Annotated in this window: 49 protein-coding genes (1 of these 49 cut by a window edge); 35 read left to right on the top strand and 14 right to left on the bottom strand. The window is 63.4% G+C overall.

The annotated features are described in order from the left end of the window. Positions 1-476, bottom strand: partial view of an acyl-CoA dehydrogenase gene (locus BMY22_RS08500; protein WP_090621151.1) — the start only. Its footprint begins 1,972 nt before the window's first position; the window shows 476 of its 2,448 coding nt (coding positions 1-476); it begins with the start codon at positions 474-476; its stop codon lies off the left edge, out of view. 194 nt (positions 477-670) lie between these two features. Here BMY22_RS08500 and BMY22_RS08505 point away from each other — a divergent pair, with 194 nt between their 5' ends. Both BMY22_RS08505 and BMY22_RS08510 read left to right on the top strand, forming a co-directional pair. Continuing rightward, positions 671-1,603: an ABC transporter ATP-binding protein gene (locus tag BMY22_RS08505; protein ID WP_090621153.1), complete on the top strand. Its 933-nt coding sequence runs from the start codon at positions 671-673 to the stop codon at positions 1,601-1,603. Continuing rightward, positions 1,600-2,379, top strand: coding sequence for an ABC transporter permease (locus tag BMY22_RS08510; protein ID WP_090621155.1), 780 nt, complete (start codon positions 1,600-1,602; stop codon positions 2,377-2,379). The genes BMY22_RS08505 and BMY22_RS08510 overlap by 4 nt, the downstream gene beginning before the upstream one ends. A 48-nt stretch (positions 2,380-2,427) precedes the next feature. On the opposite strand, the gene BMY22_RS08515 is transcribed toward BMY22_RS08510, so the two are convergent. Next, positions 2,428-3,741 (bottom strand): heavy metal sensor histidine kinase, encoded by a 1,314-nt coding sequence (locus BMY22_RS08515; protein WP_090621157.1) that lies wholly within the window; start codon positions 3,739-3,741, stop codon positions 2,428-2,430. Continuing rightward, on the bottom strand, positions 3,738-4,421 hold the full coding sequence (locus tag BMY22_RS08520; RefSeq protein ID WP_090621158.1) for a heavy metal response regulator transcription factor: 684 nt from the start codon (positions 4,419-4,421) through the stop codon (positions 3,738-3,740). The genes BMY22_RS08515 and BMY22_RS08520 overlap by 4 nt, the downstream gene beginning before the upstream one ends. A gap of 157 nt (positions 4,422-4,578) precedes the next feature. Between BMY22_RS08520 and queF the strand changes: the two genes are divergently transcribed. Then, positions 4,579-5,409 (top strand): NADPH-dependent 7-cyano-7-deazaguanine reductase QueF, encoded by an 831-nt coding sequence (gene queF, locus BMY22_RS08525; RefSeq protein WP_090621160.1) that lies wholly within the window; start codon positions 4,579-4,581, stop codon positions 5,407-5,409. A gap of 27 nt (positions 5,410-5,436) precedes the next feature. Here the strand turns inward: queF and BMY22_RS08530 are convergent, their stop codons facing one another. After that, positions 5,437-6,888: a TrkH family potassium uptake protein gene (locus BMY22_RS08530; protein ID WP_090621162.1), complete on the bottom strand. Its 1,452-nt coding sequence runs from the start codon at positions 6,886-6,888 to the stop codon at positions 5,437-5,439. 295 nt (positions 6,889-7,183) lie between these two features. On the opposite strand from BMY22_RS08530, the gene BMY22_RS08535 reads away from it, so the two are divergent. Continuing rightward, the gene (locus BMY22_RS08535; RefSeq protein ID WP_090621164.1) at positions 7,184-7,753 is read left to right on the top strand and encodes a nitroreductase family protein; all 570 of its coding nucleotides are present in this window, start codon (positions 7,184-7,186) and stop codon (positions 7,751-7,753) included. Positions 7,754-7,762: 9 nt separating this feature from the next. On the opposite strand, the gene BMY22_RS08540 is transcribed toward BMY22_RS08535, so the two are convergent. From BMY22_RS08540 to BMY22_RS08560, 5 genes are all read right to left on the bottom strand, one after another. Continuing rightward, the gene (locus tag BMY22_RS08540) at positions 7,763-9,106 is read right to left on the bottom strand and encodes a sensor histidine kinase (protein WP_090621166.1); all 1,344 of its coding nucleotides are present in this window, start codon (positions 9,104-9,106) and stop codon (positions 7,763-7,765) included. A gap of 65 nt (positions 9,107-9,171) precedes the next feature. Then, positions 9,172-9,636, bottom strand: coding sequence for a hypothetical protein (locus BMY22_RS08545; protein WP_090621168.1), 465 nt, complete (start codon positions 9,634-9,636; stop codon positions 9,172-9,174). A 110-nt stretch (positions 9,637-9,746) separates the two neighbouring features. Then, positions 9,747-10,424 (bottom strand): response regulator transcription factor, encoded by a 678-nt coding sequence (locus tag BMY22_RS08550; protein ID WP_090621170.1) that lies wholly within the window; start codon positions 10,422-10,424, stop codon positions 9,747-9,749. Between the two features lie 29 nt (positions 10,425-10,453). Then, complete coding sequence (locus BMY22_RS08555; protein ID WP_090621172.1) at positions 10,454-10,753, bottom strand: YciI family protein; 300 nt, start codon at positions 10,751-10,753, stop codon at positions 10,454-10,456. Between the two features lies 1 nt (position 10,754). Then, positions 10,755-11,360 (bottom strand): septation protein A, encoded by a 606-nt coding sequence (locus BMY22_RS08560; RefSeq protein ID WP_090621174.1) that lies wholly within the window; start codon positions 11,358-11,360, stop codon positions 10,755-10,757. 66 nt (positions 11,361-11,426) lie between these two features. Here BMY22_RS08560 and BMY22_RS08565 point away from each other — a divergent pair, with 66 nt between their 5' ends. The 6 genes from BMY22_RS08565 to BMY22_RS08590 all read left to right on the top strand — a co-directional run bounded on the left by BMY22_RS08565 (position 11,427) and on the right by BMY22_RS08590 (position 15,798). Next, on the top strand, positions 11,427-12,290 hold the full coding sequence (locus BMY22_RS08565; RefSeq protein WP_090621176.1) for a PHP domain-containing protein: 864 nt from the start codon (positions 11,427-11,429) through the stop codon (positions 12,288-12,290). Between the two features lie 13 nt (positions 12,291-12,303). Beyond that, positions 12,304-12,933, top strand: a complete 630-nt coding sequence (locus tag BMY22_RS08570) for an L-threonylcarbamoyladenylate synthase (protein ID WP_090621178.1) — start codon at positions 12,304-12,306, stop codon at positions 12,931-12,933. A gap of 3 nt (positions 12,934-12,936) precedes the next feature. Next, positions 12,937-13,818, top strand: a complete 882-nt coding sequence (locus tag BMY22_RS08575; protein ID WP_425265966.1) for a segregation and condensation protein A — start codon at positions 12,937-12,939, stop codon at positions 13,816-13,818. Then, positions 13,815-14,561 (top strand): SMC-Scp complex subunit ScpB, encoded by a 747-nt coding sequence (gene scpB / locus BMY22_RS08580; RefSeq protein ID WP_090621179.1) that lies wholly within the window; start codon positions 13,815-13,817, stop codon positions 14,559-14,561. The genes BMY22_RS08575 and scpB overlap by 4 nt, the downstream gene beginning before the upstream one ends. An 86-nt stretch (positions 14,562-14,647) precedes the next feature. Continuing rightward, positions 14,648-14,833 carry a hypothetical protein gene (locus BMY22_RS08585; RefSeq protein WP_090621181.1) on the top strand — a complete coding sequence of 62 codons (186 nt, stop codon included), beginning with the start codon at positions 14,648-14,650 and terminating at the stop codon, positions 14,831-14,833. After that, a complete protein-coding gene (locus BMY22_RS08590; protein WP_090621183.1) occupies positions 14,830-15,798 on the top strand; it encodes a glucokinase in 969 nt (322 codons plus the stop codon). The genes BMY22_RS08585 and BMY22_RS08590 overlap by 4 nt, the downstream gene beginning before the upstream one ends. 19 nt (positions 15,799-15,817) lie before the next feature. On the opposite strand, the gene BMY22_RS08595 is transcribed toward BMY22_RS08590, so the two are convergent. Then, on the bottom strand, positions 15,818-16,684 hold the full coding sequence (locus BMY22_RS08595; protein ID WP_090621185.1) for a MurR/RpiR family transcriptional regulator: 867 nt from the start codon (positions 16,682-16,684) through the stop codon (positions 15,818-15,820). A 176-nt stretch (positions 16,685-16,860) separates the two neighbouring features. Between BMY22_RS08595 and pgl the strand changes: the two genes are divergently transcribed. From pgl to rluB, 3 genes are all read left to right on the top strand, one after another. Continuing rightward, positions 16,861-17,577 carry a 6-phosphogluconolactonase gene (pgl, locus tag BMY22_RS08600; RefSeq protein ID WP_090621187.1) on the top strand — a complete coding sequence of 239 codons (717 nt, stop codon included), beginning with the start codon at positions 16,861-16,863 and terminating at the stop codon, positions 17,575-17,577. A 29-nt stretch (positions 17,578-17,606) separates the two neighbouring features. Further along, on the top strand, positions 17,607-18,245 hold the full coding sequence (locus BMY22_RS08605) for a bifunctional 4-hydroxy-2-oxoglutarate aldolase/2-dehydro-3-deoxy-phosphogluconate aldolase (protein WP_090621245.1): 639 nt from the start codon (positions 17,607-17,609) through the stop codon (positions 18,243-18,245). 86 nt (positions 18,246-18,331) lie between these two features. Further along, positions 18,332-19,639: a 23S rRNA pseudouridine(2605) synthase RluB gene (gene rluB, locus BMY22_RS08610; RefSeq protein WP_090621189.1), complete on the top strand. Its 1,308-nt coding sequence runs from the start codon at positions 18,332-18,334 to the stop codon at positions 19,637-19,639. Between the two features lie 33 nt (positions 19,640-19,672). Here rluB and BMY22_RS08615 read toward each other — a convergent pair whose 3' ends face one another. From BMY22_RS08615 to BMY22_RS08630, 4 genes are all read right to left on the bottom strand, one after another. Continuing rightward, positions 19,673-20,431, bottom strand: coding sequence for a YciK family oxidoreductase (locus BMY22_RS08615; protein WP_090621191.1), 759 nt, complete (start codon positions 20,429-20,431; stop codon positions 19,673-19,675). Between the two features lie 103 nt (positions 20,432-20,534). Continuing rightward, the gene (gene mupP / locus BMY22_RS08620; RefSeq protein WP_090621193.1) at positions 20,535-21,206 is read right to left on the bottom strand and encodes an N-acetylmuramic acid 6-phosphate phosphatase MupP; all 672 of its coding nucleotides are present in this window, start codon (positions 21,204-21,206) and stop codon (positions 20,535-20,537) included. Between the two features lie 7 nt (positions 21,207-21,213). Then, positions 21,214-21,912: a bifunctional 2-polyprenyl-6-hydroxyphenol methylase/3-demethylubiquinol 3-O-methyltransferase UbiG gene (gene ubiG, locus BMY22_RS08625; RefSeq protein WP_090621195.1), complete on the bottom strand. Its 699-nt coding sequence runs from the start codon at positions 21,910-21,912 to the stop codon at positions 21,214-21,216. A gap of 106 nt (positions 21,913-22,018) precedes the next feature. Further along, a complete protein-coding gene (locus BMY22_RS08630) occupies positions 22,019-23,356 on the bottom strand; it encodes a TRZ/ATZ family hydrolase (RefSeq protein WP_090621197.1) in 1,338 nt (445 codons plus the stop codon). 112 nt (positions 23,357-23,468) lie between these two features. Between BMY22_RS08630 and mtnA the strand changes: the two genes are divergently transcribed. The 22 genes from mtnA (at position 23,469) to BMY22_RS08740 (ending at position 57,272) form a co-directional block, all read left to right on the top strand. Beyond that, a complete protein-coding gene (gene mtnA, locus BMY22_RS08635; RefSeq protein WP_090621199.1) occupies positions 23,469-24,545 on the top strand; it encodes an S-methyl-5-thioribose-1-phosphate isomerase in 1,077 nt (358 codons plus the stop codon). A 139-nt stretch (positions 24,546-24,684) separates the two neighbouring features. Then, positions 24,685-27,423, top strand: coding sequence for a DNA gyrase subunit A (gene gyrA / locus BMY22_RS08640; protein ID WP_090621200.1), 2,739 nt, complete (start codon positions 24,685-24,687; stop codon positions 27,421-27,423). Positions 27,424-27,508: 85 nt separating this feature from the next. After that, complete coding sequence (gene serC / locus BMY22_RS08645; RefSeq protein WP_090621202.1) at positions 27,509-28,594, top strand: 3-phosphoserine/phosphohydroxythreonine transaminase; 1,086 nt, start codon at positions 27,509-27,511, stop codon at positions 28,592-28,594. After that, the gene (pheA, locus tag BMY22_RS08650; RefSeq protein WP_090621204.1) at positions 28,594-29,691 is read left to right on the top strand and encodes a prephenate dehydratase; all 1,098 of its coding nucleotides are present in this window, start codon (positions 28,594-28,596) and stop codon (positions 29,689-29,691) included. The genes serC and pheA overlap by 1 nt, the downstream gene beginning before the upstream one ends. Positions 29,692-29,783: 92 nt before the next feature. Beyond that, a complete protein-coding gene (gene hisC / locus BMY22_RS08655; protein WP_090621206.1) occupies positions 29,784-30,896 on the top strand; it encodes a histidinol-phosphate transaminase in 1,113 nt (370 codons plus the stop codon). Then, on the top strand, positions 30,889-33,147 hold the full coding sequence (locus tag BMY22_RS08660) for a bifunctional prephenate dehydrogenase/3-phosphoshikimate 1-carboxyvinyltransferase (RefSeq protein WP_090621208.1): 2,259 nt from the start codon (positions 30,889-30,891) through the stop codon (positions 33,145-33,147). The genes hisC and BMY22_RS08660 overlap by 8 nt, the downstream gene beginning before the upstream one ends. After that, entirely contained in the window at positions 33,144-33,833 is a 690-nt protein-coding gene (gene cmk, locus BMY22_RS08665) for a (d)CMP kinase (protein WP_090621210.1), read from the top strand. Before BMY22_RS08660 ends, cmk begins: the two co-directional genes overlap by 4 nt. Before the next feature lie 118 nt (positions 33,834-33,951). Then, the gene (gene rpsA, locus BMY22_RS08670; RefSeq protein ID WP_090621212.1) at positions 33,952-35,631 is read left to right on the top strand and encodes a 30S ribosomal protein S1; all 1,680 of its coding nucleotides are present in this window, start codon (positions 33,952-33,954) and stop codon (positions 35,629-35,631) included. A 226-nt stretch (positions 35,632-35,857) separates the two neighbouring features. Beyond that, on the top strand, positions 35,858-36,136 hold the full coding sequence (gene ihfB, locus BMY22_RS08675; protein WP_012700218.1) for an integration host factor subunit beta: 279 nt from the start codon (positions 35,858-35,860) through the stop codon (positions 36,134-36,136). A gap of 156 nt (positions 36,137-36,292) precedes the next feature. Beyond that, on the top strand, positions 36,293-36,598 hold the full coding sequence (locus BMY22_RS08680) for a lipopolysaccharide assembly protein LapA domain-containing protein (RefSeq protein ID WP_090621214.1): 306 nt from the start codon (positions 36,293-36,295) through the stop codon (positions 36,596-36,598). A gap of 878 nt (positions 36,599-37,476) precedes the next feature. Continuing rightward, complete coding sequence (rfaH, locus tag BMY22_RS08685; RefSeq protein WP_244158829.1) at positions 37,477-37,998, top strand: transcription/translation regulatory transformer protein RfaH; 522 nt, start codon at positions 37,477-37,479, stop codon at positions 37,996-37,998. A gap of 395 nt (positions 37,999-38,393) precedes the next feature. Further along, positions 38,394-39,431: an IS630 family transposase gene (locus BMY22_RS08690; protein ID WP_090621216.1), complete on the top strand. Its 1,038-nt coding sequence runs from the start codon at positions 38,394-38,396 to the stop codon at positions 39,429-39,431. Positions 39,432-39,611: 180 nt separating this feature from the next. Beyond that, the gene (locus BMY22_RS08695; RefSeq protein WP_090621218.1) at positions 39,612-41,054 is read left to right on the top strand and encodes a mannose-1-phosphate guanylyltransferase/mannose-6-phosphate isomerase; all 1,443 of its coding nucleotides are present in this window, start codon (positions 39,612-39,614) and stop codon (positions 41,052-41,054) included. Positions 41,055-41,144: 90 nt separating this feature from the next. Continuing rightward, positions 41,145-42,284, top strand: coding sequence for a glycosyltransferase family 4 protein (locus BMY22_RS08700; RefSeq protein ID WP_244158830.1), 1,140 nt, complete (start codon positions 41,145-41,147; stop codon positions 42,282-42,284). A gap of 155 nt (positions 42,285-42,439) precedes the next feature. Next, on the top strand, positions 42,440-44,200 hold the full coding sequence (locus tag BMY22_RS08705; protein WP_090621220.1) for a type I secretion system permease/ATPase: 1,761 nt from the start codon (positions 42,440-42,442) through the stop codon (positions 44,198-44,200). Between the two features lie 15 nt (positions 44,201-44,215). Continuing rightward, a complete protein-coding gene (locus BMY22_RS08710; protein ID WP_090621222.1) occupies positions 44,216-45,547 on the top strand; it encodes an HlyD family type I secretion periplasmic adaptor subunit in 1,332 nt (443 codons plus the stop codon). Between the two features lie 3 nt (positions 45,548-45,550). Then, positions 45,551-46,960, top strand: coding sequence for a TolC family outer membrane protein (locus tag BMY22_RS08715; protein ID WP_090621224.1), 1,410 nt, complete (start codon positions 45,551-45,553; stop codon positions 46,958-46,960). A 252-nt stretch (positions 46,961-47,212) separates the two neighbouring features. Continuing rightward, positions 47,213-48,007 (top strand): ABC transporter permease, encoded by a 795-nt coding sequence (locus BMY22_RS08720; RefSeq protein ID WP_090621226.1) that lies wholly within the window; start codon positions 47,213-47,215, stop codon positions 48,005-48,007. Further along, positions 48,004-49,221 carry an ABC transporter ATP-binding protein gene (locus tag BMY22_RS08725; protein WP_090621228.1) on the top strand — a complete coding sequence of 406 codons (1,218 nt, stop codon included), beginning with the start codon at positions 48,004-48,006 and terminating at the stop codon, positions 49,219-49,221. The genes BMY22_RS08720 and BMY22_RS08725 overlap by 4 nt, the downstream gene beginning before the upstream one ends. A 154-nt stretch (positions 49,222-49,375) precedes the next feature. Beyond that, positions 49,376-51,775, top strand: coding sequence for a glycosyltransferase family 4 protein (locus BMY22_RS08730; RefSeq protein ID WP_143068473.1), 2,400 nt, complete (start codon positions 49,376-49,378; stop codon positions 51,773-51,775). Positions 51,776-51,945: 170 nt separating this feature from the next. Continuing rightward, the gene (locus BMY22_RS08735) at positions 51,946-53,490 is read left to right on the top strand and encodes a class I SAM-dependent methyltransferase (protein ID WP_090621232.1); all 1,545 of its coding nucleotides are present in this window, start codon (positions 51,946-51,948) and stop codon (positions 53,488-53,490) included. Further along, a complete protein-coding gene (locus BMY22_RS08740; RefSeq protein WP_090621234.1) occupies positions 53,490-57,272 on the top strand; it encodes a glycosyltransferase in 3,783 nt (1,260 codons plus the stop codon). Before BMY22_RS08735 ends, BMY22_RS08740 begins: the two co-directional genes overlap by 1 nt. The last annotated feature ends 210 nt before the right edge of the window (positions 57,273-57,482 follow it).

Consider the following 57,482-nt stretch of genomic DNA (forward strand, 5'->3'; position numbering starts at 1 on the left):
CAGGCCTCGGGCGGCAGGTCGAGGCGCTGGCCGATCTCCCAGTCGCTGACCATGGCGCAGAGCTCCTCGACGGGGCCCTCGAGAAAGGCCTGCTCTTCCGCCGCGAGGCTGGGTTTCGGGTAGCTCAGCAGTTTGTCCCAGTCCGGCCTGCCGCCGAACAGCTCGCCGTCCCACCATACGCTGCCGGCCTCGATGGCGTTGCGCTCGGTGCCGGAGAGCGGCGGCAGGGTCTTGCCCAGCCAGGCCAGCGCTGGGGCGCTGAGATGGCGCCGGCGCAGGTGCGGCAGGAGCAGCGGCAGGGCGACCGTCAGCCAGGGCAACCAGAGCAGGACCAGCAGCCAGCCGGGCGCGTCGCCGGACAGGCCCATGGCGATCAGGTACAGGGCGAGCAGCGCCAGGGCGGGCAGCGCCGGCGTGCGCAGGTGGGCCAGCACGACCAGACCGACGGCCAGCAGCAGAAGCCAGGCGAGCAACATGGGCATCCTTCCTGAGTGGCGGTGCAGGCCGGCACACGGGCCTGCCGGAAAGCGCGACTCACCTGAGGATAGCCGAGTACGGACGGGCGAAATTGCGGCGGGTCGGCACGAGCCTTGCGGGAGCAGCGGTTGCAATCGGGGCGCCATGCCCCCATATGCCGCTTTCCCCCGATCAGATCCGTGCGCCTATTCCCATGAGTTCCGCCCTGTCCATCCGGCAGCTGACCAAGACCTACGCCAACGGCTTCCAGGCCCTCAAGGGCATCGACCTGGAGGTAGCCGAAGGCGATTTCTTCGCCCTGCTCGGCCCCAACGGGGCCGGCAAATCCACCACTATCGGCATTCTCTCGACCCTGGTGAACAAGACCGGCGGCAGCGTGCAGGTGTTCGGCCACGACCTCGACCGCGACCCGGCCGGACTCAAGCGCTGCCTCGGCGTGGTGCCGCAGGAGTTCAACTTCAACCAGTTCGAGAAGACCCTCGACATCGTCGTCACCCAGGCCGGCTATTACGGCATTCCGGCGCGCATCGCCAAGGCCCGCGCCGAGCAGTACCTGACCCAGCTGGGGCTGTGGGAGAAGCGCGACGTGCCGTCGCGGATGCTCTCCGGCGGCATGAAGCGCCGTCTGATGATCGCCCGGGCGCTGGTCCACCAGCCGCGCCTGCTGATTCTCGACGAGCCCACCGCCGGGGTGGACATCGAGCTGCGCCGCTCGATGTGGAGCTTTCTCAGCGAACTCAACCGCCAGGGCATCACCATCATTCTCACCACCCACTACCTGGAGGAGGCCGAGCAGCTCTGCCGCCACATCGGGATCATCGACCACGGGCGGATCGTCGAGCACACCAGCATGCGCGAGCTGCTCAAGACGCTGCATGTGGAAACCTTCCTGATCGACCTCAAGGAGCCGCAGCTGGTCGAGCCGCAGCTGGCGGGCTATCCGTCGCGGCTGGTGGACGACCATACCCTGGAGGTGCAGGTGGAGAAGAGCCGCGGCATGACCGCGCTGTTCTCCCAACTGGAGCAGCAGGGCATCGAGGTGCTCAGCCTGCGCAACAAGACCAATCGCCTGGAGGAGCTGTTCGTGTCCCTGGTGGAAAGGAATCTCGACGGGGTGGCGCCATGAGTCTGGAACTGCGTGCCAACCTGGTCGCTCTGCAGACCATCGTCGCCCGCGAGGTGCACCGCTTCCTGCGCATCTGGCCGCAGACCCTGCTGCCGCCGGCGATCACCATGGTGCTGTACTTCGTGATCTTCGGGAACCTGATCGGCGGGCGCATCGGCGAGATGGGCGGCTTTCCCTACATGGACTACATCGTGCCCGGGCTGATCATGATGGCGGTGATCACCAACGCCTACGGCAACGTGGTGTCGAGCTTCTTCGGCAGCAAGTTCCACCGTTCGGTGGAGGAGCTGATGGTGGCACCGCTCTCGCCGCACACCATCCTCGTCGGCTACGTCCTGGGCGGGGTACTGCGCGGCCTGGCGGTGGGAACGATCGTTACCCTGCTGTCGCTGTTCTTCGCCAACCTGCAGGTGCACCATCTGGGGCTGATCGTGCTGGTGGTGCTGCTGACCTCCACGATCTTCTCCCTCGGCGGCTTCGTCAACGCGGTGTTCGCGCGCAACTTCGACGACATCTCGATCATCCCGACCTTCGTCCTGACGCCCCTGACCTACCTCGGCGGGGTGTTCTACTCGATCGACCTGCTGCCGCCGTTCTGGCAGGCGGTGTCGCTGGGCAATCCGATCCTGCACATGGTCAATGCCTTCCGTTACGGCATCCTCGGCGTCTCCGACATCGGCATCGGCACCGCCATCGCCTTCATGCTGGTGGCCACCGCACTGCTGTACGCCTACTGCCTGCGCCTACTGGTGAGCGGGCGCGGCATGCGCCAGTAGGGTGGGTTGGAGCGCCGCTCGTAACCCACCGCACGGCCCCTTCAGGCATTACGCGGGAAACTCGAGGATGAAGCGCGTCCAGCCCTCGACCGACTCGCAGCGGATCTCCCCGCCGTGGGCGCGGACGATCGAGCGGATCAGGGCGAGGCCCAGGCCGGCGTGTTCGCCGCGGCCCTCGCGCCTTGCCGGATCGGCCCGGTAGAAGCGGTCGAACAGTTTCGGCAGTTGTTCTGCCGGTATGGCCGGGCCGCTGTTGCCGACCTCGAGGCGCAGGCAGTCTGCAGTGCTCGTTACCTCCAGGCGGATCGTGCCCCCCGCGGGGGTGAAGCGCAGGGCGTTGTCCAGCAGGTTGGACAGCGCCCGCCGCAGCATGCCGCGATCGGCCGCCAGCCGCGCCTCGCCGCGGCGCTCCAGGCGCACCTCGGCGTCCTCGGCGAGCGGCGCGAAGTAGTCGAGCAGGGCATCGAGCTCCACGCCGAGTTCCAGGGGCTCGCGGCTCGGCAGCAGCAGGCCGTGGTCCGCCTTGGCCAGCAGCAGCATATCGGCGACCATCTGCGCCAACCGCTGCAGCTCCTCCAGGTTGGAGTGCAGGGTTTCGCGGTAGTCCTCCAGGGCGCGCGGCCGGGCGAGGATCACCTGGGTCTGGGTCAGCAGGTTGGACAGCGGCGTGCGCAGCTCGTGGGCGATATCCCCGGAGAAGGCCGAGAGCCGGGCGAAGGCGTCCTCCAGCCGCGCCAGCATGGCGTTGAAGGCCTGCGCCAACTCGGCCAGCTCGGCGGGCTGGCGCGCCTCCTCCAGGCGAGTGGTCAGCGAACTGGCGGAGATCCCCGCCGCCACCTCGCCCATCTGTCGCAGCGGGCGCAGGCTGCGGCGCACCCCCCAGGCGCCGAGCAGGGCGGTGGCCAGGGCGGACAGCCCGACGCCGAGCCAGATCAGCCGCTGCATGTCGTCGAGAAAATGCCGGTGGTGGGCGATGTTGAGATGCAGGGTCAGCCGCGCCCCGTTGGCGCGCCGCGGCTCCAGGGACGCCTCCAGGCTGCGGTAGGCCGCCGGGTCGCGGCGCTCGGGGCGGCTGTCGAACCAGACGAGGCCGTCGCTGCCGGCGATGCGCAGGGCCAGTTCCGGGTGCAGGGCCAACTCTTCCTGCACCGCGGGCAGGCGGCCTGGCAGATCCGCCCCGTCGGCGACGCCGTCGAGCAGGTTGCGCAGCACCGTCAGTTCGCCCTGCAACTGCTGGTAATCGAGTTCGGCGAAATGCGCCTCGCTGGCCTGGTTGAAGAGGGCACCGGCGAGCAGCGAGACGGCCGCGCTGCAGGCGGCGAACAGCAGGCTCAGGCGGGCGCCGAGGGACAGCGGCCTCATGGCGCGGCGCGCACTTCGAGGACGTAGCCCAGGCCGCGCACGGTATGGATCAGCGGCGGGGCGAAGTCGTCGTCGATTTTCGTGCGCAGGCGGCGGATGGCCACCTCGACGACGTTGGTCCCGCTGTCGAAGTGCATGTCCCAGACCTCGGCGGCGATCAGCGACTTGGGCAGCACCTCGCCCCGGCGGCGCAGCAGCAACTCGAGCAGGGCGAACTCCTGGGGCGTCAGGTCGATGCGCCGGCCGCCGCGGCGGACCCGCCGGCGCAGCAGGTCGAGCTCCAGGTCGGCGGCCTGCAGGAAGGTCTCCGCGGCGGTGGTCTGGCCACGGCGCAGCAGGGTGCGCACCCGCGCCAGCAGTTCGGCGAAGGCGAAGGGCTTGACCAGATAGTCGTCGGCGCCCAGCTCCAGGCCGTGCACCCGGTCTTCCACCGCATCGCGGGCGGTGAGAAACAGCACCGGCATGTCCCGACCCGCCTGGCGCAGGCTGTGCAGGATCTGCCAGCCGTCGCGGCCGGGCAGCATCACGTCGAGGATCAACAGGTCGTGGTCGCCCTCCAGCGCCAGGCGTTCGCCGGTCGTGCCGTCGGCGGCCAGCTCGACGGCGAAGCCGGCCTCGCCGAGGCCCTGCTGCAGGGAGTGGCCGGTCTTGGGTTCGTCTTCGACGATCAGCAGTTTCATCGCTGTGTCCGTAATGGCGGGATGTCCTTTATACCGGCTCCGCGCCCGTCCGGCAGCCGCCCGACGTGCCGTCGGCCGGCCCCCTCGTTCCGGCTGAAAGCCTGCCGGGAAGTCGGTACACTTGCCGCGCTCGATCCCACCCTCAGGTTTCCGCATCATGCCTCCCGCCGCCGAACACTCCCCGCTGGGCAAGTCCAGCGAATACCTCGACACCTACACGCCGTCCCTGCTGTTCCCCATCCCGCGCGCGCCGAAGTGGGCCGAGCTGGGACTGACGGCGGCGAGCCTGCCGTACCGCGGGGTGGATGTGTGGAACTGCTACGAGTTGTCCTGGCTGCTGCCCTCGGGCAAGCCGGTGGTGGCCATCGGCGAGTTCGTGATTCCCGCCGATTCGCCGAACATCGTCGAATCGAAGTCCTTCAAGCTCTACCTCAACTCCCTCAACCAGACGGTGTTCGCCGACTGCGAGACGCTGCGCCAGACCCTTGCCGCGGACCTTTCCGCCGCGGCCGGCGCGCCGGTGGCGGTGCGTCTGCGCAGCCTGGCCGAGGTGCAGGAAGAAGGCATCGCGGCGCTGCCGGGGCAGTGCATCGACGAGCTGGAGGTGGCCATCGTCCGCTACGGGCAGCCATCTCCCGCGCTGCTGCGCTGCGATCCGAACCGCCGGCTGGAACAGGTGCTGCACAGCCATCTGCTCAAGTCCAACTGTCCGGTGACCGGCCAGCCGGACTGGGGCAGCGTGGTGGTGGACTACCGCGGCCCGGCGCTGGACCCTGCCAGCCTGCTCGCCTATCTGGTGAGCTTCCGCCAGCATGCGGACTTCCACGAGCAGTGCGTCGAGCGCATCTTTCTCGACCTGCTGCATCTGCTCGAGCCGGAGCGGCTGACCGTCTACGCGCGCTACGTGCGCCGCGGCGGGTTGGACATCAACCCCTGGCGCAGCACCGACGCGGTGGTTGCGGACAACCGGCGGCTGGCGAGGCAGTGAGGGCGCACGAGCGGGCGCAACGCCCGCTCAGTGCTTCCAGAAGCTCGGACTCAGCAGCACCAGCACGGTGATGATCTCCAGGCGGCCGAGCAGCATGCCGAGCGACAGCAGCCACTTGGCGGTGTCCGGCAGGCTGGCGAAGTTGCCGGCCGGGCCGATGATCGGACCGAGCCCGACGCCGACGTTGCACACCGCGGTGGCGGCACCGCTCAGTGCGGTGATCATGTCGAGGCCGAGCAGGCTGAGGCCGAGGGCGATCGCGCCGATGGTCACGGTGAAGAAGAACGAGAAGGTGAGGATCGAGCGGACGATCTCCTCGTCCAGGTTGTGGCCGTTGTACTGCTGCTTGAGCACCGCACGGGGATGGATCAGCTGGCGCATGCTGGCCTTGAGCAGCACGTAGGCGACCTGGAAGCGGAAGATCTTCAGTCCGCCGCTGGTGGAGCCCGAGCAGCCGCCGACGAAGGTCAGGTAGAAGAACACCATCACCGCGAAACCGCCCCACTGGCTGTAGTCGCCCAGGACGAGGCCGGTGGTGGTGACCACCGACACCACGTTCAGCGTGACGATGCGCAGGGCGTCGAGGAATGCGTGATCGGAGTGCAGCCAGAGCCAGAGGGCGAACAGCAGGCAGGTGATGCTCAGCATCAGCAGGAAGCCGTGCACCTGGTGGTCTCGCAGCAGAGCCCGGCGGTTGCCGCGCAGGGTGGACACGTAGAGGGTGAAGGGCAGGCCGCCGAGCAGCATGAAGACCACGGCGACCCAGTGCGCGGCCGGGCCGAACTTGGCCATCGAGGCATCCGAGGTGGAGAAGCCGCCGGTGGAGATGGTCGACATCGCATGGTTGATGGCATCGAACCAGCCCATTCCCGCCAGGCGGAAGGTCAGGATGCCGAGCAGGGTGAAGCCGACGTAGATGGCGACGATGTACTTGGCGACCATGTGCGAGCGTGGCATCACCTTTTCCGACCAGTCCGAGGATTCGGTCTGGAACAGCCGCATGCCGCCGACGCGCAGCAGCGGCAGGATCGCCACCGCCATGCCGATGAAGCCGATGCCGCCCAGCCAGTGCAGCATGGAGCGCCACATCAGCAGGCCCGGCGAGGCGCTGTCCAGCCCGGACAGTACCGTCGAACCGGTGGTGGTGATGCCGGACATGGCCTCGAAAAAGGCGTCGGTGTAGCTGATGTTCTGCAGCAGGTTCAGCGGCAGGGCGGCGAAGACGCAGACCACCAGCCAGCTGGTGGTCGTCAGCAGGTACATGTCGCGCGGGCGCAGGTGCACCTGCTCCGGGCGGCCGGGGAGGATCAGGGCGACCCCGGCGCTGAGGGTGATCATGCTCGCCCAGGTGAAGGACTCGATCTCGTGGCTGTGTTCGTAGATCAGCAGGGTCAGGATCGGCAGGACCATGCCGATGGCCAGGGTGATCAGGAAGATGCCGAGAATGAAGCCGATGATGCGCAGGGTCGGCAGAGCCATGGGTGGTGCCTGGGCTGGGAGTTCGAGGCCGGCCATTCTACCCGCGCCGCTTGTACTGTAAACCGCCGGGCGGCGCCGCAGCCTCGCGGGGGGCTTCACAAGCGCATGGCGGCGCTTGTCAGGGGCAGGCCGGGCGAAGGGCGTCCGCGGGGCTCCTCTTGTCGTTTCTTCGCGCCGCCTATGGCCTGCCGCCGCTGCAGCCGGATCTGGCTCCGGAACGAGTGGCCTGAGCGCGGGGGCAAAGCCCGACGGCTCGGCGTAGAATCGGCCCCATACCACTGCCAAGGAGGTGCCCATGGACGCTCTCGATGCCTTGCTCAACCGCGTTTCCGTCGCCCGTCTGCGCGATCCGGCGCCGAATGCCGAACAGCGCGAGCGGCTGTTCGCCGCCGCGCTGCGGGCGCCGGATCATGCCCAGTTGCGGCCCTGGCGTTTCCTGACCGTGGAGGGCGCGGACCGGGAGCGCCTCGGCGAGCTGTTCGCCAGTGCCATCGCCGCCGGGCAGCCGGAGGCCCGCGAGGAGGTCCTGCAGAAGGCGCGCAGCGCGCCCCTGCGCGCGCCCCTGCTGGTGGTGGTGATCGCCAGTCTGAAGGAGCATCCCCGGGTACCGGACGTGGAGCAACTGCTCAGCGCCGGTTGCGCCGCCCATGCCCTGTTGCTGGCCGCCCATGCCCAGGGGCTCGGGGCGATGTGGCGGACCGGCGATCCGGCCTACGATCCGCGGGTCGCGGCCGGGCTGGGGCTGGCCGGCAACGAGCGGATCGTAGGCTTTCTCTATCTGGGGACGCCGGAGGGCGAATTGCGGGTGCCGCAGCGGCCCGCGCCGGCCGAGTTCGTCAGCGCCTGGTCGGGCGCCGAGAGCTGAGCCGGCGGCTCAGCGGGACGTTGTCAGCGGCAGGTCGAGGGTGGCGAGGAAGCCGCCGTCCGGATGGTTGGCGAGGAGCAGTCGGCCGTTGTGGCGTTCCGCGGCGCGCCGGGCGATGGCCAGGCCCAGTCCGTGACCGGCCGCGTTCTGTCCGGGCGCCCGGTAGAAGGGCTCGCCCAGGCGGGCCAGATGTTCTTCTGCCACCCCGGGGCCGTGGTCGCGCACGCTGAGCAGCAGGCGCTCGCCGCGGCGTTCGGTGCGGATTTCCACCGGCCGGTCCGCCGGGCTGAAACGCAGGGCATTGCGCAGCAGGTTGTCCAGCGCCCGCTCGAGCATGTCCGGCCAGCCCGACAGCGCGAGTCCGGGGGTCAGCTCGCTGCGGATTTCCCGTCCCGGTGCGCTGAGGGCGCAGTCGTTACGCAGGTGCGCGACCAGCTCGCCGAGGTCGATCGGGCGGGCTGCGCCGGGATCGGCATCGAGGCGCGCCAGGGCGAGGATCTCGCCGATCAGCGCCTCCAGGCGATCGCATTCCAGGGTCAGGCGCGGCCACAGGCGGGCGCGCTCTTCCGCGCCGGCACGTTCGGCCAGGGCCAGGGCGATGCGCAGCCGCGCCAGCGGCGAGCGCAGTTCGTGGGAGACGTCGCGCAGCAGCTGGCGCTGGCTGCCGATCAGGCTCTGCAGGCGTGCGCCCATGCGGTTGAAGTCGCGGGCCAGCACGCCCAGTTCGTCGCGCCGGGTGGCCAGGCGCGCCAGGCTGCTCTGTTGGTAGCTGGTCTGTCCGAGATCGTGCACGGCGCGGCGCAGGCGGTTCAGCGGGCGGGTGATCGAGACGGTCAGCAGCAGGCTGAACAGGGTCAGCACCACCAGGGCGATGACCATGGCGCTGAGCGGCCAGAGCAGGCTGTCGTTGCGCCAGGCGCGCAGCTCCTCGTGGGGGATCCGGTAGATGAAGAGGTAGGTCTGCCCGCTGCTCGGGCTGGTGTATTCCTGGCTCAGCTGGCGCCAGGGAAAGCGCGGCAGGGGCGGGCGGTTGCCGAACTCGGGCGGTGGCGGCGGCGGGCGATGATGGGGGTGGGGGGGCTCCCGGCTGGACAGGTGGCGGCCGGTTTCGTCCAGCACCTGGACGAAGACGCGGTACTGGTCGCGGTTCTCGTCCAGCAGGGGCTGCGCGGCCAGCGCCCCCTGGGCCTCGTAGCGCTCCGTCCAGCGGGCGGCGAGGTCCTGCATGCCGGGGTGGCGGGCGATGATCCAGGCATCGTTGTTCAGCGCCCGGCCCAGCAGCAGGGACAGGCCGGCGACCAGCACCAGGGCCAGCCAGAAGGCCGCGAGGACTCGCCAGAAGAGTGAGCGCATGGGGGACTCGGTGCGGCGGGGGGAAAAGCCGAACCGCCCGGTGGGCGGTTCGGTGGGGGGACGACTCAGTTCTTCTTGGCGTCCTTCTCGGCCTTCCACTTGCGGAACTCTTCCCACTCGGCGCGGCGTTTTTCGCCTTCGGCCTTGCGCGCCTCGAATTGCTTGAGCTGCTCGGGGGTCAGTTGCTCGCGGAAGGTCTTGTCGGCCTTGTCGCGGCTGGCCTGCAGTTCTTTCTGCATGGCCTCCTTGTCGGCCTCGGAGAGCTTGTCCATGTAGCGCCGGGTGATCTCGCGCTTCTCCTGAGCGGCGTCCAGGCGGGCCTTGTTAACCGCCTGGCGCTGTTCGGCGTTCAGCTTGAGTCCGTCCATGGGCGCCATCATCATCCCGGGCATCCCGGCCATGCCCTCCCGGCCGTGCTGGTGGTGACCGGAGCCCATGTCGCAGACCGGACCCGGCTCGTCGGGTTCGGCGGCGATCGCGGCGAGGGGCAGGGCGGTGGCGAGCAGCAGCATGGAAAGAGTCTTGCGCATGGTGTGTTTCCTCTTGTTTGCGTAATCGGCTGTGTGCCGGACGAAGCCAGTCTAGGGAATTGCACGGTCAGGCACGGTCAGGCGAGGGTAAAGGCTGGGTAAAGGTGCCCTCAGGCGCTGTAATAGTAGCCGCGGCTGCGCAGGGCGAGGATGCGCGGACTGCCGTCCGGGTGCGGACCGAGCTTCCTGCGCAGGTTGCTGACGTGCATGTCCAGACTGCGGTCGTAGAGGGTCAATTTGCGGCCGAGGGCCAGTTGCGCGAGGGTCTGCTTATCCACCGGCTCGCCCGGCTGGCGCAGCAGGGCCTCGAGCAGACGGCTCTCGGAGGCGGTGAGGGCGATCTCGTGGCCGCCGATGTCGACCACCCCGCGCGCACTGCTGAAGCACAGGTCGCCCAACCCCAGCTGGGTCGAGGCGGCCGGCGGCTGGGTGCGGCGCAGCACGGCGCGCAGGCGGGCGGTCAGCTCGCGCGGATCGCAGGGTTTGGCCAGGTAGTCGTCGGCGCCGAGCTCCAGACCGAGGATGCGGTCCAGCGGCTCGCCGCGGGCGGAGAGCATCAGCACCGGCAGGTCCGGATAGTCGCCGCGCAGCTGCTTGAGTAGCTCGAGACCGGAGCCGTCGGGCAGCATCACATCCAGCACCACGGCATCGGGGGTCTTTTCGATGAGGGCGAGGCGGGCGTCGCGGCCGTCGTGGCAGGCGCGCATCTGGAAGCCTTCCTGAGCCAGCCAGCTGGCGAGCAGCTCGCACAGCTCGCGGTCGTCGTCGATCAGCAGCAGTTCGCTCATGGCGGCGCCATGGCCTCCCGGGCAGAGGGTCAGGGCAGGACCTTGTTGAAGGGCTTGACCTTGACGTCGGCATACACGCCGGCGGCGCAGTAGGGGTCGGCCTCGGCCCAGCTGCGGGCGGCGGCCAGGGAGTCGAACTCGGCGACCACCAGGCTGCCGCTGAAGCCGGCCGGGCCGGGGGCCGGGCTGTCCACCGCCGGGTGCGGGCCGGCCAGCACCAGGCGGCCTTCTTCCTTCAGTTGCTGCAGGCGGGCGAGGTGGGCGGGACGAGCGCCCAGGCGCTTGTCCAGGGAGTTTTCCACGTCGGTGGCGATGATGGCGTAGAGCATGTCAGTCCTTGGGTTTGGCGGAGGAGGGCTGGGTCTCGGCGGCGTCGCGCATGTGGCGGGCGAGGAACAGGCCTTGGCCGACCAGGAACAGGACGGTCATGCCCAGGCTGCCGAACACTTTGAAGTCGACCCAGAATTCGTGGAAGGTGAAGGCGACGAACAGGTTGGCGCAGCCGCTGAATGCGAAGAATGCCACCCAGGCGAGGTTCAGGCGCGTCCACAAGGGCGGCGGCAGGCTGACCGCATGGCCCATGATGCGCTGGATCAGCGGGCGATCGCCAATGAACTGGCTGGCGGCGAAGCCCAGGGCGAACAGCCAGTTGACCACCGGTGCCTTCCACTTGAGGAACGTCTCGCTGTGGAAGGCCAGGGTCATGCCGCCGAACACCAGGCAGGCGAGCAGGGTGATCCACTGGCCCTTTTCCAGCCGGCGCTGGATCAGGAACAGGATGCCGTAGACCAGCAGCGAGGCGAGGATCAGGACGGCGGTGGCGCTGAAGATGCCGCCGAAGGTGACGCTCTGGCCGGCCAGTTCGATGGCGCGGGGCTCCAGCTTGTAGACGATGAAAAAGAGAATCAGCGGGATGAAATCGATGAATTGTTTCACTGTGGCAGCCAGACGCGGGATGTGACGGCATAATAACAAACCTCGACAACCGCGAAAGCCAGCGCCATGAAGGTCGACCTGCACTGCCACAGTACCGCTTCCGACGGCGCGTTGAGCCCCGCCGAGGTGGTTTGCCGTGCCCACGGACGCGGTGTCCGGCTGCTGGCGTTGACCGACCACGACACCCTGGACGGGCTCCCCGAGGCGCAGGCCGCCGCCGCCGGGCTGGACATCGAACTGATCAACGGTATCGAGCTGTCCGCCCTGTGGGGCGGAGCGACCGTGCATGTGCTCGGCTACGCCTTCGCCGGCGATGCGCCGGCTCTGCGCCTGGCCCTCGCCGGGCTGCACGAGGGGCGCTGGCAGCGGGCCGCGGAGATCTCCCGGCGGCTGGCCGCCAAGGGTATGGACGGCGCCCTGGAGGGCGCCCGGGCGGTGCAGCGCGAGCTGGGCGGCAGCGGCAACGCGCCGGCGCGTCCGCACTTCGCCGAGTTCCTGGTCCGTGCCGGGCACGTCCGGGACCGTGCGGAAGCCTTTCGCAAGTGGCTGGGCGCAGGCAAGCTGGGCGACATCAAGCAGCACTGGCCGACTCTCGAGCAGTCGGTCGCCACCTTGCGTGCGGCCGGTGCCTGGATCAGTCTCGCGCATCCTTGGCACTATGACTTCACCCGCAGCAAGCGGCGGCGCCTGGTCGGCGACTTCATCCGTGCCGGTGGCCATGCGCTGGAGGTCAGCAACGGCCTGCAGGCGGCCGAACAGGTCGGCGGCCTGGCCATCCTGGTTCGCGAGTTCGGTCTGCTGGCCAGCGCCGGTAGCGACTTCCACGCCCCCGACGACTGGTCCGAGCTGGGCCTGTACCGCCCGCTGCCGGACGACCTGTCGCCTCTCTGGACGCGTTTCGCCCATGTCCGTCACTGCGCCGTCCTCTGAACAGGGAATCCATGTGAGCCAGTACTTCCAGATCCATCCGGAAAACCCCCAGCTGCGCCTGATCCGCCAGGCCGCGGAGATCGTCCGTGGCGGCGGGGTGATCGTCTATCCCACCGACGCCTCCTACGCGCTCGGTTGCCAGCTCGGCAACAAGGCCGGCCTGGAGCGCATCCGCCACCTGCGTCAGCTGGACGACAAGCACAACTTCACCCTGGTGTGCAGCGACCTTTCCCAGTTGAGCCTGTTCGCCCGGGTCGACACCGGCGCCTTCCGCCTGCTCAAGACCTGGACCCCGGGCCCCTACACCTTCATCCTCAATGCCAGCCGCGAGGTGCCGCGGATCATGCTGCACCCCAAGCGGCGCACCGTCGGCCTGCGCATTCCCGCCAACCCCATCGCCCAGGCCCTGCTGGCGGAGTTGGGCGAGCCGCTGATGAGCGCCAGCCTGATCCTGCCCGGCGAGACGCTGCCGATGAGCGATCCCGAGGAGATGCGCCGGCGCCTCGAACATCAGGTCGATCTGGTCGTCGACGGCGGTGCCGGCACCCTGGAGGCCTCCACCGTGGTCAGCCTGCTCGACGGCGAGCCCGAGGTGCTGCGCGTCGGCTGCGGCGACCCGACGCCCTTCGCCGGCGAAGCCTGAGTCTTGCGTCGCCCAGCGCAGGCCGGCGCTTCGCCGGCCGACGAGCCGCCGCCCGAGGAAAGCCCCGCCAGCCCCCCCGACGAAGCGCAGGAATCACCTTTCGCGCTGGTCTACGGGCAGGCGCTGACCGAGCTGCCGCAGGACCTGTACATTCCGCCGGACGCCCTGGAGGTGTTCCTCGAGGCATTCGAGGGGCCGCTCGACCTGCTGCTCTACCTGATCCGCCGGCAGAACATCGACATCCTCGACATTCCGGTGGCCGAGATCACCCGCCAGTACATGGGCTACGTCGAACTGATGAAGGTCGCGCGCCTGGAGCTGGCCGCCGAATACCTGGTGATGGCCGCCATGCTCGCCGAGATCAAGTCGCGCATGCTGCTGCCGCGCTCGACCGAGGCCGAGGCGGAAGAAGAGGACCCGCGTGCCGAGCTGATCCGCCGCCTGCAGGAGTACGAGCGCTTCCGGAGCGCTGCCGAGGAACTCGACGACCTGCCACGGGTCGGTCGCGAACTGTACCCGGCGCAGTTGGAGGCGCCCCAGGCGCGGGTGCGCCGGCTGCTGCCGACGGTCGCTCTGGACGAGCTGCTGCTGGCGATGGCCGAGGTACTGCGCCGCGCCGACCTGTTCGAGAGCCACCAGATCACCCGCGAGGCACTGTCCACCCGCGAGCGGATGAGCGAGGTGCTGGAGCGTCTGCGCGACGGCGGCTTCGTGCCCTTCGTGCAGCTGTTCCGGGGCGAGGAGGGACGCCTGGGGGTGGTGGTGACCTTCATGGCGGTACTCGAACTGATCAAGGAGTCCCTGGTCGAGCTGGTGCAGACCGAACCCTTCGCACCCATCCATGTGCGCCTGCGCGGGGACGAGCTTTCGGGAGAGACGGAATGAACCTTAACGATCCGGCCCAACTGGCCGTGCTGCTCGAGGCCTATCTGCTCGCCGCCGGCCGGCCGCTGTCGCTGGAGCGCCTCGGCGAGCTGTTCGACGAGGCCGAGCGGCCGCCGCCGGCCCGCCTGCGCGATGCCCTGGCGATTCTCGCGCGCTCCTGTCAGGGCCGTGCCTTCGAGCTCAAGGAAGTGGCCTCCGGCTATCGTCTGCAGGTGCGCGAGCGCTTCGCGCCCTGGGTCGGGCGCCTCTGGGAGGAGCGCCCGCAGCGCTATTCGCGGGCCCTGCTGGAAACCCTGGCGCTGATCGCCTACCGCCAGCCGATCAGCCGCGGCGAGATCGAGGAGGTCCGCGGCGTGGCGGTGAGCAGCAACATCGTCAAGACTCTACAGGAGCGCGACTGGATTCGGGTGGTCGGCTACCGCGAGGTGCCCGGCCGGCCGGCGCTGTTCGCCACCACCCGTGCCTTCCTCGACGATTTCAACCTGACGAGCCTCGACGAGCTGCCGCCCCTGGCGGTCCTGCGCAGTCTGGAGCCCGCCCCAGGTACCTTGGACGAGGAGGAACTGCCGTCAGCGGGTCCGCAGGCCCTCGTCGAGCCGGCGGAGCAGGTCAGCTTCCGCAGCCTGCTGGCGGAGCTGGATTCGATGGAGCAGGGGCTCAAGACCGACTTCGACGACCTGCCCGAGCCGGAGGAGGAGGCCCCGGGCGATGCCGGCAGGGAGCGGGCCGCGGACGAATCCTGACGGGCTGGCGGTAGGGCCGGCGGGCGCTTGTCCATTTGCTGCCGCTGGGCCTAAATGGAGATCGACCAATCCACTGGGAGTCCGCGATGCATCCCCGAGTGCTCGAAGTCATTCGCCCGGCCGGGCGGGATCTGTTCGACCGCGCCGACGCGGGGTCCTTCCATGCCGCCGGTGGTGCGCGCTTGCCGATTCGCAAGCGGGTCGGGGCGACCTGCCGCTCGGCGGAGGAGGGCGTCGGCATGTTCTCCGAGCGTCTCGGGGCACTCGAATGAAGCTGGCCCTGATCGGCGATATCGGCGGTACCCACGTGCGCTTCGCCCTCTGGCGGGAGGGCCGGCCGGACGCGCTACGGGTACTCGCCACGGGCGATTATCCCGGCCCGGAGGAGGCGATCCGTAGCTACCTCGCCGGGCTTGGCCTGCCGCTGGCGGCGCTGGACACGGCCTGTCTGGCCTGCGCCGGACCGGTGCAGGGCGACCTGTTCCGCCTCACCAACAACCACTGGCAGTTCGGCCGCCTGGCGCTTACCCATGCACTGGGCCTGCGCCAGTTGCTGGTGATCAACGATTTCGCCGCGATGGCCCTCGGCATGACCCGCCTGGCCGATCACGAGCGGCTGACCGTCCGGCCCGGCCGGGCCGAGGCGGGCAGTCCCCGGTTGGTGCTGGGGCCGGGTACCGGGCTCGGCGTCAGCGCCCTGCTGCCGGACGGCGCGGGGCACTGGCGGGTTCTGCCGGGCGAGGGCGGGCATGTCGACCTGCCGCTCGTCACCGCCCGCGAGGTGGCCCTGTGGCAGCTGCTGCAGCGCGAACTCGGCCATGTGAGCGCGGAAAGCGTGCTCAGCGGCAGCGGCCTGCTGCGGCTGTACCGCGCCAGCTGCCTCCTCGACGGACAGACGCCGCGGCTCGACTCGGCCGCCGCGGTGAGCGCCGCGGCGCTGTCCGGAGATGCCGGCGCGGCGGCGGTGCTCGAGCAGTTCTGCGGCTGGCTGGGACGGGTCGCCGGCAACCACGCGCTGACTTTGGGGGCGCGCGGCGGAGTCTATCTGGCCGGCGGCATCCTGCCGCATTTCGCCGCCTTCCTGCAGGGCAGCGGCTTCGCCCGCTGCTTCGTCGACAAGGGGGTGATGAGCGACTATCTGGCGGACATCCCGGTGTGGCTGGCGACGGCCGAGCAGCCCGGTCTGCTGGGCGCCGGGCTGGCGCTGCAAGCGTGGCTGGAGCGCTCGTCCGGCTGAGGCGCCGCGCCCCGGCCGCTCACTCCTCGGTCACTTCGTCGTCGCTCGGATAGCGGGTCTGCGCCAGGCTTTCCTTGATCTTGCGCAGGTGCGGCTGGAAGTCCGCGCCGCGGCGCAGGGTCACGCCGGCGGCCAGCACGTCGAGCACGGTGAGCTGGATGATCCGCGAGGACATCGGCATGTAGATGTCGGTGTTTTCCTGCAGCGGGATGTCCAGGCTGTGGGTGCAGGCCTTGGCCAGCGGCGAGCCGGCGGCGGTCAGGCCGAGCACCGAGGCGCCGTTGCCGCGGGCGAGGCGCGCCACTTCGATCAGCTCGCGGGTGCGTCCGGTGTAGGAGACGATCACGAACAGCTCGCCGGTGTGCGCCACCGAGGCGAGCATGCGTTGCATCAGCACGTCGCTCTGGGCGGTCACGGCGAGGTTGAAGCGGAAGAACTTGTACTGCGCGTCCAGGGCCACCGAGGCGGAGGCGCCGAGGCCGAAGAAGTGGATCTGCCGGGCCTGGATCAGCAGGTCGACGGCCCGGTCGATGCTCTGCGGATCGAGTTCCTGGCAGGTGTTGTCCAGGGCGGCGATGGTGCTGCCGAAGATCTTGCGCGTGTAGGCGGCGGGACCGTCGTTCGCCGCGACCGCCTGGCTGACGTAGGCGGCGCCACTGGCCAGGCTTTGCGCCAGCTGGATCTTCAGGGCCGGGTAGCCGTTGGCCTCGAGGGAGCGGCAGAAGCGGTTGACGGTCGGCTCGCTGACGCCGGCCGCCTGGGCCAGGGCGGCGATGCTCAGGCCCATGACCTGCTGCGGGTCCTGCAGAATGACCTCGGCGACCTTGCGCTCGGCCTTGTTCAGCTCGTCAAGGCGACCCTGGATCTGTTCGAGAAAGTTTCTCATGGCATTCCCTTGTCCTTTTTTGAAGGCGATACTGGGTTTTTACAGGTCCTTGTAGTTTTATTACAACACCGGCTGGAAAATTCAGGGGTGATAACCGGGCCTTCTTTTCTAAACTGGTGAAAAACACATTCGAAACATCGAGCGCTCATCCAGAGGGTCGAAGCGGGAGCTTGCATATGGCTATCTATACAGTTGAACTGCCGCCGGGCGTAGTCGCCCATGGCCTGGCCGATGCCGAGCGGCTCGCCGCCGCCATGGCGCAGCAGGTGGCGGAGGTCTTGCGCGCGGCCATCGACGCCCATGGCCGGGCGAGCCTCGTGGTTTCCGGCGGACGCAGTCCGGTCGCCTTCTTCGAACGGCTGGCGGAGCAGGCACTGGACTGGGCGCGGGTGACGGTCGCCCTGGCCGACGAGCGCTGGGTACCGCTCGGCCATCCCGACAGCAATGCCGGCCTGGTGCAGCGTCATCTGTTGTGCGGCCGGGCGGCGCCGGCGCGCTTCCTCGGTCTCTACCAGCCGGCCGAGTCCCTCGAGGCGGCGGCGCAGCTGGCCGACGCGGCGCTGGCCGAACTGCCCCAGCCGATCGACGTGCTGGTGCTGGGCATGGGCGAGGACGGCCACACCGCCTCGCTGTTTCCCGGCAGTCCGAGCCTGGCCGCGGCGCTGGAGCCCGAGTGCCCGCGCCGTTGCCTGGCGATGCTGGCGCCGAGTGTGCCCCATCAGCGGCTGACGCTGACCCTGCCGCTGCTGGCTTCGGCGCGCCTGCCGCTCCTGCAGATCCAGGGCGAGGCCAAGCTGGACACCCTGCGCGCCGCGCTGGGCGGCGAGGACGCCCGGCAGATGCCGATCCGCGCCCTCCTGCATTCCCCCCTCGAGATCTACTGGTGCCCCTGAGCGCCGAGGAGTGTCGCATGCTGATCCCCATGGACGAGAAGATTGCCCGCATCGACAGCCTCTGCGCTCAGGCGCGGATTCTGCCGGTGATCACCGTGCGCCGGGAGGCGCACATCCTGCCGCTGGCCGATGCCCTGGCCGCCGGCGGCCTGCGCACGCTGGAGATCACCCTGCGCTCGGCGCACGGGCTGACCGCCATTCGTACTCTGCGCCGGGAGCGGCCGCAGCTGTGCGTCGGCGTCGGCACCGTGCTCGATGCACAGATGCTGGCCGAAGCCGAAGCCGCCGGGGCGCAGTTCGTGGTCACCCCCGGCTGCACCGCCGAAATCCTTGAGGCCGGACTGGAAAGCCCGCTGCCGCTGTTGCCCGGGGCGAGCAGCGCCTCCGACCTGATGCTCGGCCACAGCCTCGGCTACCGGCGCTTCAAGCTGTTTCCGGCGGAGGTCTGCGGCGGCGTGGCGGCGCTGCGGGCGTTCGGCGCTCCCTTTCCCGGCATCCGCTTCTGCCCCACCGGGGGCATCCGTCCGGACAATCTCCGGGAGTACCTGGCACAGCCCAACGTGATGTGCGTGGGCGGTTCCTGGATGCTCGACGAGCCGGCCATGGAGCGCGGCGACTGGGCGACCATCGAACGCCTGGCCGCCGAGGCCCTGGCCCTGTTGAAGTGAGCCGCCGGGGCGGATGCTTCGCACCGGCGATGCGCGTATGATGCGCGCCCCATTCAAGCGGAACCGACACACCGGGAGGTGCCCAGATGAGCGAACGTGAAGAGAATTCCCTGCCTGCCGCCCAGGGCGAAAAGCTGCAGAAGGTGCTGGCGCGCATGGGCCTCGGCTCTCGGCGCGACGTCGAGACGCGGATCGCCGAGGGCCGGGTGATGGTCAACGGGGTGGTCGCCAGCCTCGGCCAGCGGGTTGGCCGCAACGATGCCATCGCCCTCGACGGGCGCCTGCTCAGGCGCGAGGAGGCCGCCGAAACGGTGCGCCGGGTGCTGATCTACAACAAGCCCGAGGGCGAGATCTGCACCCGCAGCGATCCGGAAGGCCGGCCGACCGTGTTCGACCGTCTGCCGCGCCTGAAGGAGGGCCGCTGGATCAATATCGGCCGGCTCGACATCAACACCACCGGGCTGCTGCTGTTCACCACCGACGGCGAGCTGGCCAACCGGCTGATGCATCCGTCCTATGAAATGGACCGCGAGTACGCAGTGCGCGTGCGTGGCGAGGTCACCGAGGAGATGCTCGAGGCCCTCAAGCGCGGGGTGATGCTGGAGGACGGTCCGGCACGTTTCACCGATATCAAGGAGGCCCCTGGCGGCGAAGGCCTCAACCGCTGGTTCCACTGCGTGGTGATGGAGGGTCGCAACCGCGAGGTGCGCCGCCTGTGGGAGTCCCAGGGGGTGGTGGTGAGCCGGCTGAAGCGGGTGCGTTTCGGTCCGGTGTTCATGACCGCCGACCTGTCCATGGGCCGCTGGCGCGAGATGATCCAGCCGGAGGTGGACGTCCTCGGTAGCGAGGTGGGCCTGGAGCCGGTGGTGCTGCCGGAAATGAAGCCGAAGTTCCGCGAGAAGATCGAGCGCCTGCAGCGCAAGTCGGCCAAGCCGGTCGATCGCAGCGGGCCCCGCGAGCGGGTGCTGCGCCCAGCCCATGAGGGCGCGCAGGCACAGGAGCGCCATGTACCGCGCCGGCCACGGGAGGAGAACGCCCCGCGCGACCACGCCCGTGGCACGCCGGTCGCCGAGCGTCCTGCCGAGTCCGCCCGCAAGCGTCCGGGTCGGCCGGCGGGGGAGCGCCCCTCCAGCGAGTCCGCGCGCAAGCGTCCGGGCCGGCCGGCGGGGGAGCGCCCGTCCACCGAGCCGGCGCGCCAGCGCCCGGGCAAGCCGACCGGGGAGCATCCGTCCAGCGAGTCCGCGCGCAAGCGTCCGGGCAAGCCGGCCGGCGAGCGTCCGCCCGTCGAGCTGGCCGAGCGGCCGGCCCGCAAGCCCCGGCCGGCCCCGGCCAAGCGCCGCAATCCGCCGGCCAGCGAGGGCCAGCGTCCGGGGTTCGGCCGCAAGCGTCCCTGACGGGGCGCCTCCGGCCGGCCTTTCCCGGAGGGGTCAGGGCATGTTCGACGCCTGCTGGGCGTCGAACGCCTGACCGTTCACGCCCTTGCTGTCCGGACCCATCAGGTACAGGTAGACCGGCATGATCTCTTCCGGTCCCGGCCGGCTCAGCGGGTTCTCCCCGGGGTAGGCCTGGGCACGCATGTCGGTGCGGGTGCCGCCGGGGTTGACGCTGTTGGCGCGCACCGCGCAGGTGCCCTCGACCTCGTCGGCGAGCACCTGCATCAAACCCTCGGTGGCGAACTTCGACACCGCGTAGCCGCCCCAGTAGGCACGGCCCTTGCGGCCGACGCTGCTCGAGGTGAACACCACCGAGGCATCTTCGGAGAGCTTGAGCAGTGGCAGCAGGGTGCTGGTGAGCATGAACATGGCATTCACGTTGACCTGCATGACGCGCATGAAGTGGTCGCCGGAGAGCTGTTCCAGCGGCGTGCGCGGACCGAGGATGGAGGCGTTGTGGAGCAGGCCGTCGAGGTGGCCGAATTCGCGTTCGATGGTCGCTGCCAGCTCGTCGTACTGGTGCGGCAGGGTGGTTTCCAGGTTGAGGGGAATCACCACCGGCTGCGGATGGCCGGCAGACTCGATCTCGTCGTAGACCCGGTTGAGGTGCTCTTCGGTCTTGCCCAGCAGCAGCACGGTGGCGCCGTGGGCGGCGAAGGTCTTGGCGGCGGCCGCGCCGATGCCGCGCCCGGCGCCGGTGACCAGGATGATGCGGTCCTTCAGCAGGTCGGGACGGGCGGTGTATTGGAACATGGGAGTCTCCTAGGGAGCGTTGCACGCTTCGCAGGGCGGCCGGGGCGCAGGGCGGAGCAATCCGCCACGGAGGCCGGCAGGCGTCGTCCCGCGAACGGGCGGCTCAGCACGAACAGAGCGCGCGATCGAGGACCGCGCGCAGGTCAAGCGGGTGGTCCACCACCACGTCGGCGCCCCAGTGGCCGGGGTTGTCGTCCGGATGGATGTAGCCGTAGCGCACCGCGGCGGTGCGGGTGCCGGCGGCGCGGCCGGACTCGATGTCGCGCAGGTCGTCGCCGACGAACAGGACGCTGGCCGGGTCCAGTCCGAGCCGGCTGCAGGCGAGGATCATGGGTTCCGGATCGGGCTTGCTGTTCTTCACGTGGTCCGGACAGATCAGCAGGGCCGAGCGTTCGGCCAGTCCCAGGCGTTGCATGATCGGCTCGGCGAAGCGCAGCGGCTTGTTGGTCACCACGCCCCACAGCAGCCGGGCCCGCTCGATGTCGGCGAGCAGCTCCTCCATGCCCGGGTAGGGGCGGGTGAACACCGCGCAGTGCTCCTGGTAGCGTTCGAGGAACTCCAGGCGCAGCGGCTCGAAGTCGGCGGCCGACGGCTCCAGGGCGAAGGCCGTCATGACCATCGCCCGGGCGCCACCGGAGACGACGTGGCGGATGGCACGCTCGTCGGCCGGCGGCAGGCCGCGGTCGGCGCGCATGGCCTGGATGATGGCGATGAAGTCCGGCGCCGTGTCGAGCAGGGTGCCGTCCATGTCGAAGAGAACCGCTCGTAGCGTCATGGAGAACTCATTCCTCGCGCAGGGTCTGGATCATATAGTTGACGTCGACATCCGTGCCCAGCTTGTAGTGGCGGGTCAGTGGGTTGTAGGTCAGGCCGACGATGTCCTCGACCGCCAGGCCGCTGGCGCGGCACCAGGCACCCAGTTCGGAGGGGCGGATGAATTTTTTGAAGTCGTGGGTGCCGCGCGGCAGCAGCTTGAGCAGATACTCGGCGCCGACGATCGCCAGCAGGTAGGCCTTGGGGTTGCGGTTGATGGTCGAGAAGAACACCTGGCCGCCGGGTTTGACCAGGGTGTGGCAGGCGTGGATTACCGAGGCCGGGTCGGGGACGTGCTCGAGCATTTCCAGGCAGGTGACCACGTCGAACTGGCCGGGCATCTCCGCCGCCAGCGCCTCGACGGTGCACTGCCGGTAGTCCACCTCGACGCCGGACTCTAGCTGGTGCAGGCGGGCTACGGCAAGCGGTGCCTCGCCCATGTCGATGGCGGTCACGCTCGCCCCGCGCAGGGCCATGGCCTCGCTGAGGATGCCGCCGCCGCAGCCGACGTCGAGCACCTTTTTGCCGGCCAGCCGGACGTGCTCCTCGATCCAGTTGACCCGCAGCGGATTGATCTCGTGCAGCGGCTTGAACTCGCTCTCGCGATCCCACCAGCGGTGAGCCAGGGCTTCGAATTTGGCGATTTCGGCGTGGTCGACGTTGCTCATCAGTTGTTCCGTGGTTATCGGGCGGTAACAGTGCTCGGCGTCCATGGTGCCAGCTTTGCCGGGTGCATGGGTTGCATGTCTTGTGTCGATTTGTCGCAGGGAGGACTCAGCGGAGGGCATCCGCGGTGCCGATGCGCCGGCCCCATTCGCGGGCCTTGTCTTTCACGCGCTCCTCGTCCAGGCGGGTCAGGCGGCCGTCGTCGAGCAGCTGCTTGCCGCCGACCCAGAGGTGCCGTACGCAGTCCCGGCCGCTGGCATAGATCAGCTGCGAGACCGGGTCGTAGATCGGCTGCTGGGCCAGTCCGGAGAGGTCGAAGGCGACCAGATCGGCAGCTTTGCCAGGCTCCAGGGAGCCGGTTTCGGCATCGAGGCCGAGCGCGCGGGCGCCGTTCAGGGTGGCCATGCGCAGCGCGCGGTGGGCGTCCAGGGCGGTGGCCGAGCCGGCGACCGCCTTGGCCAGCAGGGCGGCGGTGCGGGTCTCGCCGAGCAGATCGAGGTCGTTGTTGCTCGCCGCGCCGTCGGTGCCGATCGCCACGTTCACGCCGGCCTGCCAGAGGCGCTCGACCGGGCAGAAGCCGCTGGCCAGTTTGAGGTTGGACTCCGGGCAGTGGATCACGCTGCTGTTGCTCTCCACCAGCAGGGCCAGGTCGTCGTCGTCGATCTGGGTCACGTGCACCGCCTGGAAACGCGGGCCGAGCAGGCCGCGGCGGGCCAGGCGGGCCAGCGGCCGCACACCGTCGCGCTCGAGGGCCCGGGCGACCTCGTGGGAGGTCTCGTGCACATGCATCTGAATCATCGCGTCCAGTTCCTCGGCGAGCACGCGGACGCTCTCCAGCGTCTCGTCGCTCACCGAGTAGGGGGCGTGGGGGCCGAAGGCGACGCGGATCCGCGGGTGATGGCGGAGGTCGTCGAACAGCTCGACCCCCTTGCGCAGCGCCTCGTCGGCGTCGCGGGCGCCGGGGGTGGGAAAGTCCAGCACCGGGATGCACAGCTGGGCGCGGATGCCGCTCTGATGGATGGGGTCGCTGGCGATGTGCGGGTGGAAGTACATATCGGAGAAGCAGCCGATGCCGCCCTTGAGCTGCTCGGCGATGGCCAGTTCGGTGCCGTCGCGGACGAATTCCTCGTTCACCCAGCGGGCCTCGGCCGGCCAGATGTGTTTTTCCAGCCAGGTCATCAGCGGCAGGTCATCGGCCAGGCCGCGGAACAGGGTCATCGCCGCGTGGCCGTGGGCGTTCACCAAACTGGGGGCGAGGAGCATGCCGGGCAGTTCGCGGATTTCCCGGGCGGCGTGGCGCAGCGCGGTCTCGCGGGGGGCAAGCAGGGCGATGCGGCCGTCGCGGATGCCCAGTGCGTGATCGTGCAACACGACGCCGGCGGGCTCGACCGGCACCAGCCAGGTCGGCAGGAGCAGCAGATCGAGCGGAGCGGTGGCGTCAGACATGTCAGGGTCCTTGTCGGTTGCTGGAAAAGGGCGCAGTAGTATAGCCGAGCGCCGTTTTTGCCCGCTCGTTATAATCCGCCCCTTTTTCGTTTTCTGGACTGCGAGGTATTCCATGCGCGAGCGACTGCTGGCTGCGGAGAAAATCAAGGCCATCGAATGGCGGGATGGCACTTTGCATCTGCTCGACCAGCGCCTGCTGCCGCTGGAGGAAACCTGGCGCGCCTACGATTCCGCGGTCGAGGTGGCCGGGGCGATCCGCGACATGGTGGTGCGCGGCGCGCCGGCGATCGGTATCAGCGCCGCCTACGGCGTGGTGCTGGGCGCCCGCCAGCGGCTGGCGGCCGGCGGCGACTGGCGTGCGGCGCTGGAGGAGGATTTCCGGGCGCTGGCCGGGTCGCGGCCGACCGCGGTCAACCTGTTCTGGGCGCTGGATCGCATGCGCGAGCGCCTGGCGCGGCTGAAGGAGGGCGAGGGCGTGTTGGCGGCGCTGGAGGCCGAGGCGGTGGGCATCCACGAAAGCGATCGCGAGGCCAACCTGACCATGGCCCAGCTCGGCGTCGAGCTGATCCGCAAGCACAGCGGCAACCCCCAGGCGCTGCTGACCCACTGCAATGCGGGGGCGTTGGCCACCGGCGGTTTCGGCACCGCCCTCGGGGTGATCCGTGCTGCCTGGCTGGAGGGGCTGGTCGAGCGGGTCTATGCCGACGAGACCCGCCCCTGGCTGCAGGGTGCGCGCCTGACCGCCTGGGAATTGGTCGAGGAGGGCGTGCCGGTGAGCCTGAACGTGGATGGTGCGGCCGCCCACCTGATGAAGACCAAGGGCGTCAGCTGGGTGATCGTCGGCGCCGACCGGATCACCGCCGACGGTGACGTGGCCAACAAGATCGGCACTTACCAGCTGGCGGTGGTGGCCATGCACCACGGCGTGCGTTTCATGGTGGTGGCCCCCAGTTCGACCATCGACATGTCGCTGCAGAGCGGCGAGGAGATCCCCATCGAGGAGCGCGACGGGCGCGAATTGCTGGAGATCGGCGGCAAGCGCGTGGCGGCCTCGGTGGAGGCGGTCAACCCGGTGTTCGACGTCACGCCGGCCGATCTGATCGATGCCATCGTCACCGAGCGCGGCGTGGTCGAGCGACCGAACGCGGCCAAGATGGCCGAGCTGATGAGTCGCAAGCGGTTGCATTGAAGCACGGCGGGGGCGGCGCTCTGGCGCGCGCCCCTGCTTCCGCGTGCCGCGCATGGCGTGCAGCTCGTGGCAGCTCCCCTGTGTTACCATCCCACGCTTAAATGCAGGACATTGCTGACGTAAAAGGAACCCGGCTTCCATGGGCGAACTGGCCAAAGAAATCCTCCCGGTCAATATCGAAGACGAGCTGAAGCAGTCGTACCTCGACTATGCGATGAGCGTGATCGTCGGGCGCGCCCTGCCGGATGCGCGCGACGGCCTCAAGCCGGTGCACCGACGCGTGCTGTTCGCGATGAGCGAGCTGGGCAACGACTGGAACAAGCCGTACAAGAAATCCGCCCGGGTGGTCGGCGACGTCATCGGTAAGTATCACCCACACGGCGACACCGCGGTGTACGACACCATCGTGCGCATGGCCCAGCCGTTCTCCCTGCGCTACCTGCTGGTCGACGGCCAGGGCAACTTCGGTTCGGTGGACGGCGACAATGCCGCGGCCATGCGCTACACCGAAGTGCGCATGGCCAAGCTGGCCCACGAACTGCTCGCCGACCTGGACAAGGAGACCGTCGACTGGGTGCCCAACTACGACGGCACCGAGCAGATCCCGGCGGTCATGCCGACCAAGATCCCCAACCTGCTGGTCAACGGCTCCAGCGGCATCGCCGTGGGCATGGCCACCAACATCCCGCCGCACAACCTCTCCGAGGTGATCGACGGCTGCCTGGCGCTGATCGATAACCCCGAACTGACCATCGACGAGCTGATGCAGTACATCCCCGGTCCGGACTTTCCCACCGCGGGGATCATCAACGGCCGCGCCGGGATCATCGAGGCCTATCGCACCGGCCGAGGGCGTATCTACATCCGCGCCCGCGCCGAGATCGAGGACATCGACAAGGTCGGCGGTCGCCAGCAGATCGTGGTCACCGAGCTGCCCTACCAGCTGAACAAGGCGCGGCTGATCGAGAAGATCGCCGAGCTGGTGAAAGAGAAGAAGATCGAAGGCATCACCGAGCTGCGCGACGAGTCCGACAAGGACGGCATGCGCGTGGTCATCGAGCTGCGCCGCGGCGAGGTGCCGGAGGTGATCCTCAACAACCTCTACGCCCAGACCCAGCTGCAGAGCGTGTTCGGCATCAACGTGGTGGCGCTGGTCGACGGCCAGCCGCGGACCCTGAACCTCAAGGACATGCTCGAGGTATTCGTCCGCCACCGCCGCGAGGTGGTGACCCGGCGCACCGTCTACGAGCTGCGCAAGGCCCGCGAGCGTGGCCATATCCTCGAGGGGCAGGCGGTCGCCCTGTCCAACATCGACCCGGTGATCGAGCTGATCAAGCGTTCGCCGACCCCGGCCGAGGCCAAGGAGCGCCTGGTCGCCACCGGCTGGGAATCCAGCGCGGTGGAGGCGATGGTCGAGCGTGCCGGCGCCGACGCCTGCCGTCCGGAGGACCTCGATCCGCAGTACGGCCTGCGCGACGGCAAGTACTACCTGTCGCCGGAGCAGGCCCAGGCCATCCTCGAGCTGCGCCTGCACCGCCTTACCGGCCTGGAGCACGAGAAGCTGCTCGCCGAGTACCAGGAGATCCTCGCTCAGATCGGCGAGCTGATCCGCATCCTGACCAGTCCCGAGCGCCTGATGGAAGTCATCCGCGAGGAGCTGGGGAAGGTCCGGAGCGAGTTCGGCGACGTGCGCCGCACCGAGATCGTCGCCTCCCAGGTCGACCTGACCATTGCCGACCTGATCACCGAGGAAGAGCGGGTGGTGACCATTTCCCACGGCGGCTATGCGAAGAGCCAGCCGCTGGCTGCCTATCAGGCGCAGCGCCGCGGCGGTAGGGGCAAGTCGGCCACCGGGGTGAAGGACGAGGACTACATCGAGCACCTGCTGGTCGCCAACAGCCATGCCACCCTGCTGCTGTTCTCCAGCAAGGGCAAGGTCTACTGGTTGCGCACCTTCGAGATTCCCGAGGCCTCGCGTACCGCGCGCGGCCGGCCGTTGGTCAATCTGCTGCCCCTGGACGAGGGCGAGTGCATCACCGCGATGCTGCAGGTCGACCTCGAGGCGCTGCAGCAGAGCGCCGGTGCCGACGAGGAGCTGGACGAAGCCGATGATCAGGTGATCGAAGGCGAAGTGGTCGAGGACGTGGATGCCGAGGGCGCCGACGGCGCCGAGCAGGACGAGCCGAGCGGCGCCTACATTTTCATGGCCACCGCCTTCGGCACCGTGAAGAAGACCCCGCTGGTGCAGTTCAGCAAGCCGCGCAGCGCCGGGCTGATCGCTCTGAAGCTGGAAGAGGGCGACACCCTGATCGCCGCCGCGGTGACCGACGGTGCCCGCGAGGTGATGCTGTTCTCCGACGGCGGCAAGGTCATCCGCTTCAAGGAGCGTGATGTGCGCACCATGGGCCGTACCGCCCGCGGCGTGCGCGGCATGCGCCTGCCGGAAGGTCAGCACCTGATTTCCATGCTGATCCCCGAGCCGGGTGCGCAGATTCTCACCGCCTCCGAGCGCGGCTACGGCAAGCGCACGCCGCTCGACGACTATCCGCGCCGGGGCCGTGGCGGCCAGGGCGTGATCGCCATGGTCAGCAACGAGCGCAACGGCAAGCTGGTCGGCGCCATCCAGGTGCAGGACGGCGAGGAAATCATGCTGATTTCCGACCAGGGTACCCTGGTGCGCACGCGGGTCGACGAGGTGTCCTCGCTGTCGCGCAACACCCAGGGAGTGACTCTGATCAAGCTGGCCAATGGCGAGCAGCTGGTGGGCCTGGAGCGTGTTCAGGAGCCTTCCGGCGAGGACGGGCCGGAAGAGGGCGATGCGCCGCTCGACGGGCCGGCGGTGGAAGCCGAGACGCCGGCGAACGACGGCGAGGATTGAGTCGGGGCGGGAGCCCTCGAGAGCTGCGCTTTCGTACAGAGCGTGGGAACGATCAACAAACCTGTAGTGCTTGAGAGAAAACGACGTGAGCAAACGCGCCTATAACTTCTGCGCCGGCCCGGCCGCGCTTCCCGAAGCTGTCCTGCTCCGCGCCCAGGCGGAACTCCTCGACTGGCACGGCAGGGGCCTGTCGGTGATGGAGATGAGCCATCGCAGCGACGAGTACGTGGCCATCGCCGAGAAGGCCGAGCAGGACCTGCGCGATCTGCTGGCGATTCCCTCGAACTACAAGGTGCTCTTCCTGCAGGGCGGCGCCAGCCAGCAGTTTGCCGAGATTCCGCTGAACCTGCTGCCCGAGGGCGGCGTCGCCGACTACGTCGACACCGGCATCTGGTCGCGCAAGGCCATCGAGGAAGCCCGCCGCTTCGGCAACGTCAACCTCGCCGCCAGCGCCAAGGCCTACGACTACTTCGCCATCCCCGGGCAGAACGAGTGGCAGCTGTCGAAGAATGCCGCCTACCTGCACTACGCCAGCAACGAGACCATCGGCGGCCTGCAGTTCGACTGGGTGCCGGAGCTCGGCGACGTGCCGCTGGTGGTGGACATGTCCTCGGACATCCTGTCCCGTCCGATCGACGTGTCGCGGTTCGGCCTGATCTACGCCGGCGCGCAGAAGAACATCGGCCCGTCGGGGCTGGTCGTCGTCATCGTCCGCGAAGACCTGCTCGGCCGCGCCCGCAGCGCCTGCCCGACCATGCTCGACTACAAGGTCGCCGCCGACAACGGCTCGATGTACAACACCCCGGCGACCTTCTCCTGGTACCTGTCGGGCCTGGTCTTCGAGTGGCTGAAGGAGCAGGGTGGCGTCGAGGCCATGGCGCAGCGCAACCACGCCAAGAAGGAACTGCTCTACCGCGCCATCGATGCCAGCGATTTCTACGCCAACCCGATCTCCGCCAACGCCCGCTCCTGGATGAATGTGCCGTTCCGTCTGGCCGACGAGAAGCTGGACAAGCCCTTCCTCGCCGGCGCCGAGGCGCGTGGCCTGCTCAACCTCAAGGGGCACCGTTCGGTCGGCGGCATGCGCGCCTCGATCTACAACGCGCTCGGCCTGGACGCGGTCGAGGCTCTGGTGGCCTACATGGCCGAATTCGAGAAGGAGCACGGCTGATGAGCGATCAGGATCGGCTCAAGGCCCTGCGCGTGCGCATCGACAGCCTCGACGAGAAGATTCTCGAGCTGATCAGCGAGCGTGCGCGCTGCGCCGAGGAGGTGGCGCGGGTGAAGCTGGCGGCGCTCAAGCCCGGCGAGACGCCGGTGTTCTACCGGCCCGAGCGCGAGGCCTGGGTGCTCAGGCATATCATGGAGATCAACCAGGGGCCGCTGGGCAACGAGGAAGTCGCTCGGCTGTTCCGCGAGATCATGTCGTCCTGCCTGGCCCTGGAGCATCCACTCAAGGTCGCCTACCTCGGCCCGGAAGGTACTTTCACCCAGGCCGCTGCGCTCAAGCACTTCGGCCAAGCGGTGATCAGCACGCCGATGGCGGCGATCGACGAGGTGTTCCGCGAGGTGGTCGCCGGGGCGGTCAATTTCGGCGTGGTGCCGGTGGAGAACTCCACCGAGGGAGCGGTCAACCACACCCTGGACAGCTTCCTCGAACACGATCTGGTGATCTGCGGCGAGGTGGAGCTGCGCATTCACCATCACCTGCTGGTGGGCGAGAACACCAAGACCGACGGCATCACCCGCATCTACTCTCACGCCCAGTCCCTGGCCCAGTGCCGCAAGTGGCTGGACGCGCACTACCCGAGCGTCGAGCGCGTGGCGGTGTCGAGCAATGCCGACGCGGCCCGGCGGGTCCGGAGCGAATGGAACAGCGCGGCCATTGCCGGTGACATGGCTGCCCAGCTCTACGGCTTGACCAAGCTGGCCGAGAAGATCGAGGATCGCCCGGACAACTCCACGCGCTTTCTCATCATCGGCAACCAAGAAGTGCCGCCGACCGGCGACGACAAGACCTCGATCATCGTGTCGATGAGCAACAAGCCCGGTGCGCTGCACGAGCTTCTGGTGCCCTTCCACGAGAGCGGCATCGACCTGACCCGCATCGAGACCCGCCCCTCGCGCAGCGGCAAGTGGACCTACGTGTTCTTCATCGATTTCGTGGGTCACCGCCACGATCCGCTGGTCAAGAGCGTGCTGGAGCGGCTCAGCCAGGAGGCCGTGGCGCTCAAGGTGCTCGGCTCCTATCCCAAGGCAGTACTGTGACTGCTGCAGCCGCAAGCGACCAGCCGTACGCCGCCAGCACATCGCTGCCCGGCTTGCCCTGCAGCTTGCGGCTTCACGCTTGAGGCTTATTCATGACCTGTGATTTCCTCGCCCTGGCCGTGCCGGGCGTGCAGAAGCTGTCTCCCTATGTGCCGGGCAAGCTGGTGGACGAGCTGGCGCGCGAGCTGAACCTCGACCCGGCCGGCATCGTCAAGCTGGCCAGCAACGAGAACCCGCTCGGGCCGAGCCCCAGGGTACTGGAGGCGGTCCGTGGCGAGCTGGCGGAGCTGACCCGCTATCCCGACGGCAGTGGCTTCGAGCTCAAGGCCAGGCTGGCCGAGCGCTGCGGCGTGACGCCCGCGCAGATCACCCTGGGCAACGGCTCCAACGACATCCTCGACCTGGTTGCCCGTGCCTGGCTGGCGCCGGGACTGAACGCGGTGTTCAGCGAGCACGCCTTCGCCGTCTACCCGATCGCCACCCAGGCGGTGGGCGCCGAGGGGCGGACGGTGCCGGCGAAGGACTACGGCCACGACCTGGAGGCGATGCTCGCCGCCATCGACGCCGACACCCGCGTGGTGTTCCTCGCCAACCCGAACAATCCGACCGGCACCTGGTTCGGCCCGGATGCGCTGGAGCGCTTCCTCGCCCGGGTGCCGGAGCGCGTGCTGGTGGTTCTCGACGAGGCCTACATCGAATACGCCTCGGGCGACGAACTGCCCGACGGACTCGACTACCTGGCCCGCTACCCGAACCTGCTGGTTTCGCGCACCTTCTCCAAGGCCTACGGCCTGGCCGCCCTGCGTGTCGGCTATGCGCTGTCCACGCCGGAGGTGGCGGCCGTGCTGAACCGCGTGCGCCAGCCGTTCAACGTCAACAGCCTGGCCCTGGCCGCCGCCTGCGCCGCGCTGGAGGATGCCGAGTATCTGGCCGAAGGCCGGCGCATCAACGATGTGGGCATGGCCCAGCTGGAGGCGGGGCTGGGCGAGCTGGGCCTGTCGTGGATTCCCAGCAGGGGCAACTTCGTCGCCGTCGACTTCGGCCGCGATGCCGCGCCGATCAACGCGGCGCTGCTGCGCGAGGGCGTGATCGTGCGCCCGGTGGCCGGCTACGGGATGCCGACCTTTCTGCGGGTGTCCATCGGGCTGCCGGAAGAGAACGCCCGTTTCCTGGCGGCGCTGAAGAAGGTTCTCGCCTGTGTCTGAGCATGCATTCGCGCCTGTCACCGCAGTGCAACGGGAGGAGCCCAGGATTGGCCGCCTGGTCGTGGTGGGTCTGGGACTGATCGGCGGCTCCTTCGCCAAGGGCGTCCGCGAGCGCGGCTTGTGCCGCGAGGTGGTCGGGGTGGATCTCGACCCGCAAACCCGCCTGCTGGCCGTCGAGCAGGGCGTCGTCGACCGCTGCGAGGAAGACCTAGCGGCCGCCTGTCGGGGCGCGCAGGTGATCCAACTGGCCGTGCCCATTCTGGCCATGGAGAAGCTGCTCGGCGTGCTCGCCGGGTTTGAGCTGGGCAACGCGGTCGTCACCGATGTCGGCAGCGCCAAGGGTCATGTGCTGCGGGCGGCGCGGCGGGTCTTCGCTGGTCGGCCGCTGCGCTTCGTGCCGGGCCACCCGATCGCCGGCTCCGAGCGCAGTGGGGTGGAGGCGGCCGATGGCGAACTGTTCCGTCATCACAAGGTCATCCTGACACCGGTGCAGGAGAGCGATCCCGAGGCGCTGGCGCTGGTCGACGGGATGTGGCGGGAGCTTGGCGCGGCTGTCGAGCACATGGCCGTCGAGCGCCACGACGAAGTGCTCGCCGCCACCAGCCACCTGCCGCACCTGCTGGCCTTCGGCCTGGTGGACTCGCTGGCCAAGCGCAGCGAGAACCTGGAGATCTTTCGCTATGCCGCCGGCGGTTTCCGCGATTTCACGCGGATCGCCGGCAGCGATCCGGTGATGTGGCACGACATCTTCCTCGCCAACCGCGAGGCGGTGCTGCGCACCCTCGATGTCTTTCGCAGCGACCTCGACGCCCTGCGCGCCGCGGTCGATGCAGGGGACGGGCATCAACTGCTGGGCGTGTTCACCCGCGCCCGCGTTGCCCGTGAGCATTTCAGCAAGATACTGGCCCGCCGGGCCTATGTGGATGCCATGCACGATAACGACCTGATCTACCTGGCCCTGCCGGGCGGTCATGCCCGCGGACACATCCGTGTTCCCGGCGACAAATCCGTTTCCCATCGCTCGATCATGCTCGGCTCGCTGGCCGAGGGCACGACCGAGGTGGAAGGTTTTCTCGAGGGCGAAGATGCTCTCGCCACCATCCAGGCGTTTCGCGACATGGGGGTGGTCATCGAAGGGCCGCACCATGGCCGGGTGACCGTCCACGGCGTGGGTCTGCACGGCCTGAAGGCGCCGCCCGGACCGCTCTATCTGGGCAACTCGGGCACTTCCATGCGCCTGCTGTCCGGCCTGCTCGCCGCCCAGCCGTTCGACACCGTGCTGACCGGCGACGCCTCGCTCTCCAAGCGGCCGATGAATCGCGTGGCCAAGCCCCTGCGCGAAATGGGTGCGGAGATCGAGACCGGACCGGAAGGTCGTCCTCCGCTGACCATCAGGGGCGGCCGTAAGCTCACTGGCATGCATTACCAGATGCCGATGGCTAGCGCCCAGGTGAAATCCTGCTTGCTGCTCGCCGGTCTCTATGCCGGCAGCGAAACGTCGGTCAGCGAGCCGGCACCGACCCGCGACCATACCGAGCGCATGCTGCAGGGTTTCGGTTATCCGGTGAAGGTCGAGGGCAGCAAGGTCACCGTCGAGTCCGGCCACAAGCTGAAGGCGACCCAGATCGAGGTACCGGCGGACATTTCCTCGGCGACCTTCTTCCTGGTGGCGGCGAGCATCGCCGAAAACTCCGAACTGCTGCTGGAGCATGTCGGCATCAACCCGACCCGCACCGGAGCGATCGAGATCCTCAGGCTGATGGGGGCCGACATCGGCCTGGAGAACCTGCGCGAGGTGGGCGGCGAGCCGGTCGCCGACATTCGTGTGCGCTCGGCCCGCCTGAAGGGTATCGAGATTCCCCTGGACCTGGTGCCGCTGGCGATCGACGAGTTTCCCGTGCTGTTCGTCGCGGCGGCCTGCGCCGAGGGGCGCACCGTGCTGCGCGGCGCCGAGGAGCTGCGGGTCAAGGAGTCCGACCGCATCCAGGTGATGGCCGACGGCCTGCGGGCGCTCGGCGTCAAGGCCGAGCCGACCCCGGACGGCATCGCCATCGAGGGCGGCCCGATCGGAGGGGGCGAGGTCTACAGTCATGGCGACCATCGCATCGCCATGTCCTTCAGCATCGCCTCGCTGCGCGCCAGCGCGCCGATCCGTATCCACGACTGCGCCAACGTGGCCACCTCCTTCCCCAACTTCGTCGCGTTGGCCAGGCACGTCGGCATTCGGGTGGGCGAGGAGGGCGAGTCATGACGGTCCGCCCGGTCGTGATCACCATCGACGGTCCCAGCGGCTCCGGTAAGGGGACGGTGGCCGGCCTGTTGGCCAGGAAGCTCGGTTGGAACCTGCTCGACTCGGGGGCGCTCTACCGTCTGCTCGCCTTCGCCGCACGCAATCATGGCGTGGACCTGACCAACGAGGAGGCGCTCAAGGTGCTGGCTGCCCATCTGGACGTGCAGTTCGTCACCTCCACCGAGCAGCGGTCGCAGCAGATCATCCTCGAGGGTGAGGACGTCACCGACGCCATCCGCAACGAGCAGGTCGGCGCCGGGGCCTCCCAGGTCGCCTCGCTACCGGCCGTGCGCGAGTCCCTGTTGCTGCGCCAGCACGCCTTCCTCGAGCCCCCGGGTCTGGTGGCCGACGGTCGCGACATGGGGACCGTGGTCTTCCCGGATGCGCCGCTGAAGGTCTTCCTCACGGCCAGGCCTGAGGAGCGGGCACGCCGCCGCTACCAGCAGTTGAAGGACAGTGGTGTCGATGCTAATCTGTCTAGTCTACTAGGTGAGATCAGCAAGCGTGACGAGCGCGACAGTCAGCGGGCAGTAGCTCCGCTCAAGGCTGCGCCGGACGCCATTCAGCTGGACTCCACGGAGCTCTCCATCGAACAGGTGGTAGAGCACATCATGAGTGAAATCGCCGCCCGCGATCTCGCCGGATGAACAGGATATCCGCAGGAAACCAGGCCTCGTACTGCGGACCTTCTTTCTAGAAAAACGAACCCACATTGTCTGGAATGTGGAGATGGGCGGTTCACCGCCCCAATCGACAGGAATCAACATGAGCGAAAGCTTTGCAGAACTTTTTGAAGAAAGCCTGAAATCCCTCGACATGCAGCCCGGTGCTATCATCACCGGCATCGTGGTCGACATCGACGGTGACTGGGTCACCGTGCATGCCGGTCTGAAGTCCGAGGGCGTCATCCCGGTCGAGCAGTTCTACAACGAACAGGGCGAGCTGACCATCAAGGTGGGTGACGAGGTCCACGTAGCGCTGGACGCGGTGGAAGACGGCTTCGGTGAAACCAAGCTGTCCCGCGAAAAAGCCAAGCGTGCCGAGTGCTGGATCGTTCTGGAAGCGGCTTTCGCGGCAGAAGAAGTTGTCAAAGGCATCATCAACGGCAAGGTCAAGGGCGGCTTCACTGTCGACATCAACGGTATCCGCGCATTCCTGCCGGGCTCCCTGGTCGATGTCCGCCCGGTGCGCGACACCACCCACCTGGAAGGCAAAGAGCTCGAGTTCAAGGTCATCAAGCTCGACCAGAAGCGCAACAACGTTGTCGTTTCTCGTCGCAGCGTGCTGGAGGCCGAGAACAGCGCCGAGCGCGAAGCCCTGCTGGAGTCCCTGCAGGAAGGCCAGCAGGTCAAGGGTATCGTCAAGAACCTCACCGACTACGGCGCGTTCGTCGATCTGGGCGGTGTGGACGGCCTGCTGCACATCACCGACATGGCTTGGAAGCGCATCAAGCATCCATCCGAGATCGTCAACGTCGGCGACGAGATCGACGTCAAGGTGCTGAAGTTCGACCGCGAGCGCAACCGCGTCTCCCTGGGCCTGAAGCAGCTGGGCGAGGATCCGTGGGTCGCCATCAAGGCCCGTTATCCGGAAGGCACTCGTGTTCAGGCCCGTGTCACCAACCTCACTGACTACGGCTGCTTCGCCGAGTTGGAAGAGGGTGTGGAAGGCCTGGTGCACGTCTCCGAAATGGACTGGACCAACAAGAACATCCACCCGTCGAAGGTCGTTCAGGTCGGCGACGAAGTGGAAGTCATGGTTCTGGACATCGACGAAGAGCGTCGCCGTATTTCCCTGGGTATCAAGCAGTGCAAGTCCAATCCCTGGGAAGACTTCTCCAGCCACTACAACAAGGGTGATCGCATCTCCGGCACCATCAAGTCGATCACCGACTTCGGTATCTTCATTGGTCTGGAAGGCGGCATCGACGGCCTGGTTCACCTGTCCGACATTTCCTGGAACGAGCAGGGCGAAGAGGCTGTGCGTCGCTTCAAGAAGGGCGACGAGCTGGAAACAGTCATCCTCTCCGTCGATCCGGAGCGCGAGCGCATCTCCCTGGGGGTCAAGCAGCTGGCGGACGATCCGTTCTCCAACTACGCCTCCCTCAACGAGAAAGGCAGCATCGTGCGCGGTACTGTGAAGGAAGTCGATGCCAAGGGTGCGATCATCGACCTGGGCAACGATATCGAAGCTGTGCTGAAGGCCTCCGAAGTCAGCCGCGACCGCGTCGAAGACGCCCGTAATGTGCTGAAGGAAGGCGACGAAGTCGAAGCCAAGATCATCAGCATCGACCGCAAGAGCCGCGTTATCAGCCTGTCGATCAAGGCCAAGGATGTGGACGACGAGAAGGACGCCATCAAGGAACTGCGCAAGCAGGAAACCGAGGCGCCTGGTCCGACCACCATTGGCGACCTGATCCGCGCTCAGATGGGCAACCAGAACTGAGTTCGGCGACTCGTTGAGTGAAAAGGGCGACTTCGGTCGCCCTTTTTCGTTTTCAACAGCTATCCCGTATTCCTGTACTGTGACTTGAGCTGAGCGGTGAAGCGTTCTCCTCTTTCTGCGTGCTCGTCGTGGCTTCGCTGTGTCTTGGGCTGTTCAAACTCTGTTCAGCGTGCTAAAACCCAAACATCCAATTTTGATCTAGCCGCTTGAAAACGAAGGGAAAACCATGACCAAGTCGGAGTTGATCGAGCGCATCGTCACTCAGCAGGGCCAGCTTTCCGCAAAGGATGTGGAGCTGGCCATCAAAACGATGCTGGAGCAAATGTCGCAGGCTCTAGCCACCGGGGATCGAATCGAAATTCGCGGTTTCGGCAGTTTCTCGCTGCACTACCGGGCTCCACGTGTCGGGCGCAATCCGAAAACCGGACAAACCGTTCGCCTCGATGGTAAGTTCGTGCCGCACTTTAAGCCCGGTAAGGAACTGCGTGATCGCGTCAATGAATAAAATGACTATGTTCTGGCCGAACGCCGGGACGGTACACTAATAATCGCCCTCCGAGTCGGCTTGTCCGTGAGGCGGACTTTCCGTTGCTCCTTTCGTAACGGTCTGTCTGGGCACAGCGAACGAAAAGTGTAGTCACACCACGAGAGAAACTGCTCAATGCGCCACCTCAAACGAATTTTGCTGGGATTGATCCTGCTGTTGGTAGCTGCCGCCACGCTGGTGTTCGTACTGGAGAACCGTCAGGTCGCAACCTTGGTGCTCTTCGGCTGGACTACGCCGCAGCTGCCGATGGCCGTTTTCGTTTCCGCCGCCCTGCTGGTGGGTCTACTGGTATCGCCGCTGCTGGGAATGTTGTTCTACGGCCGCCTGAGAATGCAACTGGTCTCCCGCCAGCGTCAGTTGGTGGCGTGCCAGAAAGAGCTGGCCCGACTTGCGGGGCAGTCGGCGGAGCCAGCTCCTTAGCTGTTCGCGTACGGGTTGCCTCTATACAGGATGCTGAAGCTGAGATGTTCTTCAGTGTCTGGTATGGTCGTTCACGAATATCATTGGGCCCTTTAAGCAATACTGCCTCTGGTGGCATTTCCCTGCCGGCTTGAGAGTAGGGCCAATGCTTGGTTGGACTTCCTTGTTTGAAGTGGCTGGGGCTGGGGTCGAGGGCACGAGCATGCTTGCTCCGCTGTAGGTGTACTCGGAGCGAAGCGTCCGGCAGTTTGAAAAATCCAGCTATATACCCCGATATCCTCCAGTATGGTGCCGCCGACGCCCCTTGTGGCGTTCAGTCGTATCACTCGGGCCTATCGCGAGTTGCGGTCTTTTTAGGAACCCGAGGCCGTTGGGCAGGTAAAGTCCAGCCGTCGGCCGTGGGGTTTCGAGCGGCTTCAGTGCAGGTCCATGCCGATCACCTATGCATGGTCTAGCATCTGGTAAGCACGGCACGCCTTCCATTGCTAGCAGCGGCATGCGTGTCAGCGAATATATCGTCAACTGTCTGAAGGGCCATGCCTAGGGAATCGCCGGTACAACGTGATCTTCGTCGGTTACAGGTCATGGGCACGTTCAGGCATGCTATCCAGATATAGGCTGCGGGGGAGCTGGACGGTCAGCGCTTCGGGATCGGAGAGGGCTATCGTCCCTGCTGATCGAGGCGTAGTGGTGGGCTTAATCACCCCTAATGCGCGAATGGTCGGACGAGATACACCTTGCCTATGGCTAGGTCGAGGGGGATGAATTGCTGGGTGTGTGAGCGAAGTCCGTGGGAGTTTACCCAGGGCCTTGAGTCAATTGGAAAAGCTCCCTGCAATGGCCAAGGTCGGATCAGGAGCAAGGTGACACGGAATAATATGAACATCTGCACTGCGAATGGCGCATCCAGCATGCGCGAAGGCAAGGCGTGGTATCTCGTGCAGTGCAAACCTCGCCAAGACGAACGGGCTGAAGAAAATCTGGGCCGCCAGGGATACGAATACTTTCGTCCGCTGTGTCGGCGAGAGCGTCTGGTGCGTGGCGCTCTGCAGGTCCAGAGCGAGTCGTTGTTCCCAGGCTATCTGTTCATCCAGCTGGCAGCCGATGCCAACTGGGCGCCACTGCGTTCGACTCGTGGCGTCAGTCGCCTGGTCGGCTTTGGCGGCATGCCGATGCCGATCGCCGACGAGCTGATCGCCGAGCTGCAGCGGCGTGTTCAGCTGGCGCCGCAACCTGCCTTGCAACCCGGAGACAGGGTGTGCATCACTTCAGGAAGTTTCGCGGAGCTGGATGCCATCTTTCTAGCTATGGATGGCGAAGAGCGGGTTGTCCTGCTGATGAGCCTGCTTCACCGCAAACATCGGCTCAGTATGCCCTTGGCAAACATACGCAAATACTGATAATCCTCTCCCTCTTGGCTAGGCATGGCAGGGCTGTGCTTGGGTAGGACTACATCGCAATTCCAGCTGCAGCGTTTTCAGGAGGTCAACGGTAAATCCTGGGGCGGTAGCGTGTCGCGTTTATCCAAGGCGATGGTGCTATGAAGGCGTGAAGCCATGCGTAGGGAGGGCGGTCGTAGTCGCAGTTGATGTCAGTGGTATGCCTTTGACTCAGGGACCTCAAGGAGCGGCTGGAGTTGTGTTTCACGCCGACCGTAACTCATGGCTGAGCGCGGTGGAGGGTGGTTCGCTTAACTGGGTGGCGGGCGCTGTACCATGGCGTCCTCGTCAGCATAATGACGCTGAAAGGGCTGGCAATTATTAACGCGGCAATCAAATTCACGATATAAAGGGACATGAAAAAGATCGATGCCCGAAAGCTCTCTCGAGAAACTCAGGACCAGATGCGACGCCTGGCCATGAATCTGCGTGAGCAGCGCGAACTGACTTGGCAAGAGGTTGCCGACGTATTGGGCGTACATCTGAGTACCGTACTAGCCTGGTCCAAACGCTACAGCGAGCAAGGCAGCGAAGGTCTGAAATCCAGGACACGAGGTCGGCGCCAGGCAAGCGGACGGACCTTGACGCTCGCACAGGAGTGGCAGTTGCGCTCGATTCTGGTGGGCCAGACCCCGAACCAGTTGCAACTCGACTTTGCCCTGTGGAACCGCCGGGCCGTCATGCAGTTGATCAAGCACTTGTATGGCGTCGAGATGCCGATCCGGACGGTGGGTCAGTACCTTCAGCGCTGGGGGTATACCCCACAGCGGTCGACCCGGCAGGCGCTGGAGCAGAACCCGGAGGCGGTCGAGCACTGGCTCGAAGAGACCTATCCGGCCGTTGTGGCACGCGCCAAGGCCGAAAACGCGACGATCTACTGGGGTGATGAAACGGCCGTAGCTGAAGATGGGCATTGGATCCGAGGCTATGCGCCGGCAGGAGTCACACCGGTGCTGGTGGCGCCGACCCGCCGTCATGGCCTGAGCATGGTTTCGGCGATCAGCAACCAGGGACTGGTACGGTTCGAGTTCCTGGAGGGGGCCATGAATACCGAGCGGATGATCGGTTTCATGTCGAGGCTGGTGGCGGATAGTGACAGGAAGATCTTTCTGATCCTGGACAACCTGCGTGTCCATCATGCGCGTCAGGTCAGGGAATGGCTTGAAGGGCACAAGGAAGAAATCGAAGCGTTCTACCTGCCACCCTATTCGCCTGAGTGTAATCCGGACGAGTATTTGAACCGCGACCTCAAGACACGCTTGCGCACCAGTGACCGGGCGCGAAACAAGACGGAATTGCTGGAGAGGGCCGAGGCATTCATGAGCTGGCTGGCCAAAACCCCGGAGCGGGTAGTTGCCTATTTCCAGCATGCGTCGGTGCGTTATGCCACTTAGATTGGGTATTTGATTGCCGGGTTAATAATTTCGTCGAGGCGACCCCCACCCAGTTGAACAAGGAGAAGCTGAGCGCGGCGAAAGATAGATTACCGAACTAATCAGATAGGGCGCTAGCCCTAGCTTTACCGGAAAATATTTACTCGTTTGCTTCCCGGAAGCCATAGGATTTCGATCTCGATGAAATTGATCCCCGTAATAATGTCTGGTGGTGTAGGCAGTCGCCTCTGGCCGGTATCCCGTGAAACTCACCCAAAACCATTCATGCCCTTGCCGGATGGTCAGAGTCTAATTCGGAAAACCTTCATTCGGGCAGCATCCCTAGACAACGTTGCTGAAATCCTCACTGTCACTAATCGAGAGCTTTTTTTCAAGACTGAAGACGAATACCGTCAGGCGGGATGTGCGCAGGCCAATCTAAGCTTCATTCTTGAACCTTTTGGCCGCAATACGGCGGCAGCAGTGGCTACCGCTGCCGTGCAACTCGACAGCATATACGGTTCGGATGCCCAGATGCTGGTGCTTGCGGCGGACCATCTGATTGCCGAGCAACCGGCTTTCGCCGAGGCAGTCAAGAAGGCCCAGATGCTTGCGGCAGAGGGCTGGCTGGTCACTTTCGGAATACGGCCGGAATATCCAGAAACCGGCTTTGGCTACATCGAGGCAGAAGGGGATAGCCTCCTGTCTGGCGGGCTCAAGGTTCGTCGCTTTGTCGAAAAGCCCAGCCTTGCTACGGCCCAGGGCTATGTCGCTGCTGGTAACTATTACTGGAACTCCGGGATGTTCTGCTTTCGCATCGGAACTTTATTGGAGGAGCTGCAGCTTCATGTTCCAGATGTCCTGGAGGCAGTACGCGCTACGATGGATCGGTCACGCTTGAGCGAGGCCGATAAACATCGCTGTCTGTTGCTCGACGCCGATTGCTTTGCGGGAGTGCCAGATATTTCCATCGACTATGCTTTGATGGAGCGCTCTGCAAAAGTGGCGACTGTGCCCTGCAATATAGGATGGAGCGATATCGGTTCTTGGGGGGCAGTGAGTGAACTCACTCCGGCGGATGAAGAGGGTAACCGCTGCGAGGGGGAGGTAATGCTCCATGGGGCCCGCAACAACTATGTTCAGAGTGGTGGCCGCCTTGCTGCTCTGGTGGGTGTGAATGACCTGATCGTGGTTGACACCCCGGATGCGATTCTGGTTGCTCATAAGGACAGCGCCCAAGATGTCAAACATATTGTTGGTCAGCTCAAGAAAAGCGGCCACGATGCCCATCTTGTACACCGCACCGTGTCTCGTCCTTGGGGAGCCTATACCATCCTGGAGCAGGGCGAGCGCTTCAAGATCAAGCGCATCGTGGTCAAGCCCAAGGCTTCGCTTTCCCTGCAAATGCATCATCATCGCAGCGAGCACTGGATCGTTGTCAGCGGCATGGCTAATGTAGTCAATGAAGGTCGCGAGTTTATGCTCAATACCAATGAGTCCACTTTCATCCCTGCAGGCCACAAGCATCGTCTGGAAAATCCCGGCGTCATTGATCTGGTCCTGATTGAAGTACAAAGCGGTGACTACGTTGGTGAGGATGATATCGTTCGTTTCGACGATATTTACGGTCGTGCGGGTGGTTGATAGTAGTCATGCGCTTCCTGCTTTGAGGTGTTGACTTGAAATCTATTGTTATTTGTATTTCACGATACTCGATTGGGAGTAGAGGTTAGAGTGAAGGTTGCCATCGTACATGACTGGCTGGTGTGCTACGCAGGTGCGGAGCGTGTCTTGGAGCAAATGCTTAAAGTTTATCCCGATGCGGATCTTTTCAGTCTGGTAGATTTTATTCCCGATGGTGAGCGGGGATTCATTCTTGATAAGTCGGTGGTGACCTCGTTTGTTCAGAAAATGCCTTGGGCTAGAAAAAAATATAGGCATTATTTCCCATTCATGCCGTTAGCGGTCGAGCAGTTCGATTTGTCTGCCTATGATTTGATTATCTCAAGTTCGCATGCAGTGGCAAAGGGGGTCATTACAGGGCCGGATCAGCTGCATATTTGCATGTGCCACTCGCCTGTTCGCTATGCCTGGGATCTGCAGCATCAGTATTTGCGAGAGTCCGGCCTGGACAAGGGGGTCAAGGGTTGGCTGGCTAAATGGATATTGCACAAGATACGTTTATGGGATTTGCGAACCGCCAATGGCGTCGACTCCTTCGTCTCTGTATCGAAGTTCATAGGTCGTCGTATCCGTAAAGTATATCGAAGGGATTCGGTCACGATTTATCCTCCCGTGAATGTCGATGCTTTCATGGCGGCTAGAGGTGATAAAGGAGATTTTTATATTACTTCGTCACGTCTCGTGCCTTACAAGAGAGTAGATCTTATTGTAGAAGCTTTCTCTCGTAAGCTTTCTGATAAGAGATTGGTTGTCATCGGTGATGGGCCTGAACTCCCTAGAATCCGTGCCTTGGCTGGGCCGAACGTCGAATTTCTCGGATATTGTGAATTCCCGGTTCTGAAAGAGTATTTGGCCAAGGCCAAGGCATTCATTTTTGCGGCGGAAGAGGATTTCGGTATTGCGCCGCTTGAGGCGCAGGCGGCAGGTACGCCAGTCATTGCCTATGGCAAGGGCGGGGCGTTGGAGACTATTCGAGGTTTGGAGTCCGAGAATCCCTCTGGCTGCTTCTTTTATGCACAGAGTGTCGAAGCGCTCGACATGGCTGTTCGGGAATTCGAAGATAAATCGTTCCGGATAACGCCGGATAATTGTGTCGAGAATGCGTTGCGCTTTAGTGAGTCTCGTTTTCGAGAGGAATTTGAAACTTTTGTGACGAACGAGTATCACAGTTGGATTGTAGATTTGGGGTGAGGGCTTTATCTGTAGTGTCAGGCGGAAAGGCCGATGGTGAAAGTCAAGCTTTTGACTGGCCGCTTGCTCGAGTGGGGGATGTGCTGTCTTTATTGCGTGGGTGGTATGTGATAACGTGGCGGCCTTTGGGCTGCCCGATATTGGTGCGGAGTTTTATGCGCAATACAAATGGAAATGGCTTGCAAGCTGCTCTTGAGGCTTGTAAGGGTGGTTTCATTACGGTCGGTTTCTTCAGTTTTTTTGTCAATGCGCTGATGCTGGCGCCAACCTTCTATATGCTCCAAGTATATGGTCGGGCGGTGACCAGTGGTAGTGTAACCACACTTTTGATGCTCACCCTGATCATGAGCGTTCTCATGCTGACCATGGGGGCCTTGGAGTGGACGCGATCACGTCTCATGGTTCGCATCAGTACCAAACTCGATGCGCTGCTCAGTCGTGAGGTCTACCGGGCCAGCTTCAAGCGGGCACTGGAAAGTGGTGGGGCAGACGCTTCGGCGCAGTCGATGAATGATCTTACGGGTCTGCGCCAGTTTCTTACCGGCAACGGGCTCTTCGCATTTTTCGATGTACCTTGGTTGCCGGTCTATATCGGTGTCATGTTCCTGCTTCATCCTTGGTACGGCGTGGTTGCCATCGGCAGCGCCATCGTGCTGATGTGCCTGGCCGCGGTGAACGAGAAGCTCACAGGTAAGGCTTTGGCTGAAGCCAACAAGCAAAATCTGGCTTCCAACCTGCATACCACCAAGAACCTGCGTAATGCCGAAGTCATCGAGTCCATGGGGATGCTCGGGACCCTCATGGAGCGCTGGCGACAGCGCCACCGGAAGGTGCTGCAACTTCAGTCGGCGGCCAGCGACAGGGCGGGCTTGATCTCGTCGTTCTCCAAGACCTTCCGCGCGCTGGTGCAATCGCTGATCCTTGGGCTAGGCGCCTACTTGGTTATCAAACAGGAAGTCAATCCTGGGGTGATGATGGCTGGCTCCATTCTGCTTGGTCGCGCACTGTCGCCGATCGATCAGATGATCGGAGGCTGGAAAGGTTTCGTCAACTCACGCTCCCAGTACCAGCGTCTCAACGACGTCCTGGAAAAGCAACTGGCCGAGCCGGAGCGCATGTCGTTACCCGTACCGAAAGGTCATGTTCAGGTGGAAAACCTGATCGTCAGTGCACCGGGTTCCAAAACACCGATCATCAAGAACATCAATTTTACCGTGCAGGCCGGCTCCGTCGTCGGCATCATTGGCCCTAGCGCCTCCGGCAAGTCCACTCTCGCCAGGGCGTTGCTCGGCGTCTGGCGGCCGCAGCATGGCGTGGTGCGGCTGGATGGGGCCGACGTCAATAACTGGGACAAGGAGGAGCTTGGGCCTCATATCGGCTATCTGCCTCAGGACATCGAGCTTTTCGAAGGCACCATCAATGAAAATATTGCCCGCTTTGGTGAGGTCGATCCTGGCAAGGTGATCGAGGCGGCCAAAATGGCAGGCGTGCACGAGATGATCCTGCAGCTGCCCGAGGGCTATGACACCGTGATCGGCAGCGGGGGGCTCAGCCTCTCCGGCGGTCAGCGCCAGCGTATCGGCCTGGCCCGTGCGCTCTATGGCGGTCCGCGGCTGATTATCCTCGACGAGCCGAACTCCAACCTGGACGATGTGGGGGAGCGCGCTTTGGGGACTGCCATTCGGCAAATCAAGGTGACCGGTGCAACCGTCTTCATCATCACCCACCGCACCAGTATTTTGGCTCAGCTGGATTGCTTGTTGATGATGCGCAATGGCGGCATTGCTCTTTATGGTCCGCGTGACAAGGTTTTGGCCGAACTCGCAGCCCAGCAACAGGCCGATCAGGCTAAACAGGCCACTCAGTCGCAGCCCGCCAAGGCTGCAGTTGATGCAGCCTTGGCAAACAAGGTCTGAGGGGGAAAGACAGAAATGACCGATGCGACTGCCAAGCGGCTGGACTCCAGCCTTTCCGATCCATCCACTTCCGGCAAGCGGGTAAGCTCCCTTGGTTTCCTGATTATTTTCATCACGTTTGGTGTCTTCGGCACCTGGGCTGCCTTTGCACCACTGGATAGTGCGGCTCTAGCTTCTGGTGTCGTAACCGTGAAGACTTATCGTAAAACGATCCAGCACCTTGAGGGGGGGATCGTCAAGGAGTTGCTGGTGCGGGATGGTGACCTGGTCAAGGCCGGAGATCCCTTGATTGTGCTCGATGAAACCCAGATTCGTGCCGATAACGAAGTGACCCGCAGCCAGCTGATCGCTGCGCAGGCAACTGACGCCCGTCTGCGTGCCGAGCGCGATGGTCTTCCGGTCGTCGATTTCTCCGCGATGATCGAACAGGACACCCCTCGTGCCCGCGAGGCCCGCGAGGGAGAAACCTTGGTATTCAAGGCCCGTCGCAACTCCCATCTGGGCGAGATCTCGGTGCTGGAAGAGCGTATCCGCCAGTTGCGTGAGCAGATCAATGGCCTGAAGAAGGTGATTTCCACCAAGAATAGCTTGGAAAGATCCTTTTCGACGGAAATTCGCGAGCTGAGGGAGCTGCTTGCCGAGGGGTTCGTCGACAAGACGCGCCTGTTGGAGCAGGAGCGTAATCTCGACAAGACGCATGCCGAGATTGCAGACCATGGCTCGGAGATCATCAAGACCCAGTTGCAGATCAACGAAACCGAATTGCAGATACTCCAGCTCAACAAGGACTTCAATGCCGAGGTTGTCAGCCAGTTGGCCGAGGTACAGACCAAGGTCTTTGATCTGCAGGAAAAAAAATCTGCCTTGGAGGATCGTCTGAGTCGCATCGTGATTCGTTCGCCCGAAGACGGCATGATTCTTGGCATGACAGTACATACCATTGGTGGTGTGATCAGCCCGGCGACTCCCCTGCTGGATATCGTGCCATCCGTTTCCGACTTGGTCGTCGAAGCTAAGGTTTCGCCGGTCGATATTGATCGGGTCGAGGCCGGCAAGTCTGCCGATATTCGCTTCAGCAGCTTCAACAGCAATACCACTCCGGTCATCGAGGGGCGGGTTATCCAGGTTTCCGCGGACCGTTTGGAGGATGTGAAGGATGGGACGCCCTACTACCTGGCTCGTGTCGGTTTGACCGAGGAGGGGGTCAAGCGCCTGGGCGGCCTCAATCTCAAGCTGCAGCCAGGCATGCCTGCTGACGTCTTCATCAACACCGGCGAGCGCACCATGCTGCAGTACCTGATGCAACCGGCCACCAATGCCTTCGCCAGATCGCTGATCGAGGAGTGACTTGTGCGCCGTTGTTCAACTTGCCTGTTGCTGGCCGTGCTGGCCGTATCGGTACAGGCCGAAACCCTTCGGAGCGAGCCCGCTCAGGTCCCTTTGGCCGCACGGCGGCAGGGGGTCAGTATCTCGGAGTACAGCGTCGACCTTATGCAGTTATACCGCGAGGCGAGTCTCGAGGATCCTCGGGTTCTGGGCGCCTATGCGCGCGCTCAGGCCGGCAAGGATCGCCAGCGTGAAGCATTGGGCGGCCTGTTGCCGCAGGTCTCCGCGAATACCGCGTTTGGTCGCAGTACGCGGGACACTGCTCTTGACCGTACCTCCTACGACACAGAGCGTTACTCCGCTAGCCTGACCCAGCATATCTACAACAAGGTCGCTTGGGAAAATTATCAGAAGTCCAAGAGTCTCGCCCGGCAAGGCGAAGCCGAGGCCGAAGACGTGCATGCCGAGGCGACCGTAGACTTGGCACAGCGTTATTTCGTTGCTTTGGCCGCGGAAGACGAGCTCGAACTGGTGATGGCGGAGCGCCGGGCGACCCAAAGGAATCTGGATCGCATTAAAGCGTTGTACGAAAAGCAGATGGCGATGGTCACCGATGTTCTTGATCTGCAGTCGCGCGTCGATGCGCTGGCTGCTTCAGAGCTCGAGGCGCGCAACCAGATGGAGGTCAGCCGTCAGGAACTTGCCGAACTCGTCGGACGGCCGGTGAAGGAAAATCTCAGTCGTATACGTGAAGATGTCCAGATGCAGGCGCCGGCCGAAAGCCTGGACGTCTGGATTGAGCGCGCCACTGCTGCCAACCCGGCGCTCAAAAGTCGAGAAAATGCGCTTGCCGCCGCTAATGCGGCCCTTCGTGGTGGCAAGGGGGGGCATTACCCCTCTCTTAGCCTTAGCCTGTCAGCCGTGCGCAGTGATAGTGGTTACGATAGTAATCAGTCGCCGCGCTATGACAACTACAGCGCCAGTGTCGGAGTGCAGGTGCCTATCTATAGCGGAGGAGCTACGTCTGCGCGCGTCAGGGCATTGCATAGCGACATGAGCGCGGCCGAGCAGGAGCTCGAGTCGACGCGGCGCGAGGTGGTCAAGGAAACCACTAGTGCCTACCTCACCGCCAACTCTAGCGTGGAAAGGATTCGTGCCTCGCGCAATGCGCTGGAGTCTGCAGAAAAATCCACGGTTGCGGCCGAGCGGGGTTTCCAGTTCGGTGTCGTGAATGCGGTCGATGTACTGGCCAGCGTGCAGAACGAGTACAAGGCGCGGCGCGATCTGCTCAAGGCCCAATATGATTTCATCACTAATCTTCTGGTCTTGAACCGCTGGTCCGGCAGGTTGTCCGAGCAGACGATTGAAAGCGTCAACGTATGGCTGGCCCATAATGGCGATGCAAGAGCCCTCAAGCAAAGCACGACAGAATGAGTTGCAAGTTCCAGATGAGGAGCAAATTCCCTCCTGCTTATGACTCAAGCTTTGTCCTGGGAGCCGTGTCGCCAGGAGCCTCGGCTCGCAGGCAATGTCCCCCATGAGGCTGTCGGCCGACTTTCCATGGCCGTGTGCTGGGGGCTTTGTCATGGAGTTTCAATTACTGCGACGGAGCGCCCGCAGGCAACCGCTTTTCGGCTTCATGCGATTGCCCTGGCTTGAGCCGTAGCATTCAATCCAGGAGTGAAAATGTTCGCCATGTTGAGAAGCCTCTGGGATTACAGGGGCTTCGTCGTTTCATCCATACGCAACGAGTTCGTTGCCCGCTTTGCCCGCAGTCGTCTCGGCGGTTTGTGGATGATCATCCACCCGCTGACCCAGGTGGCGATCTATGCCCTGATCCTCTCCAATGTGTTGGCGGCCAAGCTGCCGGGTATCGAAAACCGGTATGCCTATGCTCTCTACCTAATGGCCGGTACGCTGGCCTGGAGCCTTTTTGCCGAGATCGTCGGCCGCTGTCTGACCCTGTTCATCGACCAGGGCAACCTGATGAAGAAGATGCGCTTTCCGCGCATCACCCTGCCGGTGATCGTGATCGGCTCCAGCCTGCTTAACAACCTGTTGCTGTTCATCGCGGTGCTGGCGGTTTTTGCCCTGCTGGGACAGGCACCGAGTCTGGAGATGTTCTGGCTGATCCCGCTTACCCTGGCCGTGGTGGCGCTGGCGGCCGGCCTCGGCCTGATCCTGGGCGTGCTCAACGTCTTTGTTCGCGATATAGGCCAGGTTGTGCCAATCGTGTTGCAGATATGGTTCTGGTTCACGCCCGTCGTTTACCCGGTCGGCATCATCCCCGAAGAACTCAGGAGCATCATGGACGTTAATCCGATGTATCCAATCGTTAACGCCTATCATGACATTCTGGTTTACGGCAAAGTGCCGGATCTGCAACAGGCAGGCGTTACCGTGCTCGTGGCGATCGGCCTGACGTTGCTCGGCCTCTTCATGTTTCGCCGTGCCGCGCCGGAAATGGTGGACGCTTTATGACTCTGCTGAACGTCGACAACCTGGGCAAGGCCTACCGCATCTATGGTTCGGAATGGCAGCGCATCGCGAACTGGTTCTATCTGCCGGCCAAGCCCCGGGAAGAGCATTGGGTTCTAAAACACATCAGCTTCTCCATCCAGGCAGGGGAGGCTATCGGCATCGTCGGCCAGAATGGCGCCGGTAAATCCACCTTGCTGAAAATGATCACTGGCACCCTGCAACCCACCGAAGGCCGCGTGCAGGTGAACGGGCGCATCGCCGCGATTCTCGAATTGGGCATGGGCTTCAACCCGGAGCTCACCGGTCGGCAGAACGTCTATCACTCCGCCGGCCTGATGGGCTTCAACGCCGAACAGATCGAGCAGGCCATGGCGGAAATCGAAGCCTTCGCTGAAATCGGCGAATACTTCGACGAACCCGTGCGCACCTATTCCAGCGGCATGCAGATGCGTGTGGCGTTCTCGGTGGCGACCGCCTTCCGTCCGGAGATCCTTATCGTCGACGAAGCCCTGTCGGTCGGCGATGCCTACTTCCAGCACAAGAGCTTCGATCGCATCCGCGAGTTCCAGAAACAGGGGACGACGCTGCTGATCGTCTCCCACGACCGGGGAGCGATTCAAACGCTCTGCAATCGCGCGATCCTTCTGGAGCGCGGCACCGTCATCAAGGACGGAAATCCCGAGGAGGTGATGGATTTCTACAACGCCATCATCGCCGAAAAAGAGAATGCCAAAGTCGAGGTGCGGCAACTGGATGACGGCAGCGTACAGACCCGTTCCGGCACGGGAGAAGCCAGCATCGAGTCGGTTGGCTTGTACAACGCCGAAGGGCTTCCAATCGAGTTCGTATCGGTGGGAGAGCCTGTCTCCTTGCGTATCGTCGTCCGTATCAGCAGCGATATCCCCGAGTTGGTCATCGGATACATGATCAAGGATCGGCTTGGCCAGCCGGTTTTCGGTACCAACACCCACCATCTGGGCTGCAAGCTCGAAACCTTGCGCGCCGGAGAGGCGCTGGAATACCGTTTCGGTTTTCCGGCCAATCTCGGTGTCGGCTCCTATTCCGTCGCAGTGGCCCTGCACACTGCCGACAGTCACATATCCTGCAACTATGAATGGTGTGACCTGGCATTGGTGTTCAATGTGGTCAATGTCTCGAAGGAAGCGTTCGTTGGCCTAGCGTGGATCCCGCCGACTGTGGAGTGTCGCCGATAGCCAGAGTGCACTGCCATCGCCTATTGCCGAGAAAGAAAAGCGCCTCGTTCTGGCGGATGGCGCTTTTCGGTCAGGCATCGAAGTGGATGTGGCTTGGCACTTGATAGTGCTGCTCAAGCGGCATGGCGAGGGCGCGCGAGAGTAATTCCGGGAGTTGAAAGAGAAATTGGGTACTACAACATCAAGCGAAAGCCCGCTCAAGGTTCTTTATCTGGATCTGTCGGCCACGTGTCGTAACGATCTGAAAACCGGTATCGAGCGTGTTGCTCGAGCAGTGACGATTGCCTTTATAGAGAATTCACCTACCGGATATCGGGTCGAGCCTGTTTATCTGGATAAAGTGGATGGCACTTGGAGCTATTTCCATGCAGGGCGTCATACAGCCGGAATGCTGGGTATGGCTTCGGATGCTATTCGGGACGATATGGTTCGGCCTGCTCGTGGCGATATAGTTCTGGGCTTGGACATATCGGGAGATCTGCTTGTTCGTGCCGCAGAGGAGGGGTTCTTCGATAGTTTGCGCGCTGATGGTGTGCGGGTCTACTTCATGGTGTACGACCTTCTCCCGCTATCGCTTCCACATACGTTTCCTCCGGGAGCAAGTACAGGTCATGCCCACTGGTTATCCGCTATTGCCAGAATGGATGGAGCCGTGTGCATAACCCAATCGGTTGCCGACGACTTGCGTGCATGGCTTGTACAGCAGCATCTAGAAAGAGACGGGCAGCCGTTTCATGTTCTGGTTTCCCACCTGGGGGCCGATATCGATAGCTCCGCTCCAAGCCGGGGGCTTCCCGCGGACGAGCAAGCCGTTCTGGGCGAGTGCCGGTCGCGGCCGACCTTTCTTATGGTCGGTACTATCGAGCCACGAAAAGGCTACCTGCTTGCCCTGGAGGCTTTCACGCGGCTCTGGAGCGCCGGTGTGGACATCAACCTGGTGATCGTTGGGAAGGAAGGCTGGATCGGGCTTCCCGATGACATGCGCAGAACGATTCCCTATATCCTTGAGCGCCTGCGCTCACACTCCGAGCGGGGAAAGCGGCTCTTCTGGCTTGAAGGCATCAGCGACGAATATCTGGAAAAAGTCTATGCGGCCTCTACCTGCTTGCTCGCCGCCTCCGAAGGCGAAGGGTTTGGGCTGCCGCTGATCGAGGCCGCGCAACATAGCCTTCCCGTCATTGCGCGAGACATTCCGGTGTTCAGGGAAGTTGCCGGCGAGAATGCCCATTATTTTCCTCGCGGGGCAGACCCGGCAGCGCTGGAGCACAATATTGCTGCCTGGCTGGAGCTATATCGCCAAGAGGCTCATCCACAATCCAGGAATATAGCGTGGTTGACTTGGAGCGAGTGTGCGAAACGTATATTTTTCGCTATTTTTCAGGCCGAGACCAAGCAGGCAAGGATTTTTGTCGATATATCCGTTGTCTACAAGCATGATTTAAGAACCGGAATCCAGCGTGTCGTCAGGGCGATTCTGAGTGCACTGCTAGAGAGCCCGGAAGACCCCTTTGAGATTGTGCCGGTCTATTTGGCGTGCGAGGACACAATATGGCGCTACAAAAAAGCCAATATCTCCTTGCGCAATGGCGAGTTGCTTGCCGAGCCTGGCAAGGTTTCCTATGAAATAGACTTTTCCGCAGGAGATATTCTGCTGTGCCTGGATCTGGCCGGTGGCTATGTAGTACCTGCATCGCAACAGGGGCTGTATTCCAGAGTACAAAAGAAGGGGGCGGCGGTTTATTTCGTCGTTTACGATTTACTGCCGGTCAGGTTGCCGGAGTATTTCGCAGAGGCGGATATAGCCGGCTATCTTGACTGGCTTGGTGTCACGTCGGAAAGCAGCGGTGTTCTGTGTATATCGCAGGCTGTTGCGGCCGATTATCGACGCTGGTTCGAGATGCTTCCCTGCGTCATGAGAGGAAAAGAGTTCCGGATTTCTTGCTTTCATCTGGGGGCAGATATAATCAACTCCTCTCCCACTCATGGGCTGCCGGACAACTGGGAAGATCAAGTGCATTCGATGAGTCGCCGGCCATGCTTCCTGATGGTGGGAACCATCGAGCCGCGCAAGGGATATGGACAGGTCCTATCGGCCTTCGAAGTGCTCTGGGCGGCCGGCGTCGAGCTGACCTTGGTCATTGTGGGCAAGAAAGGCTGGATGATGTCCGTCTTTCACGAAAAATTGCACGCCCACCCGGAACTCGGCAAGCGACTTTTCTGGTTCGACGGTATCAGCGACGAATACCTGGAAAAGCTCTATGCCGCTTCGACCTGCCTGATCGCCGCCTCCGAAGGAGAGGGTTTCGGCCTGCCACTGATCGAGGCGGCCCAGCACAAACTGCCCATCATCGCCCGCGACATTCCTGTATTCCGAGAAGTGGCCGGCGATCATGCCTATTATTTCACGGGGCCGACTACGGAAGACTTGGCGAGGGCGATTGCCGACTGGTTGCAACTGCACGAGGAAGGGCAGCATCCCACTTCCGACAGCATGCCCTGGCTGACCTGGAAGGAAAGTGCGAAGCAGCTCAAGCATGAGCTGCTCGACTTTTGAACCATCGCCATAGCGCTCTCGTGCGATGACAAGGCTCAGATAAAAATTGGTAAAGAGTTTCTTATGATCAAGGATCGTGTTAACCCGCCTGTCTGCAAGGTTTCTGCCCACCGTCGGCCCACTCCGGCACGGCTGTTCAACGTGGCCAGTGCCACCCTGGAGTGTCGCCCATGATGGAGCAGTTCTATCGCGCCTTCGAGGAGCGCCTGCGTGGTTCGCGAGCGCTGATCAAAGAGCGTCAAACAGTCTACCTGCCCTTTATCGCTCCGCTGAAAATGCTTTATGCCAGTTGCCCGGCACTGGATCTTGGCTGCGGCCGCGGGGAATGGCTGGAGATCCTGCGGGAAAACGGCTTCGAGGCGCGGGGCGTCGACCTCGATCAGGGCATGCTGGAGGGCTGCGACGCCCTGAGTCTGCCGGCGGAACAGGGCGAGGCCCTGGAAACTCTCAAGCTCCTCGCAGATGAGAGCCTGGCACTGATTTCCGGCTTTCATATCGCCGAACACATGCCCTTCGAACGTCTCCAGCAACTGGTGGCCGAGGCGCTGAGGGTGTTGAAGCCGGCAGGCCTGCTGATCCTGGAATCGCCCAATGCGGAAAACCTCGTGGTCGGCACCAATAATTTCTATTTGGACCCTACCCACGAGCGCCCCATTCCTCACCTGCTACTGAGCTTTCTTACCGAATATACCGGCTTTGCGAGGTTCAAGCTGCTGCGCCTGCAGGAGCCTCCGGAGCTGGCGAAAGCCGAGCGGGTCGCCCTGATGAACGTACTGGCCAGTGCCAGTCCGGACTACGGGATAGTGGCGCAGAAAGGCGCCCCGGCCGGGCAGACGGCACTTTTCGACCAAGCGTTCGAGAAGGAATACGGCCTGGCTCTCGATACGCTGGCCAGGCGGTATGACGATGGCCTGAAGGAAGAACTGGAGTGCTTTCGGAGGCAACTCGAGGAGGCCGGTGCGCGTAGCCGGGAAGTCGAGGCAGCCTTTAGGGGAAGCATTGCCCGGACCATCCAGGCCGAAGTGAAGCAGGCGGCCGTGGAAACCCTCAATGAAACGCTCCGTCAACAGGCGCAGCAGGCAGCCAGCGAGTCGAATGCCCTGTGGGAGCAGGCTCGACAGCTCAATGCACAACTGCAGCAAGAGCGGCAGCAGTTCGAGGCACAGTTGCAGCAAGAGCGGCAGCAGCTCAATGCACAACTGCGGCAAGATCGACAGCAGTTCGAGGCACAGTTGCATCAAGCTCGACAGCAGCTCGAAGAGGTACAGCGTAGCGCCCACCACTGGCACCTGCAGGCCAACACCTACGAGGCACAGGCGAAAGACGTCCTCAGCAGTACCTCCTGGCGCGTCACCAAACCGTTGCGCCTGCTAATGATCGGCCTGCGGCGGTTGGGAAGATTGCCCTGGCAGGCTACGAGACGTGTGCTGCGCCCCGTTCTTGCTTGGGCCATGCGTTGGGTCATGGGGCGGCCGGAGTTGAAGCGTTGCTTGGTCGATCGGTTGCGACGACATCCGACCCTTTTCCAGCACCTCAGGCTGTTCGCTCTGAATCGCGGCCTATTGGGACCAATGCCGTCTTTTTTGAACCCGCAACCCTCAACTAGAGAAGTACTAAAAGGCAAGCAGACTGAAGATCTTTCGACAATGAGCCCTAGGGCTCGCCAGATCTACATGAAATTAAAAGAAGCTATACGGGAAAAGGGTGCGCACTGATGCGTATTGTTATTGATTTACAGGGTGCGCAAACTGAAAGTCGCTTTCGGGGTATAGGTCGTTACTCCTTGTCGTTGGCTCAAGCGATTGCCCGGAACAGGGGGGAGCATGAAATCATCTTGGCACTGAGTGGACTTTTCCCTGAAACTATAGAAACAATACGCGCTGCCTTCGAGGGAGTTCTGCCACAAGAAAACATTCGAGTCTGGTATGCGCCTGGACCGGTTCGGGAGATGGAGCCGGATAACATTTCTCGACGCGAAGTGGCACAGTTCATTCGTGAGGCTTTTCTCGTAAGTCTGAAGCCGGACGTGATTCACATCAGTAGCTTGTTTGAAGGCTATGGCGATGATGCTGTAACAAGTATAGGCTGTTTTGATACGGTTACACCTGTCAGCGTTTCTCTTTATGATCTCATTCCGCTGCTGAATCCGGACCACTATCTGAAGCCGAATCCGAGCTATGGGCAGTACTATCTGCGCAAGATTGAATATATAAAGAAAGCTGCGATTTATTTGGCGATTTCTGAATATTCGCGACAAGAGGGCTTTGAGTATCTAGGTGTTTCTGAGTCTAATCTTGTAAATATTTCAACAGCTATTGATTCTCACTTTCAGTCTATTCATGTCGATGAAGGAGTTGCTAGGCAAATTTTTAATAAGTTTGGTCTTGCTCGTCCTTTTATTCTTTATACAGGGGGCGCCGACGAACGTAAAAACCTACCGCGTCTTATCCAAGCGTTTGCGGCCCTGCCTGCTAATGTCCGGAATAAGTACCAGTTGTTGCTGGCCGGTAAGGTCTCTCAAGGGGAGCACTTGAGTCTGCTAAACCAGGCAAAGTCAGCCGGTTTACGGCCGGATGAGCTGTGTTTTACAGGGTATGTCACAGAGGAAGAGTTAGTTCAGCTATATAACCTGTGCGAGTTATTCGTCTTCCCATCTTGGCATGAGGGCTTCGGTCTACCGGCATTGGAGGCAATGGCCTGTGGAGCTCCGGTCATCGGTGCCAATACCTCCAGCCTGCCCGAAGTGATAGACCTAGATTTAGCTTTGTTCGACCCACTCGATGTCTCCTCTATTACAGCCAAAATGACCCAGGCTCTAGAGGATGAAGCTTTGCGGGCGGTATTGCGAGCACATGGCTTACAGCAAGCAAAACGGTTTTCGTGGGATGTATCGGCCCGGAGAGCGATTACAGCTTTTGAGTCTCTGGCAAAAGTACAGCAAAGGCAGCCTGTTAGCTCTCTGCCTCCAGGCAGGAAGCCAAGGCTAGCCTTTGTCTCTCCTTTGCCGCCTGCGCGTACCGGTATCGCTGATTACAGTTCCGAGCTATTGCCCGCATTGGCAGAGTATTACGATTTAGAATTGGTTGTGGCCCAAGATCAAGTCGATGACCCTTGGGTTAACCAATATGGCAAAGTACGGGACGTGAATTGGTTGTATGCTAACTTTGGTGAAGTTGATCGTGTGCTCTATCAGATTGGTAATTCCCCCTTTCATCAGCACATGTTGTCGTTGATGCAGGAAATACCCGGGGTAGTTGTACTCCATGATTTCTACCTGAGCGGATTGATGGCTTGGCAGGAGCTGCATGCTGGAATGGAGCATGTATGGACCAAGGCGCTTTATGATGCTCATGGCTATGGTGCGGTGCGCGAGCGCTATCGTGATACTGAGTCGGCCAAGCTTAGGTATCCGGTTAACCTTCATGTGCTTCAGTATGCTCAGGGGCTTATTGTCCACTCTGAATTTTCGAAAAAGCTTTCTCGTCTATGGTATGAGGATAGTTTTACTGCCGATTGGGAAGTCATTCCTCACTTAAGATCACCTGCTGGCGAGAGTGACAAGGCCCGGATTCGTCAAGAGCTGGGTATAGGTCAAGAGGATTTCGTAATTTGCAGTTTTGGGTTCTTGGATTCGACCAAGCTCAACCATCGTTTGCTTGAGGCTTGGCTAGGTAGTGCTTTGGCAATGGATAAGCGTTGCAGGTTGATATTTGTGGGTGAGAACCATGGAGGCAATTACGGGGAAAGGCTGCTGCAGATAATTTGCAAGAGCAGAGTTGCGGATCGTGTCAAGATTACTGGATTTGTGTCCTCGGAGCTTTTTAAGAGTTATCTGGCTGTGACGGATTTGGCTGTTCAATTGCGCACCAATTCTCGCGGTGAAACTTCCGGTGCCGTATTAGACTGTATGAATCATGCACTACCGATCATTGTTAATGCCAATGGTTCTATGGCTGATCTCAACAATGAGGCAGTTTGGATGCTCCCGGATGAGTTTGAGGATATGGCTCTTGTCGAGGCTATTGAAACGCTCTGGCGTGACCCGGATCGCTGTGCTGATATGGCAAAGCGCGCAAGTAATATTATACTGACCCAGCATGCCCCTGTTGTGTGTGCTAAGCGTTATGCCGAAGCAATCGAGCGATTCAATCAACAAGCCTTGACGGCCGTTCCTGCGTTGGTTCACCGCATCGCTGCGGTGACGGATTTTAAGCCAAGTGATGTTGAAATTCGGCAGTTTGCTAAGGCTATTTCCACCACGCTTCCCTTGATGCGGCCAGCAAAGAGGTTGCTGCTGGACATCTCGGCAACTTGTCGTACCGATTTGAAAACTGGTATCGAGCGCGTGGCACGCGCGTTGTTACTGGTGCTCTTGGATGCTCCGCCAGAAGGCTTCCGTATTGAGCCTGTTTATCTCAGCGATACGGGGAGTGGGTGGAAATATCGTTATGCTCGGCATTATATACTTGATTTGTTGGGCTGTTCGCAAGGTGGTCTGGACGACGAAATCGTTGAGCCGGAGAGTGGCGATGTGTTGCTCGGGTTGGACTTGTCTGGAGATATTCTAGTACAGGCAAATCATGCGGGTCTGTTTGCAGAGTACCGCGCTCAGGGTGTTTCGATTTATTTCATGGTCCATGATATTCTTCCAGTCAGAATGTCAAATGTGTTCCCTCCGGGGGCTGACCAAAGCTATATGCAATGGCTTCAAGCCGTTGCGCATTTTGATGGTGTCATCTGTGTTTCGAGGGCTGTTGCCGACGATCTCTCCGCATGGCTGGTAGAGGAGGGTATTAGTCGTGCTGCTAACCAGAGATCTTTTGGGATTTTCTGGTCGCATCATGGTGCGGATTTTGCCTGCTCTGCACCTAGCTCAGGACTCCCTGACGACGCCGAATGGACGCTACAACAGCTAAGCTCCCGCCCGAGTTTTCTGATGGTGGGTACTATTGAACCCCGCAAGGGATATTTGCAAGCCATTCAGGCTTTCGGGGAGCTTTGGCGTAACGGGGAAGATATCAACCTAGTCATTGTTGGCCGAGAGGGCTGGAAACCCTTGCTAGATGAAGCACGTCGCGATATTCCTGAAACAGTCGACTATCTAAAAAGTCATCCCGAGTTAAATAAGCGACTTTTTTGGCTCGAAGGAGTCAGTGATGAGTATCTGGAGAAAGTCTACTCTACAAGTTCCTGCCTTATCGCCGCCTCTTATGGAGAGGGCTTCGGTCTCCCCCTGATCGAAGCGGCCCAGCACAAGCTACCCATCATCGCTCGCGACATTCCGGTATTTCGCGAGGTGGCCGGCGAGCATGCTCATTACTTTAAAGGGCTGGCAGCGGAAGACCTAGCGGCAGCCATCGACGACTGGCTGAGGCTGTATGAAGAGGGGCGACACCCGACGTCCGACAGCATGCCCTGGCTGACTTGGAAGGAAAGCGCGGAACGGCTCAAGCGTGTATTGCTTAACACTCGAGCCCCTGTCGAGAGAAGCGTGTGATTAGGGAAAAACTTCGATTTCGATAGCTGGGGGGACGTGCATACATCCGAAACCAGGAAAAGGAAGACAAGCACTACGGCCAGCTAAAGTTTTGCCTGCAGTGACAGCCGCCTTCAGGCGGCTCAACTACTTGCCCCTTTGGGGACTAACAGAATAAAGCACCTGGTTTAGCCAGGGGATACTTATTCAGTATCGATGCCAGCATATTGC

It is taken from the genome of Azotobacter beijerinckii (assembly GCF_900110885.1).
Classification (GTDB): Bacteria; Pseudomonadota; Gammaproteobacteria; order Pseudomonadales; family Pseudomonadaceae; genus Azotobacter; species Azotobacter beijerinckii.

Coding starts and splice junctions, on each gene's coding strand:
- gyrA (WP_090621200.1), top strand. CDS start 24,685: ATGGGCGAACTGGCCAAAGAAATCCTCCCGGTCAATATCGAAGACGAG.
- BMY22_RS08630 (WP_090621197.1), bottom strand. CDS start 23,356: ATGTCTGACGCCACCGCTCCGCTCGATCTGCTGCTCCTGCCGACCTGG.
- BMY22_RS08695 (WP_090621218.1), top strand. CDS start 39,612: ATGAAATTGATCCCCGTAATAATGTCTGGTGGTGTAGGCAGTCGCCTC.
- pgl (WP_090621187.1), top strand. CDS start 16,861: ATGGCTATCTATACAGTTGAACTGCCGCCGGGCGTAGTCGCCCATGGC.
- BMY22_RS08710 (WP_090621222.1), top strand. CDS start 44,216: ATGACCGATGCGACTGCCAAGCGGCTGGACTCCAGCCTTTCCGATCCA.
- BMY22_RS08545 (WP_090621168.1), bottom strand. CDS start 9,636: ATGCGCAAGACTCTTTCCATGCTGCTGCTCGCCACCGCCCTGCCCCTC.
- pheA (WP_090621204.1), top strand. CDS start 28,594: ATGAGCGATCAGGATCGGCTCAAGGCCCTGCGCGTGCGCATCGACAGC.
- BMY22_RS08595 (WP_090621185.1), bottom strand. CDS start 16,684: ATGAGAAACTTTCTCGAACAGATCCAGGGTCGCCTTGACGAGCTGAAC.
- BMY22_RS08705 (WP_090621220.1), top strand. CDS start 42,440: ATGCGCAATACAAATGGAAATGGCTTGCAAGCTGCTCTTGAGGCTTGT.
- BMY22_RS08515 (WP_090621157.1), bottom strand. CDS start 3,741: ATGAGGCCGCTGTCCCTCGGCGCCCGCCTGAGCCTGCTGTTCGCCGCC.
- BMY22_RS08505 (WP_090621153.1), top strand. CDS start 671: ATGAGTTCCGCCCTGTCCATCCGGCAGCTGACCAAGACCTACGCCAAC.
- BMY22_RS08735 (WP_090621232.1), top strand. CDS start 51,946: ATGATGGAGCAGTTCTATCGCGCCTTCGAGGAGCGCCTGCGTGGTTCG.
- BMY22_RS08565 (WP_090621176.1), top strand. CDS start 11,427: ATGAAGGTCGACCTGCACTGCCACAGTACCGCTTCCGACGGCGCGTTG.
- BMY22_RS08590 (WP_090621183.1), top strand. CDS start 14,830: ATGAAGCTGGCCCTGATCGGCGATATCGGCGGTACCCACGTGCGCTTC.
- BMY22_RS08690 (WP_090621216.1), top strand. CDS start 38,394: ATGAAAAAGATCGATGCCCGAAAGCTCTCTCGAGAAACTCAGGACCAG.
- rpsA (WP_090621212.1), top strand. CDS start 33,952: ATGAGCGAAAGCTTTGCAGAACTTTTTGAAGAAAGCCTGAAATCCCTC.
- rfaH (WP_244158829.1), top strand. CDS start 37,477: ATGAACATCTGCACTGCGAATGGCGCATCCAGCATGCGCGAAGGCAAG.
- BMY22_RS08725 (WP_090621228.1), top strand. CDS start 48,004: ATGACTCTGCTGAACGTCGACAACCTGGGCAAGGCCTACCGCATCTAT.
- rluB (WP_090621189.1), top strand. CDS start 18,332: ATGAGCGAACGTGAAGAGAATTCCCTGCCTGCCGCCCAGGGCGAAAAG.
- BMY22_RS08740 (WP_090621234.1), top strand. CDS start 53,490: ATGCGTATTGTTATTGATTTACAGGGTGCGCAAACTGAAAGTCGCTTT.
- ihfB (WP_012700218.1), top strand. CDS start 35,858: ATGACCAAGTCGGAGTTGATCGAGCGCATCGTCACTCAGCAGGGCCAG.
- BMY22_RS08535 (WP_090621164.1), top strand. CDS start 7,184: ATGGACGCTCTCGATGCCTTGCTCAACCGCGTTTCCGTCGCCCGTCTG.
- BMY22_RS08585 (WP_090621181.1), top strand. CDS start 14,648: ATGCATCCCCGAGTGCTCGAAGTCATTCGCCCGGCCGGGCGGGATCTG.
- BMY22_RS08510 (WP_090621155.1), top strand. CDS start 1,600: ATGAGTCTGGAACTGCGTGCCAACCTGGTCGCTCTGCAGACCATCGTC.
- cmk (WP_090621210.1), top strand. CDS start 33,144: ATGACGGTCCGCCCGGTCGTGATCACCATCGACGGTCCCAGCGGCTCC.
- BMY22_RS08615 (WP_090621191.1), bottom strand. CDS start 20,431: ATGTTCCAATACACCGCCCGTCCCGACCTGCTGAAGGACCGCATCATC.
- BMY22_RS08540 (WP_090621166.1), bottom strand. CDS start 9,106: ATGCGCTCACTCTTCTGGCGAGTCCTCGCGGCCTTCTGGCTGGCCCTG.
- BMY22_RS08720 (WP_090621226.1), top strand. CDS start 47,213: ATGTTCGCCATGTTGAGAAGCCTCTGGGATTACAGGGGCTTCGTCGTT.
- hisC (WP_090621206.1), top strand. CDS start 29,784: ATGACCTGTGATTTCCTCGCCCTGGCCGTGCCGGGCGTGCAGAAGCTG.
- mupP (WP_090621193.1), bottom strand. CDS start 21,206: ATGACGCTACGAGCGGTTCTCTTCGACATGGACGGCACCCTGCTCGAC.
- scpB (WP_090621179.1), top strand. CDS start 13,815: ATGAACCTTAACGATCCGGCCCAACTGGCCGTGCTGCTCGAGGCCTAT.
- BMY22_RS08530 (WP_090621162.1), bottom strand. CDS start 6,888: ATGGCTCTGCCGACCCTGCGCATCATCGGCTTCATTCTCGGCATCTTC.
- BMY22_RS08555 (WP_090621172.1), bottom strand. CDS start 10,753: ATGCTCTACGCCATCATCGCCACCGACGTGGAAAACTCCCTGGACAAG.
- BMY22_RS08550 (WP_090621170.1), bottom strand. CDS start 10,424: ATGAGCGAACTGCTGCTGATCGACGACGACCGCGAGCTGTGCGAGCTG.
- BMY22_RS08680 (WP_090621214.1), top strand. CDS start 36,293: ATGCGCCACCTCAAACGAATTTTGCTGGGATTGATCCTGCTGTTGGTA.
- queF (WP_090621160.1), top strand. CDS start 4,579: ATGCCTCCCGCCGCCGAACACTCCCCGCTGGGCAAGTCCAGCGAATAC.
- ubiG (WP_090621195.1), bottom strand. CDS start 21,912: ATGAGCAACGTCGACCACGCCGAAATCGCCAAATTCGAAGCCCTGGCT.
- BMY22_RS08605 (WP_090621245.1), top strand. CDS start 17,607: ATGGACGAGAAGATTGCCCGCATCGACAGCCTCTGCGCTCAGGCGCGG.
- mtnA (WP_090621199.1), top strand. CDS start 23,469: ATGCGCGAGCGACTGCTGGCTGCGGAGAAAATCAAGGCCATCGAATGG.
- BMY22_RS08520 (WP_090621158.1), bottom strand. CDS start 4,421: ATGAAACTGCTGATCGTCGAAGACGAACCCAAGACCGGCCACTCCCTG.